This is a genomic window from Streptomyces sp. NPDC091287 (assembly GCF_044768525.1).
Classification (GTDB): domain Bacteria; phylum Actinomycetota; class Actinomycetes; order Streptomycetales; family Streptomycetaceae; genus Streptomyces.
The window spans coordinates 396,884-453,000 of sequence record NZ_JBIVUV010000006.1; the positions used below are offsets into that span (position 1 = coordinate 396,884).

The following is a 56,117-nucleotide window of genomic DNA, read 5'->3' on the forward strand; positions in this document are numbered from 1 at the left end:
AGGCCGCGCTCGTCGCCGGTGGCCGACATGGCGATGCGCCAGCCCTGCCCCGGCTCCCCGATGACCTCCGCGTCCGGTACGAAGACCTCGTCGAGGAAGATCTCGGCGAACGCGGGCTTCCCGTCCAGCCGCCCGATCGGGCGCACGGTGACCCCCGGCTCCGACAGCCCGAACATCAGATACGTGAGCCCGTGATGCGGCTTCGACGCCCCGGGGTCCGTACGGAAGATGCCGAAGGCCCGGTCCGCGAACGCAGCCCGCGAGGACCAGGTCTTCTGCCCCGACAACAGCCACCCGCCGTCCGTGCGCACCGCCCGCGACCGCAGCGCCGCCAGGTCCGACCCGGCCTCCGGCTCCGACCAGGCCTGCGCCCAGATGACCTCGCCGCTCGCCATCGGGGGCAGCACGCGGGCCCGCTGCTCGGCCGTGCCGTGGGCGAGGAGGGTCGGGGCGAGGAGGCTGATCCCGTTCTGCGAGACCCGGCCCGGTGCGCCCGCCGCCCAGTACTCCTCCTCGAACGCCAGCCAGCCGAAGAGATCCACGCCCCGGCCCCCGTACTCCTTCGGCCAGGAGACCGCCGACCACCGTCCGGTGCCCAGCAGCGCCTCCCACTCCCGGTGCGCGGCGAACCCCTCCTCGGTCTCCAGGGAGGGCAGCGGCCGGGCCGGTACGTGGTCCCGGAGCCAGGCCCGGGCCTCGGCCCGCAGGGCTGCTGTCCGTGCCGTCTGCGCCAGATCCATCAAGCGCCCGCCTTCCGTCCGGTCGGCCCGTCGCCGAGAGTGTTCCCTAACAAGTGTTTGGTAGGTTAACGTACGGCCCACAGACCGTCGAGAAGTCGGGGGACCGGGCCATGGACACACCGCCGTACCTGCCGGGACACGGACTGCTGGCCGGGCGCACCGCCGTCGTCACCGCCGCCGCCGGAGCCGGGATCGGCGGCGCGACCGCCCGCCGCTTCCTGGAGGAGGGCGCCCGCGTCGTGATCGGCGACGCCCACGCCCGTCGGCTGAAGGAGAGCGCGCACGCCCTCGCCGACGAGTTCGGACCCGACCGCGTCACCCACCTGACCTGCGACGTCACCGACGAGGATCAGGTCGAAGCCCTCTTCGCACACGCCGAACGCGCCCACGGCGGCCTCGACATCGTCGTCAACAACGCGGGCCTCGGCGGCACCGCCGAGCTCACCGAGATGACCGACGACCAGTGGACGCGGATCCTCGACGTCACCCTCAACGGCACCTTCCGCTGCACCCGCGCCGCTCTGCGCTCCCTCAAGGCCGCCGGCACCGGCGGAGTCCTCGTCAACAACGCCTCCGTCGTCGGCTGGCGCGCCCAGCGCGGCCAGGCCCACTACGCCGCCGCCAAGGCCGGCGTCATGGCCCTCACCCGCTGCGCCGCCGTCGAGGCCGCCGACTACGGCGTACGCGTCAACGCCGTCGCCCCCAGCCTCGCCATGCACCCCCACCTGGCCAAGGTCACCTCCACCGAACTGCTCGCCGAACTCACCGCGAAGGAGGCCTTCGGCCGGTACGCCGAACCCTGGGAGGTCGCCAACGTGATCGTCTTCCTCGCCAGCGGCTACTCCTCGTACATGACCGGCGAGGTCGTCCCCGTCAGCAGCCAGCATGCGTGAACACACAGGCCGCGGGCGGACAATGGCCGGGTGCCTACCAAGAAGAAGCCCCAGGTGACCCCCACGCCGGAGCGACGCCGTGAACTGCTCGCCACCGCCGCCGAGGTCTTCGCCGCCCAGGGATACAACGCCACCACCGTCCGCCGGATCGCGGACGAGGCCGGGATGCTCGCGGGCAGCCTCTACTACCACTTCGATTCCAAGGAATCGATGATCGACGAGATCCTCTCCACCTTCCTCGACGAGCTCTGGCAGGGCTACGACACGGTCCTGGAGGCCGGCCTCGGCCCCCGCGAGACCATCGAGGCCCTGGTCACCGAGTCCTTCCGGGAGATCGACCGGCACCGCCCCGCCGTCGCGATCTACCAGAAGGAGTCCAAGCACCTCGCCACCCAGCCGCGCTTCGCCTACCTCGTCGACTCGCAGACGAAGTTCGAGAAGGCCTGGCTCGGCACCCTGGAACGCGGCGTCGCCGAAGGCGCCTTCCGCGACGACCTCGACATCCGCCTCACCTACCGCTTCGTCCGCGACACCGTCTGGGTCGCGGCCTCCTGGTACCGGCCCGGCGGACACCACAGCCCCGAGGAGATCGCCCGTCAGTACCTGTCGATGGTGCTCGACGGAATCGCCCTGCGTACGTAACCGGAAACCGGTCCACCCCGAGCGCACCGAGGAGCAGCAGCCATGGCCGAGGCCTACATCGTCGAAGCGGTACGCACCCCCGTCGGGCGGCGCGGGGGCGGCCTCGGGGCCGTCCACCCCGCCGACCTCGGCGCGCATGTGCTGAAGGAGCTGATCGCCCGCTCCGGAGTCGACCCGGCGGCCGTCGAGGACGTCGTCTTCGGCTGCCTCGACACCGTCGGACCCCAGGCCGGTGACATCGCCCGTACGTCATGGCTGGCCGCCGGACTCCCCGAGGAGGTCCCCGGCGTCACCATCGACCGGCAGTGCGGCTCCTCCCAGCAGGCCCTCCACTTCGCGGCCCAGGGCGTCCTCTCCGGCACCCAGGACCTCGTCGTCGCCGGCGGCACCCAGAACATGACCCAGATCCCGATCGCCTTCGCCTCCCGGCAGGCCGCCGAACCCCTCGGCCTCACCCAGGGGCCGTACGCGGGCAGCGAGGGCTGGCGCGCCCGCTACGGCGACGCCCCCGTCAACCAGTTCCACGGCGCCCAGCTGATCGCCGAGAAGTGGGGGATCAGCCGCCGGGACATGGAGGAGTTCGCCCTCACCTCCCACCACCGGGCGCTCCGCGCCATCGACGAGGGCCGCTTCGCCCGCGAGACCGTCGCGTACGGGGACGTCACCACGGACGAAGGGCCGCGCCGCGACACCACCCTGGAGAAAATGGCCGGTCTGCGGCCTGTCGTGGAGGGCGGCACCATCACCGCGGCCTGCTCCTCCCAGGTCTCCGACGGGGCCGCCGCCCTGCTCATCGCCTCGGAGCGGGCCGTCGCCGAACACGGGCTCACCCCGCGGGCCCGGGTCCACCACCTGTCCGTACGGGGCGAGGACCCGATCCGGATGCTCTCGGCCCCGATCCCGGCCACCGCGTACGCCCTGAAGAAGGCCGGCCTCACCCTCGACGCCATCGACCTCGTCGAGATCAACGAGGCGTTCGCCCCGGTCGTCCTCGCCTGGCTGAAAGAGACCGGTGCCGACCCCGAGCGGGTCAACGTCAACGGCGGAGCCATCGCCCTGGGCCACCCGCTCGGCGCGACCGGCGCCCGGCTGATGACGACCCTGCTGCACGAACTGGAACGCACCGGCGGCCGCTACGGGCTCCAGACGATGTGCGAAGGCGGCGGACAGGCCAACGTCACCATCGTCGAGCGGCTCTGAGAACCGGCCCCGGGCCCGCCCGCGGACCCCGGTGGCCCCGCGCGTACACCCTCTGGTCAGCCAACTTTTTCCTCCGGCGGCGCGGCGCGCTCCGCCGCCGGAGGAGAGGACGTGCTAGGGTGTTTCCCGTTGCAGTTTTGGTACCCATGAACTTTATGTGCGCCTGACGGGAATGCTTCCTCAGGCGCTTTATTGTTTTCCGGCTTTCTCCGGGTGGGGCTCAATGCGGCGACTTGGAATCCGTAAAGTGCGGATTCTCGGCACTGCACCTCTTTTAGGAGAATGACATGGCTACTGGAACCGTGAAGTGGTTCAACTCGGAAAAGGGCTTCGGCTTCATCGAGCAGGACGGCGGCGGCGCCGACGTCTTCGCCCACTACTCCAACATCGCCACCTCGGGCTTCCGTGAGCTCCAGGAGGGCCAGAAGGTCTCCTTCGACGTCACGCAGGGCCAGAAGGGCCCGCAGGCGGAGAACATCGTCCCGGCCTAATTGCCGGACGCGTACCTCGCTGACCGGGGCCCGCACCGTGAAGGTGCGGGCCCCGGTTTGTGCTGTCCGAGCAAAAACCCGTTTCGTGCGCACATCCTGGGGGCGCATCACAGACGGTCGGGCCGGCACATCGCAGTAAACCCACTCGGCAGTTGCCCAGGAATCCCCCAGGAGGGCAATTCCGTATGACCAGCTCCGAACGCCAGGACCGCACCCCCCGCTCGCGACCGGCCCGTGGCCGAGGCCGCGGCCAGGGCGCCGGCACCCAGGCTCCCGCGAACGGCCGGGGCGGCGCACCCCGCTCCAAGGCCCAGGGCGGCTCCAAGCCCCCGGCCCGCCGCCGCGCCACCCCGCCGCAGGGCGAGTTCGCCCTGCCGGAGACCGTGACCCCCGCGCTGCCCGCCGTCGACGCCTTCGCCGACCTGGACATGCCCGCCGGGCTGCTGAAGACCCTCACCGCGCTGGGCGTCACCGAGCCGTTCCCGATCCAGGGCGCGACCCTGCCGAACTCGCTGGCCGGCCGCGACATCCTCGGCCGCGGGCGCACCGGCTCCGGCAAGACGCTCGCCTTCGGCCTGGCGCTGCTGGCCCGCACCGCCGGACGCCGCAGCGAGCCGCGCGCCCCGCTCGCCATGGTCCTCGTGCCGACGCGCGAGCTGGCCCAGCAGGTCACCGACGCGCTGACCCCGTACGCGACCGCCGTGAACCTGCGGATGGCCACCGTCGTCGGCGGCATGTCGATCACCAAGCAGTCCGCCACCCTGCGGCGCGGCGCCGAAGTGCTCGTCGCCACCCCGGGCCGGCTCAAGGACCTCATCGAGCGCGGCGACTGCCGCCTGGACGAGGTCTCCATCACCGTCCTCGACGAGGCCGACCAGATGGCCGACATGGGCTTCATGCCGCAGGTCGTCGCCCTGCTCAAGCAGGTCGAGGCGGACGGGCAGCGGATGCTGTTCTCCGCGACCCTCGACAAGAACATCGACCGGCTCGTGAAGATGTTCCTCACCGACCCGGTCGTGCACTCCGTCGACCCGTCCGCCGGTGCGGTCACCACGATGGAGCACCACGTGCTCCACGTCCTGGACGAGACCGACAAGAAGGCCGTCGCCACGAAGATCGCCGCCCGCGAGGGCCGGGTGATCATGTTCGTCGACACCAAGCGCGCCGCCGACCGCTTCGCGAAGCGGCTGCTCGCCAGCGGTGTACGGGCGGCCGCCCTGCACGGCGGGCGCTCGCAGCCGCAGCGCAACCGCACGCTCGACCAGTTCAAGAACGGGGAGGTCACCGCGCTCGTCGCGACGAACGTCGCGGCCCGCGGCATCCACGTCGACGACCTCGACCTGGTCGTCAACGTGGACCCGCCGACCGACCACAAGGACTACCTCCACCGCGGCGGGCGCACGGCGCGCGCCGGGGAGTCCGGCAGCGTCGTCACGCTGGTGCTGCCCGAGGAGAAGCGCGAGATGACCCGGCTGATGCAGGACGCGGGCATCGCGCCGCGCACCACGCGGGTCACCTCCAGCGACGCGGAACTGGGCCGGATCACGGGAGCCCGCGAGCCTTCGGGCGTCGCGATCGTGATCGAGGTGGCGCAGCCGACGCCGCCGAAGCAGCGGACCCGGTCGGGCGGTTCCGGTACCGGCTCCGGCGGGGGCACGGTGCGGTCCGGCAGCCGGGGACGTGGGCGGCGAGGGGCCGGTACGGGTGCCGGGGCCGGTGGCGGCGCGGCGCGCTCGGGCGGGGCGGCGCGCTCCGGTGGCGGGGCGCCGCGCTCCGGTGGCGCCGGCCGCTCCGGCGCGCCTGCGCGGGGACGTCGGGCCGCGTAGGGCCCACCACCGGGCCATCCCAAGCCGTCCGGCGCTTGAGGACCGGGGTCCGGGGCAGAGCCCCGAAAGCCCCGGACCGGGGCTTTGTCCTCAATCGCCGGACGGGCTGGGTGCGGCGGTCCGGTCGTCCGGTCTCGGGCCGACGTCGGCCGAGGGGCCAGTCTCGGGCCGATGTGGCCGGGGTCTTGTCCTCAATCGCCGGACGGGCTGGGTGCGGCGGTCCGGTCGTCCGGTCTCGGGCCGACGTCGGCCGAGGTCTTGTCCTCAAGCGCCGGACGGGCTGGATCAGGCCGCCCGGCTGTTGGTGTCAGCCGAGCCCACGCCCGGGCCGATGTGGGACCGGGCCGGAACTCACGCGTCGGCCGAGCCGGATTCGGCGGTCAGGGTCGCGAGCGTCGTCTCCGCCTCGGCCACGATCCGGTCCACCAGCTCCGCTACGCTCGGCAGGTCCTCGATCAGGGCCGCGACCTGGCCCGAGGCCATGATGCCGAGGTCCGTGCGGCCGTCGACCATCGACGCCCTCAGCAGCATCGGGGTGTTCGCCGCCAGCAGCACCTGGCTCCAGCTCAGCTCCTTGCCGTGCCGCATCGCCAGGCCGTCGCGGACCATGGCCGGCCAGCTCAGGCCGGAGATCCGGCGGAAGCCGTACGCCCGGCGCAGCGCCCGGTACAGGGAGCGCAGCCGGCCCGCACCCTCCAGTTCCGCCACCATCTCCGTACGGAGCATCCGGTGCGGGAGGCCGTCCACCGCCCTCGTCAGGGTGATGTCCTTGGCGGTCGCCCCCAGATAGCGGGCCTTCACCGCGTCCGGGACCGTCGAGTCCGACGTCAGCAGGAACCGGGTGCCCATCGCGACGCCCACCGCCCCGTACGCCAGCGCCGCCACCAGGCCCCGGCCGTCGTGGAAGCCGCCCGCCGCGACCACCGGGATGTCCACCGCGTCGACGACCTGCGGCAGCAGCACCGTGGTGGCGACCTCGCCGGTGTGGCCGCCGCCCTCGCCGCCCTGCACGATCACCGCGTCCGCGCCCCACGCCGCGACCTTCTCCGCGTGCCGCCGGGCCCCCACCGACGGGACGACGACCACGCCCGCGTCCTTCAGCTCCGCGATCAGCTCCCGCGACGGGGCGAGCGCGAACGACGCCACCCGCACGCCCTCCTCGACCATGATCCGGACCCGCTCCCGGGCGTCCCCCGCGTCCGCCCGCAGATTCACCCCGAACGGCGCGTCGGTCCGGGACTTCACCTCCCTTACGGCCGAACGCAGTTGGTCCGGTGACATGGTCGCCGACGCGAGGATGCCGAGCGCCCCGGCCCGCGCGGTCGCGGAGACCAGGCGGGGGCCCGCCACCCAGCCCATCCCGGTCTGCACGATCGGGTGCCGGACACCGACGAGGTCGGTCAGAGCGGTGCGCATCAGGACCGGACCTCCCGGTCCCGGGTGCGGGCCGGGTCGATAACCTCACGGATCAGGGCGAGCTCGGTGGGGGAGGGGGCGCGGGTGTACGGGACGTCGTCCGGGACCGTGAGCGCGAAACCCGTCGCTTCGCGGACCTGGTCCACCGTGACGCCGGGGTGGACCGAGGCGAGGCGCATCGAGCGGTCGGGCGTCGCGAAGTCGAAGACGCCGAGATCGCTGACGACCCGGGGGATGCGGTGGAAGCGGGTGGCCGACGGGCCCGCCGCCCTCGCGCTGTCGTGGCCGACCCCGCAGATCATGTCGACGCGTTCGACGAAGACCCGGGAGGAGTGCCGGGGGATCCAGTAACTCACCGGGTTGTTCAGGGTGTTGACGGGTGCGCCACGGACCCCGAGCAGCTGGCGGGAGGGCTGTTCCCAGTCGCCGATGCAGGAGATGTTCTGGTTGCCGAAGCGGTCGATCTGGCTCGCGCCCATCATCACGTGCCGCCGCCCGCCGGTCACCAGGGCCAGATGCCTGCGGTAGGGCAGCCAGCCCTCCGCCTCACCGTCCGGGCCGACGAGCGTCGCCTCGCCGTCCGTGAGCAGCAGGTCGGGGGAGAAGGTCAGCCGGGCCAGCCGCGCCCCGGCCGACGGCACGGCGCCCATCGGGCTGGCCAGGATCTCGCCGTCGCCCCGCCACGCCTCCGCGCACGCGATCACGCAGTACTCGGCACGGGTGATGCTTCCGGTCGTGGACGCGTTCACTTCTGCTCCTCGTGCCAGGTGCGGACCGCCTGCTGGTAGCCCTTCTCGTCGCCGTCCGGCGGCAGGAAGCGGGCCGCGAACTCCGCCCAGGCCGCCGGGTCCGCCGCAGCGGCCGCGTACGCCTTCTGGAACGGCTCGTCACGCGGGTGGTCGGGTACGCAGGACGTGAAGTGCGCCCCGCCCGGGGTCTCCACCACACCGGCGACCGAGTGCCGTTGGACGAGGAGGGTCTGCGGGGCGGTGGAGTTCTCGGTCAACTCCCTCGTACTCACGATGCGTTCGCAGGAGACGTACGCCGCGTCCGCCGCTTCGCAGAACAGGTCGTCGAAGTACGGGTCGGGGCCCAGGTACTGGCCGTTGCCGAGCCGGTCCGCCCGGTTGAGGTGGATCAGCGCCGCGTCCATCCGCAGGGCCGGCATCGCCACGAACTCCTCGCCGTCCTCGTACGGTGACGTCACCGTACGCAGCTCGGGGTTGACCCGCATCACATCCGATCCGATGCCCGCGCGAACCGGCAGGAACGGCAGCCGGTTCGCCGCCGCGTGCAGTCCCCACATGAACATCGCCTCGTCGATCTCCGTCAGCGCGAACGCCCCGCGCTGCCGGGCGGCCCGGTAGTGCGGCTCCAGCGGGATGGAGTCGAGCGTCACGAACGCCGTGACCAGACGGGCGATCCGGCCCGACGCGGCCAGCAGCCCCACGTCCGGGCCGCCGTAGGAGATCACCGTGAGATCCGTGACGGGCGACCGGAGCAGCGCCCTGACCAGGGCCATCGGCTTGCGGCGCGACCCCCAGCCACCGATCCCGATCGTCATGCCGCTGCTCAGCCGGTCGACGACCTCCTCGGGTGTCATCGTCTTGTCGCGCGGACGAGGGGGAGTGGTCACGGTTCAGGCCTCCTTGCCGAAGGTGTCGCGGACCCGGGCGGCGGTCCCGGCGAGGTTCGCCTCGAAGGTGAACCCCTGCTCGAAGCGGTAGCTGCGCTGTACGTCGACGGGGTCGATGCCGTTCAGTGCGGCTTTCGCGAGCCGCAGCAGATGGCCGTCCTTGGCGGCGATCTCGGCCGCCAACTCCATTGCGACGTTCGTCAGTTCGTGGGCCGGGACCACCCGCCAGACGGAACCGTGGGCGAGCAGCTCGGCTGCGGTGACGGTGCGGGAGGTGTAGTACAGCGTGCGCATCAGGTGCTGCGGGACCAGCCGGGCCAGGTGGGTCGCGGCGCCGAGCGCGCCCCGGTCCAGCTCCGGCAGACCGAAGACCGCGTCCTCGCTCGCGACGATCGCGTCGGCGTTCCCGACGAGTCCGACCCCGCCGCCCAGGCAGAACCCCTGCACCGCCGCGACGACCGGGACCTCGCACGTGTACACCGCCGCGAACGCCTCGGCGCAGCCCCGGTTGGCGCCGATCAGGGCCTCGTGCCCCGTATCGTGCTGCAACTCCTTGATGTCGACGCCCGCGTTGAAGCCGCGCCCGGCGGCCGCCAGGACGACGCAGCGGACCCCGGGATCGCGGCCCGCCGTACGGACGGCGTCCGCCAGGTCGTACCAGCCCTGTACGGGAAGCGCGTTGACGGGGGGACGGTCCACGGTGACGACGCGGACGCCGTCCGAGGGGCAGGCGGTGGAGACACTCATCGGAGGATCAGCTACCTTTCCACCAAACATTTGCTAGGTGGACGGTAGCAGTCCCGCCCCCGCGCGCCAACCGGCCGACTGCCGGTCGTCAACCGACCGTCAACCGACCGTCAACGGGCCGCCGACCGTCAACCAGCCGTCGATCATGGGGAGATGAGATGACCGCACCCATCGCACGCCGTGCCGGACTCTGCGCGGACCGGGTCGTCGCCGTCACGGGCGCCGGGCGGGGGCTCGGCCGGGCCCACGCCCTGGCCTTCGCCGCCGAAGGGGCGCGTGTCGTCGTCAACGACCTCGGCGTCGGACCCGACGGGGACGGCGGCTCCGCCGGCCCGGCCCGGGCGGTCGTCGACGAGATCGTGGCAGCGGGCGGCGAAGCCGTCGTCCACGGCGGAGACATCGCCACGGCCGAGGGTGCCGCCTCCCTGGTCACCACCGCCGTGGACGCCTTCGGCCGCCTCGACACCCTGGTCAACAACGCGGGCTTCCTGCGCGACCGGATGCTCGTCAACCTGGACGAGGACGACTGGGACGCGGTGATGCGGGTCCACCTCAGGGGCCACTTCCTGCCCCTCAAGCACGCCGCCGCCCACTGGCGGGCCGAGGCGAAGGCGGGCCGGGCGCCGGTCGCCCGGGTGATCAACACCAGCTCCGGCGCCGGACTCCTCGGCAGCGTCGGCCAGGGCAACTACGCGGCGGCCAAGGCCGGAATCGTCGCCCTGACCCTGGTCGCGGCGGCCGAGCTGGGCCGGTACGGGGTCCACGTCAACGCCCTCGCCCCGGCCGCCCGGACCCGGATGACCGAGCGGACCTTCGCCGAGACGATGGCGGCCCCGGGGGCGGGCGAGTTCGACGCCATGGCCCCCGCGAACGTCTCGCCCCTCGTCGTCTGGCTCGGCTCCGCCGCGAGCGAGGGGGTGACGGGCCGTGTCTTCGAGGCCGAGGCGGGCCGCATCACCGTCATGGAGGGCTGGCGCCCGGGCCCCACCGACGACCGGGGCGCGCGCAGATCCCCGGCCGAGGCGGGCGAAACGGCGCGCCGGCTGCTGGCGGACGCGGAGGAGCCGGGGCGGGTCTACGGGGCGTCCTAGGGCTTCTCGTTCGGATCATGCCGGGCTCCCGTGTCCCGTGCCCCGGCATCGCGCCCCGCCGATCGCGTACGGCGCGGGAATCCCGCTTGCGCACCCGTGCGGGCGCCCGGTATCCAGCAGGGGACACCTGAGGAGCACACGATGACGCGGCACGGCCCGATGAACGAGTTCTGCTGGATGGACCTCAAGACCCGCGACCCGTCCGGCACCGCCGCCTTCTTCTCCTCGGTGCTGGGCTGGGACTTCGCCGTGGACGAGGAGGACTGGCGGCGGGCCGTGAAGATCTCCGCCGGGGGTGACCGGATCGGCGGGGTGAGCGATCTCGCCCAGCCGGTCTACCCGCTCGGTACGCCGCCGCACATCGCCTACTACCTCGCGGTCGACGACGTGGACCACCGTACGGCTCTGGCGGTGGCGAACGGGGCGCAGGTCGTCGTCCCGCCGTTCGACGCGGGGGACCAGGGCCGGATCGCCACACTGATCGACCCGGCGGGCGCCGTCCTCTCCCTCTGGCGGCCGCGAGGGTTCGCCGGGTGGCCGGTGTCGGCCACGGCCGACGGCACGCCCCACCACGCGATCCTGGCGTGCGAAGACCCCGAGCGGGCCCGGGAGTTCTACGCCAGGACGACGGGCACGCCCCTCGGCCGCGCGGCCTTCCGGGAAGCCGGTTCCGGCGCGGACGGCACCGGTGCGGACACCACCGGCGGCGCCGCACCCCAGTGGGAGCTGGCCCTCGCCGTGGACGACCCGGACGCGGTGATCCGCCGGGCCCGCGCCCACGGGCCGGACCTCGTCACCCTCGCCGGAGAAGGCGCCCGCCGCGTCGTGCGGCTGCGCAGCCCGGAAGGGCTGACGTTCCTCATCCAGGGCCGGGACCTGATCCAGGGCCGGGACAGCGCTCAGGGCCCTGAGCCCGGGCCGGGACCAGATCCGGACCCGGGACAGCGCTCAGGGCCCTGACCCCGGGCCGGGCGCCAGGGCCCCCGGCCCGGACCGCCGACCCCCGCGCGGATATCGGGTGGCGCGGCCCGGCCGCCGGCGGTGAGGATCGCCGTATGCGCACCTTCCTGGAGACCGACCGGCTCGTCCTGCGCCCGGTCACGGACGCCGACGCCCCCGACCTGCTCGCCCTCGACAACGACCCCGCCGTCATGCGGTACATCAACGGCGGCCGGCCGACGAGCTCCGAGGACATCCGGGACCGGACGCTGCCGAGGCTCCTCCACGACCACCCGTGCACCGGAACCCGCGGCTTCTGGGCCGCGCGGGAGAAGGACACCGGAGCCTTTCTGGGCTGGTTCGAGCTCCGGCCGCTGGACGACCACGACCCCGCCGTCGCCGAACTCGGCTACCGGCTGAACCGGGTCGCCTGGGGCCGCGGTTACGCCACCGAGGGCGCGCGGGCCCTGGTCGACAAGGGGTTCACCGACCTGGGGGTCCAGCGGGTCACCGCCAACACCATGGCGGTCAACACGGGATCCCGGCGCGTGATGGAGAAGACGGGGCTGACCTTCCTGCGGGCGTACACCGAGGACTGGCCGGAGGCCATCGAGGGCTCCGAGCACGGCGAGGTCGAGTACGTGCTCACCCGTGAGGTCTGGGAGCGCGGCCGGCCGGGAGCCCGGTAGCGGCTACGACGGCCCACCCAGCAGGGCCGCGATCTCCCCGTGGCCCGTGTGCTGGTCCGTGCCCGCCGACGGCACCCCGTCCCTGAGCAGCTCCACCGCCATCGTCTCCTCGCCGTCCCTGCGGTCGTGGAGCGTCACCGTCTCGATGTCGGAGCCGTACGACTCCTCCAGCCGCCGCCGCAACTCCCGCTCCGGATCGAGGGCGGCGATGCGCCGCGCCTCGGCCAGCGCGAGCGCGACCACGGACTCCTGCCCCGCCGCCCCCGCACCGTGCGCGAGCAGCGCCCGTACCGTCCGCGGGGAGCCGCGCTGCGCCGCGAGCACCAGCATCGCCTCGCCCTGCGGGCCCGGCAGCAGCGGGTCCGCGCCTCGGGCCAGGAGCACTTCCACCGTCGGGGCGTGCCCCAGACCGACCGCCCACCGCAGCGCGGTGAAACCGAACTCCTCGCGCAGATCCGGCCGGGCCCCGGCGGACAGCAGCGCCTCCACCACCTCGGTGTGCCCGCCGCACGCCGCCCCGCACAGCGGCAGGTCGCTCGCCTCCGGGCCGCTCGCCCGGTTCGGGTCGGCCCCGGCGGCGAGCAGCAGGCGCACCGCCTCAAGCCGGTCCTGCACCGACGCCAGATAGAGCGCCGTCGTGCCCTCCTCGTCGCTCGACTCGGCCCGGGCGCCCGAGCGCAGCGCCCGTACGACCGCGTTCTCGTCCTCGTACAGCGCGTCGAACAGGCGTAGTTCGTCCCTGATCGGCTCGTTCGTCATGCTTCGATCCTACGGTGGCCGGAACGACGCTCAGGTGTCGCATTCCAGGGCGGTCCGGCACAGCCCGCAGCGCGCGGTGAACCGGCCCCGGACGGGGACCCGGATGCGCTGGTGGCAGGTGGGGCAGGGGAAGGAGACGCGCAGTCCCCGATCGCCGGTCTCGAAGGCGTACGGGACGTTCGGGTCCGGGCTCGTGCCGGGGTGGTCCTGGGCGTACCGCCGGTCCTTGGCGTAGCGGCGGCGGCCCGCCCAGCCCGCGGCGGTCAGCGGGGGCCTGCGCAGATCGTGCAGCGCCCGCTCCCGCCCCTTGGTGTACGCGGTGTACGCCTGGGGGCTGGTGAACCACGGGGAGGGGTCCTCGCCGAAGGCGAACGCCCGCTTGGCCAGGACGTATCCGAACTCCTCGGGGGTGAGATAGCCGAGCTTCTGGCGGGACGTGGCGTCCTCCCGGAACGCGTCCAGCAGCAGCCAGCCCGCGCCGAGGTAGGCCGTCGTCGTGTCGGTCAGGATCTCGTTGGCGCGGGTGCCGGGGAACTCCAGGCCGAGCCGGTGCAGCAGCACATGGGTGACCTCGTGCGCGAGCGCCGCCCCGATGTCCCTGCGATGGGTGCGGAAGCGGTCGTTGAGCTCGATGAAGTACTCGGGACCGGCGGTCAGTTCCACGCTCGCCGCGTGCTCCATCGCCCGGAAGCCGACGATCATGCGGGCCTCGGGCAGATGGAGGTGCTGGACCAGGGAGCGCGCCACCCGCTGGGCGCCGAGGTGGAGATCGTCCGCGTCGGAGAAGGCGGCGTCGGCGGGGACCAGGCTGGTGCCGTAGGTGTGGACGCCGTCCGGTGAGAGCCGCCGGTAGAGCGCGGTGATGGCGGAGCGGACCGTGTCCAGATGCGGAAAGCCGTGGACGACCGGTGCGCCCGGACTGCCGTTGCTCACGTCCGTACCCCCATCCGCTCCGGCCGAGGCCCCCGCCCACGGCCGGTCTCCACTGTAGGCCGGGCCGCCCGAGGGGTGCGCGATTCCGCCGCACCGGGCTTGGCCGAAAAGTGTGCCTTGTGGCAGCGGTGACCGCATCCCGATAATCGGATGGCCTTGACGGGTTCATGACCAAGTCATGGAGTCGTCCCGTCGTGGTTCCCACAGCAACCCCCCACGAAAGAAGGCTCTCCGTGAAGCAGCTCCTGCGTGCGCTGAAGAGATGTTCCGTCGTCGTCGCCACCGTCGCCATAGCCGTCGTCGGCCTCCAGCCCGTCACGGCTTCCGCCGCCCCCAACCCCATCGTCGGCGGAACCCGCGCCGCTCAGGGTGAGTTCCCCTTCATGGTCCGGCTCTCCATGGGCTGTGGCGGCGCCCTCTACGCCAAGGACATCGTCCTCACCGCCGCTCACTGCGTGAACGGATCGGGCAACAACACCTCGATCACCGCCACCGCCGGCGTCGTCGACCTCCAGTCGACGAGCGCCATCAAGGTCCGCTCCACCAAGGTCCTCCAGGCGCCCGGCTACAACGGCACCGGCAAGGACTGGGCGCTCATCAAGCTCGCCCAGCCCATCAACCTGCCCACGCTGAAAATCGCCACCACCACCGCCTACAACCAGGGCACCTTCACCGTCGCCGGCTGGGGAGCCAACCGCGAGGGCGGCAGCCAGCAGCGCTACCTGCTCAAGGCCGACGTCCCGTTCGTCTCCGACACCGCCTGCCGCTCCGCCTACGGCAGCTCATTCGTCGCCGGTGAGGAAATCTGCGCCGGCTACCTCAGCACCGGTGGCGTCGACACCTGCCAGGGCGACTCCGGCGGCCCGATGTTCCGCCGGGACAACGCCGGAGCCTGGGTCCAGGTCGGGATCACCAGCTACGGCCAGGGCTGTGCCCGACCCAACTACCCCGGCGTCTACACCGAGGTCTCGACCTTCGCCCCCGCCATCGCCTCCGCGGCCGCCGGTCTCTGACGCTCCCGACCGCCCGCGCCCCCGCGGGTGATCACGGCTGAACCACCCCGGGGGCGTCCGCATCGGCGGGCGCCCCCGGACCCAGCTCCACACGCGGCTCGCCCGCGTCCTCCAGCTCCAGGACCCACACCTCGTTGGCGCCGTCGCGGAGCACCGGGCCCGGCACGTACAGGGTCCGCTGCGGGCCCGCCGACCAGTACCGGCCCAGGCAGAACCCGTTCACCCAGACGAACCCGCGCGTCCAGCCCGGCAGTTCGAGCCCCGCGTGATCGACGCCGGAAGCGCCGGACCCACCGGTAGCGGCTGAAGCGCCGGAAGCGCCCGTGGTGCCGTTGATGGTGAACGTCCCCCGGAACAGGCCCGTCCGCCCCGCGTCACCCGCCCCGGCGGCGGCCTCCACCGGCCCGAACGGGACCGCGGCCACCGCGTCCGCGGCCTCGAACGCGTCGAGCCGCAGCCCCCGGGCCCGTACCCCGTGCAGATACTGCCGCTCGTGCAGCACCCCGCCCGTGACGCCCTTCGGCTCGCCGAGGCGCGGCCCGTAGTTGACCCGGCCCAGCGACTCCACCCACAGCTCGATCTCCGCCGGGCCCGCCACCGGCTCCGGCAGCGTGCCGGACTCCTCGGTCAGCACCCCGGCCCGGACCCCGTCCACGTACACCACCGCCCGGTCCCGCAGCCCCGAGGCCCCCAGCGGATACGCCTGGCGCGGCCCCGGCACCGCCACCCGGTAGCGGACAAGCCCCCGGTCCACGCCCAGCTCCTCGAACGTCGGCGGCACCCCCGACTCCGTCTCCGGATCGCCCAGCGCCTCCAGGACGTCCCCGAGCCCGGCCCACTCCGCCAGCTCCACCCGCACGGGCCCCGCGAGCCCGACCGGCTCCGGCGGCAGCGCGGGCAACGGCCCCTCGGCGTAAGCCTCCAGGACCTCCCGGAACAGCCGGAACTTCTCCGTGGCCCGCCCGTACTCGTCGACCGGCGCGTCGTAGTCGTACGACGTCACCGTCGGCTGGAACGACTCGTCCTGATGCGGGCCGGACCGGTTCGCCCCCGCCCAGCCCCCGAAGTTCGTCCCCCCGTGCGCCATGTAGATGTTCACCGACGCCCCGCACTCCAGGATCTCCCGCAGCGCCCCGGCCGCCTGCCCCGGCTCCCGGCGCACCGGCTCGGCCCCCCAGTGGTCGAACCAGCCGCACCAGAACTCCATGCACATCAGCGGGCCCCTCGGCTGATGCCGACGCAGCACCTCGAAACCCTCCCGCGCCCCCGAACCGAAGTTCGCCGTCGCGAGAAGCCCCGGCACCGAACCACCGGTCAGCATGTGGTCCTCCGGGCCGTCCGACGTGAACAGGGGGACCGTCACCCCGCACTGCCGCAACAACCCCGCCAGCCACTCCAGATACACCGCGTCGCTGCCGTAACTCCCGTACTCGTTCTCCGCCTGTACGAGGATCACCGGACCGCCCCGGGACACCTGCCGCTGCACCACCTGCGGCAGCAGCTCCCGGAACCACCGCTCCACCACCGCCCGGTACGCCGCGTCCCGGGTGCGCACCCGACGCCCGAACCGGCCCGTCACCCACACCGGAAGGCCGCCGTTCTCCCACTCGGCGCAGATGTACGGACCCGGCCGCACGATCGCCCACAGCCCCGCCCGCCCCGCCGCGTCCAGGAACCGGCCGAGGGCCCCCACATCCCGGACCTCGCCCTCCCGGGGCTCGTGCAGATTCCACGGCACGTACGTCTCTACGCAGTTCAGCCCCATCGCGGCGAGCATCGCGAGCCGGTGCTCCCACTGCGCCTCGTGCACCCGGAAGTAGTGCAGGGCGCCCGACAGCAGCCGCACGGGCTTCCCGTCGAGCCGGAAGCAGTCGTCCCCCACGGTGAAGTCGGTCATGGTGCTCGTACGCTCCTGTGCTCGGCCGCACCCGGCGGCCCTCGGGTCGATTGGTCCGACCACCTTCACCTCTGGCGCCGCACCCGGTCCATGGACAAAGATCGCTGTTGATTGGACACAACGGACCAGCAGGGATCGGACACCACGGGCCGGCCGGGGCGGCACCCGGACCGGCCGGATCGGCACCCGGACCAGCAGGGAGAGGAAGGAGCGCGATGTACCACACCTGGATGCGCTTCTTCACCCCGAGCCCGCTCCACCACCGCCTGGGCCTCGTCTGCCTCGGCGTCGGCCTCCAGCACGGGGCGCTGCCCACCGTCGGACCCCGCACCCTCGACCACCACGTCGCCGTGATCGTCAACTCCGGCACCGGCTGGTTCAAGGGCCCCGACGGCCGCCGCACCCCCGTCACCGGCCCCAGCCTCATCTGGCTGACCCCCGGCACCCCCCACCACTACGGCGCCGACCCCGGCACCGGCTGGGACGAGAGCTTCGTCGACTTCACCGGCCCCGCCACCACCACGTACACCGAACTCGGCTACATCGAGCCCGAGCGCCCCCTCGTCCCCCTCTCCGACACCGCCGCCCCCCGCGCGGCCGTCGGACGCATCGTGCGCGCCGCCCGGCGCGGCAACCCCCTCCTGGAGGTGGAGACCGGGGCCGCCGTCCACGAACTCCTCGTCACCCTGCGCCGCGCCCGCGCCGACATCGGCCCCGACGGCGACCCGGTGCTCCAGGCGCTGGCCCGTGACGCGTACCAGCCGCTCACCGTCGCCGAGCACGCCGCCCGGCACGGCATGACCCCCGCCGAACTGCGCACCGCCGTACGGCGCGGCGCCGGCTGCAGTCCCAAGGACTACCTGCTGGGCATCCGCCTGGGCCGGGCCAAGGAACTCCTCGCCGCCACCGACCTTCCGGTCGCCGCCGTGGCCCGCCGCGTCGGGTACGACGACCCCGCCTACTTCTCCCGGCTCTTCGCCCGCCGGGTCGGCACCGCCCCCGTCCGCTTCCGCGAACAGCAGGGCCGCAGCGTGCCCGGCGGCTGGAGCGACCGGGTGCCCGACCCCGACGACCCACCGACGATCATCACGTGAGCGCGGCGGCCCAAGGCCCACCGGCGATGGGGGCCTCCATCGCCGGTGGGTCTAAGCTCGCTGACCATGAGTACGAGCGAAATCGACGCGTCCGTCCGGGCCGAGCTGAACCGGCTGCGCGAGAGCATCGACAACATCGACGCCGCCGTCGTCCACATGCTGGCCGAGCGCTTCAAGGCCACCCAGCAGGTCGGCCGCCTCAAGGCGGACCACAGGCTGCCGCCCGCCGACCCCGCCCGCGAGACCCGCCAGATCGCCCGGCTCCGACAGCTCGCGCAGAGCGCCAACCTGGACCCGGCGTTCGCCGAGAAGCTGCTGAACTTCATCATCGCCGAGGTGATCCGCCACCACGAGCGCATCGCCGACGAAGCGGGGAACGGCGACGCCGGCCGGACCGGAGACACGACGGCCGCCGCCACCGGAGCCTGACCGGCCGGATCGAGGGACGCGCCCCGTGAGGCCCGACCTGCCGGATCGAGGGACGCGCCCCGTGAGGCCCGCCCCGTGAAGCCCGCCCGGTGAGATCCGCCAGGCGAGGCCCGCCCGCCACGGGGGACGCGCCCCGCGAGACCCGCCCCGCGCGCGCCCTCCCGGACCGCCCCGTCCGCCCAGGGAGAACCCCGCTGCGCCCGCCGTCCCCCGTACGGCAGCATGGGGCCATGTCCGTACTGACGCGCGACGAAGCGCAGACCCGAGCCCAGATCCTCGACGTGGAGCGGTACACGATCGCCCTCGACCTCACCACCGGCGAGGAGACCTTCGACTCCGCCACCGCCATCCGGTTCACCGCCCGCGCGGCCGGAGACACCTTCGTCGAGGTCAAGCCCGCCACCCTGCGCTCGATCAGTCTCGACGGACAACCCCTGGACCCCGCCCTCCTCGACGGCGACCGCTACCCCCTCACCGGAATCACCGCCGGCCCCCACGAACTGCGCGTCGACGCCGCGATGCACTACTCCCGCACCGGCGAGGGCATGCACCGCTTCACCGACCCCACCGACGGCGAGACCTACGTCTACACCCAGCTGTTCATGAAGGACGTCCAGCGCGTCTTCGCCGCCTTCGACCAGCCCGACCTCAAGTCCGTCTTCGCCATCGACGTCACCGCCCCCGAAGGCTGGACCGTCCTCGGCAACGGCGTCGCCGAACACACGGGGGAGGGGCGCTGGACCATCGCCGCCACACCCCTCGTCTCCACCTACCTCGTCGCGGTCGCCGCAGGACCCTGGCACTCGGTCACCACCGAGCACGCCGGGCTGCCCTTCGGCATCCACTGCCGCCGCTCCCTCGCGCCGTACCTGGACGCCGACGCCGACGAGATCCTCGACATCACCCGCGCCCTGTACGACCGCTACCACGAGAAGTTCGACGAGCCCTACCCGTTCGACTCCTACGACCAGGCCTTCGTCCCCGAGTTCAACGCGGGCGCCATGGAGAACCCCGGACTCGTCACCTTCCGCGACGAGTTCGTCTACCGCTCCGCCGTCACCGACACCGAGCGCCAGACCCGCGCCATGGTCATCGCCCACGAGATGGCCCACATGTGGTTCGGCGACCTCGTCACGCTGTCCTGGTGGGACGACATCTGGCTCAACGAGTCCTTCGCCGAGTACATGGGCTACCAGACCCTCACCGAGGCCACCCTTCCCCGAGCTCGCAACTCCGTCTCCGCAGGGGAGACCCCGTTCCCCGACACCTGGGTCGACTTCGGCGTCGCCCGCAAGGGCTGGGGCTACGACGCCGACCAGCGCCCCTCCACCCACCCCGTCGCCCCGGACCCCGACGCCGTCCCCGACACCGCGTCCGCCCTCCTCAACTTCGACGGCATCAGCTACGCCAAGGGCGCCTCCGCACTGCGCCAACTCGTCGCCTGGCTCGGCGAAAAGGACTTCCTGGCCGGCATCAACACCCACTTCGCCCGCCACAAGTTCGCCAACGCCACCCTCGCCGACTTCATCGACAACCTGGCCTCCGCCACCGACCGCGACGTCCACGCCTGGGCCGAACAGTGGCTGCGCACCACCGGCATCGACACCCTCACCGCCGGGATCAGCGCCCCCGAGCCCACCGGCGGCCCCGCCGAGCCGAACGGCAACGCCCAGTCCTGGGCCCTCACCGTCACCCGCGACGGCTCCCGCCCCCACCGCGTCACCGTCGGCGCCTACGACCACGCCCTGGGCACCCAGCCCGGCCTCGGCCACCTCGCCCTGCGCGACCGCTTCGACCTCGACGTACCCGGCGACGGGACGCCCACGATCCGCCCCGGCCGCCGCCCCGCCCTCGTCGTCCTCAACGACGGCGACCTCACCTACGCCAAGGTCCGCCTGGACACCGCCTCCTGGGACACCGTCCTGACCAGCCTCTCCGGCATCCCCGACGCCCTCACCCGGGCCGTCGTCTGGAACACCGCCCGCGACATGGTCCGCGACGCGCAGCTCCCTCCCGCCACCTACCTCGCGACCGCCCGCACGCACCTCCCGCACGAGACCGACCTCGCGCTCGTCCAGGGCGTCCTGTCCTTCGCCGCCGGCCAGGTCGTCGACCGCTACACCATCCCCGAGGACCTGCCCGCCGCGCGAGCCACCCTCACCGACCTCTGCCGCGACCTCATCCGCCGCACCGAGGACGGCTCACAGCCGGGCCTCCGCCTCATCGCCGTACGCCACTTCATCGACGCCGCCACCCAGCCCGACACGCTCCGGAGCTGGCTCGACGAAGACACCGTCCACGGCGGACCCGAGCTCGACCCCGAGCTGCGCTGGCGCATCCTCACCCGGCTCGCCGTCCTCGGCGCCACCGACGAGACCACCATCGCGGCCGCGCTCGAAGCCGACCCCAGCGCCACCGGCCGCGAGGGCGCGGCCCGCTGCCGTGCCGCGCTGCCCACCGCCGAGGCCAAGGCCGCCGCCTGGGACGCCCTGTTCACCGACGACACCCTGTCCAACTACCTCTTCACCGCCACCGCCCAGGGCTTCTGGCAGCCCGGACAGGAAGAGCTGACCGACGACTACGTGGCCCGCTTCTACCAGGACGCCGTCGCCCTCGCCGCTCGCCGGGGCCCCGCCATCGCCGAGGCCGCCGGACGCTACGCCTTCCCCGCGTACGCCGTCGACCCCACGAGCCTCGGCACCGGCATCCGCGCCCTGGAGGACCCGGCCCTCATCCCCGCCCTGCGCCGTAAGCTCGTCGACCAGCTCGACGATCTGCGCCGCGCCCTCGCCGTACGGTCGGCCGTCGCCCTCGCCGACTGACCGACGCGCACGGCCGCGGGAGCGGGAACCGCTTCCCGCCCCGCGGCCGGGCGGTACGGAGGATCAGCCGGGGCCGCCGCCGCTCTCGTCAGCGACATCGTCCGGAGCCCCGACCGGGGCGCCGTCCCCCAAGGCGCCCGTCGCCCGCAGATCGGCCGGCAGCTCCGCCTGGCCCGCCGGCACCCCGGTCAGGATCGTCCGCGCCACCCGCAGCAGCTCAGCCACCCCCGGGTCGGCCGGCGTGTAATGGACGGCCGAGCCCTCCAGCCGGGCCGTCACGAGACCGGCACGGCGCAACACGGCCAGCTGCTGCGAGAGATGGGCGGCCTCGACCCCCATCTCGTTCAGCATCCCCGCGCTGCCGCCCAGACCGTGGGGCAGCTCCATCACGGCCCTGCTCGGCGGTCTCCCGGGCGATGCGCACGGCCGACCCCATCGCGGGCAGCGTCAGCACATGCCGGGACGGCAACGTGTCGGGCGGCGTCCCCGCCCCTCCCAACCGGGCCACACCAACCGGCAGTACCCCTTTCGAGTTCAGATCGTTGGGCTCTTCGGCCGCGCCACCCGAAACCCGGGACAAGCCGGCGCGCCCACCCCCGCGCACCGAAGGACCACCTCACCCATGCCCACCCCGCCCCTCGCCGGAGGCATCGCAGGCCCCGCCGCCCTCCGCCCCCTCATCGACACCGTCCTCACCGCACTCCACGACGGCGCGACCCTCCGCGGCGGCCCCCTCCCCGCCGGCGGACCCGACACCGTCACCCCCCGCACCCGCACCGCCACCCACCCCCTCATCCCCGACCACGGCACCGGCCCCCACCACGCCCTCCGGGCCCTCGTCACCGCCCTCGCCGCAGGCGCCGCGGACCCCGCCCACCCCCACTGCGCCGCCCACCTCCACACCCCGCCCCTCGCCCTGGCCGCCGCCGCCGACCTCGCCGCCAGCGCCCTCAACCCCTCGATGGACTCCTGGGACCAGGCCCCCGCCGCCTCCGCCCTCGAAGCCGACCTCACCACCGCACTCGCCGCCGAGATCTACCCCCACACCCGCTCACCCGACGCCGTCATCACCACCGGCGGCACCGAGGCCAACCAACTCGCCCTGCTCCTCGCCCGCGAACGCCACGGCCCCGTACAGACCATCTGCGGCGCCAACGCCCACCACAGCATCGCCCGCGCCGCCTGGCTCCTCGGCCTCCCCCGACCCGTGGTCGTCCCCGCCCCCACCGGCACCCTCGACCTCGCCGCCCTCGACGAAGCCCTCACCGAACTCCACCGCCCCCTCCTCGTCGTCGCCACCGCCGGCACCACCGACACCGGCGACATCGACCCCCTCGACGCCGTCGCCGACCTCTGCGCCACCCACGGCGCCGAACTCCACATCGACGCCGCCTACGGCGGACCCCTCCTCTTCAGCCCCACCCACCGCACCCTCCTCCACGGCCTCGACCGCGCCCACAGCGTCACCCTCGACCTGCACAAACTCGGCTGGCAACCCGCCTCCGCCGGCCTCCTCGCCGTACCCGAACACCACCACCTCACCCCCCTCCACCACCACGCCCCCTACCTCAACGCCGACGACGACACCGAAGCCGGCCTCCCCGACCTCCTCGGCCGCTCCCTGCGCACCACCCGCCGCCCCGACGCCCTCAAGATCGCCGTCACCCTCCAGGCCCTCGGCCGCACCGGACTCGCCGACCTCATCGACCGCACCCTCGCCACCGCCCACCACCTCGCCGACCTCGTCACCAAAAGCCCCACCCTCGACCTCTACGCCCGCCCCACCATCAGCACCGTCCTCCTCCGCCCCACCGACGCCGACGACCACACCGTCGCCACCATCCGCCGCACCCTCCTCCAACGCGGCCACGCCGTCCTCGGCCGCGCCCACGCCGAAGGCCGCCTCTGGCTCAAAGCAACCCTCCTCAACCCCCACACCACCCCCCAGGACCTCCAAGCACTCCTCGACCTCATCACCGACACCACCGCCGACCACCTCACCCACCCACCCACCACCCCCGCCGCGACCCACCCCACCCCTCACCCCACAGAAGGCGACACCCCGCGATGACCGCCCGGCCCGCCCCCGCACCCGACCAGCCACACGACCTCGTCGGCATCGGCATCGGCCCCTTCAACCTCTCCCTCGCCGCACTCGCCCACAACATCCCCGCGAGCACCGACGACCCCCGCCCCCTCGCCGCGACCTTCTACGAACAACGCCCCGCCTTCCACTGGCACCCCGGCCTCCTCCTCGACGGCGCCAGCCTCCAGGTCCCCTTCCTCGCCGACCTCGTCACCCTCGCCGACCCCGCCAGCCCCTGGAGCTTCCTCAACTACCTCCGCACCCGCGACCGGCTCTTCCCCTTCTACTTCGCCGAGCGCTTCCACATCCAACGAGCCGAATACGACGCCTACTGCCGCTGGGTCAGCGAACAACTCCCCGGACTCCACTTCGGCCACCAGGTCGACGCCGTCCGCTGGAACACCGACCGCGCCCTCTTCGAAGTCGACTTCACCCAAATCGACCGCGACGGCGAAGCCGAAGCCCTCGGCCGCGCCTACGCCCGCCACATCGCCCTCGGCATCGGCACCGAACCCTTCGTCCCCGAACCCCTCAAACCCCTCGCCGAAGCCGAAACCGTCCCCGTACTCCACTCCGCCGACTACCTCCGCCACCGCGAACGGCTCCTCGCCGCCGAACACATCACCGTCATCGGATCAGGACAGTCCGGCGCCGAGATCTTCCTCGACCTCCTGCGCGCCCGCCCCGAAGGCGCCGAGAAGATCCACTGGCTCGCCCGCACCCAGGCCTTCGCCCCCATGGAGTACTCCAAGCTCGGCCTCGAACACTTCACCCCCGACTACAGCCGCTACTTCCACGCGCTGCCCGAATCCGCCCGCGACGAACTCGTCCCCCGCCAATGGCAGCTCCACAAAGGCATCGACGCCGACACCATCGCCGCCATCCACGACGAGCTCTACCGCCGCACCCTCCACGGCGGCTGGCCCGACGCCACCCTCACCCCCGGAGTCCACGTCCGCACCGCCGGACGCGTCGCCAACACCCGCGTCGAACTCCACCTCGAACACACCCAGCAGGGCACCCGCTCCCGCCTCACCACCGACGCCGTCATCCTCGCCACCGGCTACCGAGAACGCCCCCTCGACGCCGTCCTCGGCAGCCTCGGCCCCTACCTCAGCCGCGACGCCTCCCACCGCCCCCGCATCGACGACCAGTACCGCCTGGTCCTCGACCCCGCCGTCACCGGACACGTCTACGTACAGAACGCCGAACGCCACACCCACGGAGTCGGCGCCCCCGACCTCGGACTCGCCGCCTGGCGCAGCGCCACCATCCTCAACAACCTCACCGACGCCAACCCCTACCCCCTCCCCGACCGCACGGCCTTCACCACCTTCGGCCTCGCCCCCCAGCCCCCGAGAATCCCCGCCCAGGCCCCCGCCCTCGTCCCCCTGAGCCAATCCGTCTAGCCCCCGCACAACGAACGGCCCGGGCCCCCGAAGGAGACCCGGGCCGAACGAACAACCCGCCGCACACAGCGATACGGGCACACCGGCGCCACGGGCACACCGGCATCACAGGAACACAGGCGTCACAGGAACACAGGCGTCACAGGAACACAGGCGTTACGGGAACACCGGCGCCCCATCACGCGTCAGCCGCCACCCCACCGAAGCGAACGCGGCCGGATCCACCGACCCCTTCTCCCGCACCCACCCGATGATCGTGTTCCGGATCTCGTCCGAATCCGCCCACACCTGCCGCGCACCCGGCACATGCGGGAAGTTCCCCCCACCACTCGCCCGATAGTTGTTCACCGCGAACAAGAACCGCGCAGCCGGATCGATCGCCTTCCCCTCGAAGGACAGCCCGACGATCCGCGAACCCACCGGCTGAGCGATGTCGATGTCGTACGTCACCCCCGACACCGCGTCGTAGTTGTAGTCCGGAATCCCGTCCGCGTTCGTCAGCCTCGCCGTGTCCACCGGACCACCCGCGGGCGTCCGCACGAAATACCGCGCCGAATACTCCAGGTACTCCTTCAACTGCGCACCCGTGAGCAGCCGCGCCTCCAGCGTGTTCTCGAACGGATACAGCCCCGCCGCGTCCTTGATCGTCACCTCACCGGCCGGAATCCCCGCCGTACGCGAGAAGCACGAAGCCTGCGACAGCACCGGCAACGCCGCGTACTCCCCACCCGCCAGCGCCGCCTTCACCGTCTCCGCCTGCACCTGGTTGATCAGATCGATGATCGGCTCGTCCTTCCACGGCGCGTCCGCCGTCGACATCGCCACCACCGACGTACCGATCACCTGATTGACGTACTCCACCACCTTGCGGTGCTCCGACCGCAGCAGCGACGTCACCTTCCGGTCCTCCGGCACCGTGTTGGAGTTCAACACCCGCGAACCGGCCTTCTCCACCGCCCAGCGGCCCTTCTCCCACACCAGATCGAAATCGAACAGCGTCAGCCGCTGACCCCACTTCGCAGGCTCCGAGAGCACGACCCGCCTCCCGGTCTCCTTGTTCGTCACGAAGTGCTCGGCGATCTCCACATGCGCGTGCCCCACCAGAATCGCGTCGATCCCCGGCACCTGCTCCGCCACCAGAGCCGCCGCGTTCTCCACGTACGGCAACTGATCCCCCCACGACGACGTCCCCGAAGAACCCGAATGCGCCGAGACCAGCACCACGTCCGCACCCATCGACCGCAGCTTCGGCACCCACTTCGCCGCCTGCTCCTCCAGACCCGGGAACACCATCTTCCCGCCCACATTCGCCTTGTCCCAGATCGCGATACCAGGATTCGTCAGCCCCAGCACCGCCACCCGCACATCACGCCCGTACGGCGTCCGCAACCGCTTGATGACATACGGGGCGAACGCCGGCCGCAACGTCTTCGCATCCAGCGCATTCGCCCCCAGCAACGGAAATTCGCACTGCTCCTCGAATTTCCGCAGCACCGGAATGCCGTAATTGAACTCGTGATTCCCGAGCGCCGCCGCGTCATAACCGATCGCGTTCATCGCCTGCGCCATCGGATGAACCGGACCACGCCGCGCCGTGATCGGATCGACCTTCGCGTAGTAGTACGACAACTGCGTGCCCTGGATCGTGTCGCCCGCGTCGATCAGCAGCGTGTTCCGACGGCCCTTCTCCCGGCGCACCTGCTCCACCAACGTCGATATCTTCGCCAGACCGACATCGTTGTGCGCGGAGTCGTCGTACTCCTTGTCCGTGAAGTAGTCCCAGTTGAAGACGTTCCCGTGCAGATCGGTCGTGCCCATCACCGTGAACGAATACCGCTTCGCCGGACGCCCATGACCGTGACCGTGCCCCTCCGCCTCCGCCGCACCGGCCGAGCCCCCGACCGCACCGCCCGCCATCGCCACACCCGCACCGGCGGCAGCCGAACGGCCCAGAAACGTCCTACGGTTCAACGGCATCTCTTCACTCCTCGTTCAGTAGGGCAACGCGCGTAGATTCTGGCCCAGCCGCCACCACGCACAACACCCCACGCAGATTTCGATCTGATGACCACGCGACACACACCACGACACACCACCCCCCGTGCCACAGTGAACACATGACCGAAACCCCCACACCCGCCGCCACTCCCGCCCCCGCACCCCACCACCCCTACGGCACCCCCACCACCCCCCACGTCACCGTCCGCGGCGAAGCCCACCTCGAAGTCGACCCCGAGATCGCCCACATCACCATCACCCTCACCGCCCGCGGCACCGACCGCCGCACCACCCTCGACGACCTCACCCGCCGCAACACCACCACCCTCGACCTCATCAGGACCTACGGCGACGCCATCGAGAAACTGGAGACCGGCACCCTCGCCATCCGTCCCGAACTCACCCGCCACGGCCGCGCCGAACGCATCCGCGCCTACCACGGCAGCATCCAACTCACCGCCACCCTCAGCGACTTCACCACCCTCGGCGAACTCATCGCCCGCCTCGCCGACCAGGACCTCACCCGCATCGACGGCCCCTGGTGGGCGCTGCGCCCCACATCCCCCCACCACGCCGCCGCCCGCCGCCAAGCCGTCCAAGGAGCCCTCCAGCGCGCCCGCGAGTACGCCGAAGCCCTCGACACCCGACTCGGCGCCCTCCTCGAACTCAGCGACACCGGCACCCACGGCAGCCCCCGCATGGCCCGCGCCGCCTTCTCCACCCAAGCCATGCCGTTCGCCGGCGCCGCCCCGGAAGCCGCCACCGACGCCGCACCCGTCGACCTCGAACCCGTACGCCAGACCGTCGACGCCCAAGTCGAGGCATCCTTCACACTCATCCCGCCGAACCTCGGATAAACGCTCATCAGAGCGACCCGCTGCACAATTCAACAGTTGTCAACAACCCTTCATGAGAAGGTTGTTGAGGTGTCATGCAGAGCCAAATACCTACCCGTAGGTAAGGTTTAGTCTCGAACCATGCGCCGAGCGAAAATCGTTTGTACCCTGGGACCCGCAACCGACACATACGACCAGATCAAAGCCCTGGTCGAAGCGGGAATGGACATCGCCCGCTTCAACCTCAGCCACGGCAGCTACGCCGAACACGAAGCCCGCTACCACCACGTCCGCAAAGCGTCCGAGGAAACCGGCCGCAACGTCGGCATCCTCGCCGACCTTCAAGGCCCGAAGATCCGCCTCGGACGCTTCCGCGAAGGCCCCGTACTCCTTGAACGCGGCGACACCTTCACCATCACCGTCGAACCCCTCGAAGGACAGGGCACCGGCGACATCTGCGGCACCACCTACGACGGACTCGCCGCCGACGTCACCGCCGGCGAACGCATCCTCGTCGACGACGGCCGCGTCACCCTCGAAGTCACCGGCGTCGAAGGCCCCCGCGTCCACACCACCGTCATCGAAGGCGGCATGGTCTCCGACAACAAGGGACTCAACCTCCCCGGCGTCGCCGTCTCCGTCCCCGCCCTCTCCGAAAAGGACATCGACGACCTCCGCTGGGCCCTGCGCACCGGCGCCGACATCATCGCCCTGTCCTTCGTCCGCACCGGACGCGACATCGACGACGTCCACCGCATCATGGACGAGGAGAACCGCCGCCTCCCCGTCATCGCCAAGGTCGAAAAACCCCAGGCCGTCGACAACATCGACGACATCGTCGCCGCCTTCGACGGCATCATGGTCGCCCGCGGCGACCTCGGCGTCGAAATGCCCCTGGAACAAGTCCCCATCGTCCAGAAACGCGCCATCAAGCTCGCCCGGCGCAACGCCAAACCGGTCATCGTCGCCACCCAGATGCTCGACTCGATGATCGACAACTCCCGCCCCACCCGCGCCGAGGCCTCCGACGTCGCCAACGCCATCATCGACGGCACCGACGCGGTCATGCTCTCCGGCGAGACCAGCGTCGGCAAATACGCCATCGAGACCGTCCGCACCATGTCCCGCATCGTCGAGGCCGCCGAGGAAGACCTCCTCGCCAAGGGCCTCCCACCCCTCACCGAGCGCAACAAGCCCCGCACCCAGGGCGGCGCCGTCGCGAGGGCCGCCGCCGAGATGGGCGACTTCCTCGGTGCGAAGTTCCTCGTAGCCTTCACCCAGAGCGGCGACACGGTAAAGCGCCTCTCCCGCTACCGCTCACCCATCCCGCTCCTCGCCTTCACCCCCGACGAGGCCACCCGCGCCCAGCTCAACCTCACCTGGGGCGTCGAGACCTTCCTCGGCCCGCACGTCGACTCCACGGACGCGATGGTCGCCCAGGTCGACGAGGAGCTCCTGCGCATCGGCCGCTGCAAGAAGGGCGACGTCGTGGTCATCACCGCCGGCTCCCCTCCCGGCGTCGCCGGCTCCACGAACCTGGTCCGCGTCCACCACATCGGCGAGGACGACAGCCCGAAGTAGGGCGGCTCAGTATTTCGGCCCGACGTGCGCATCCATGAGGGCTACGGATGCCCGTCGGGCTACGGAGATGTTGTAGGGCTTGCCCGCGCGGGTGCAGTGCGTCCAGGTGATGCCGAGCGCGTCGAGGGTGTCGGTGTAGAGGCGGCGGATGTCGTCGGAGACGTTGGTGAACCAGTAGCGGGGGTACTCGTAGCGCTTTCGCTCGCCGCTGACGATGCGCGTGGTCCAGTTGGTGAGGCGGCAGCCGTCGGAATGGACAAGGCCACGGACGAACTGCCAGGGGTGCGCGTCGACGATCTTCTGCTGCCAGGACTCCAGGGCTATGTCACGTTCGTGCTTCCGGCCGGGGCCGTGTTGCGGGAAGTAGCAGACGAGGTGCTTCGAGTAGAGCTTGATGTTGTGGCAGCCGGTCCTGCGGACTCGGCACGTTGCGTTGTCCGGGAAGACCTTACGCAATGCAGCCTCTGCCTCGTCCTGGATACCGGGCCACGCATCGTCCAGCGTGATCATGAGACTCGGTGCCCGGTGGGCGGAGTACTGGCTGATGTGGCCGTCTCCCAGGTAGAGACCGAGCAGGTACGCATAGGCGGGCTCGGCGAGTGCTGTGCCGTCGCATCGATGACACGACGGGTTGTGCGCTCCAGGGCACTCTCCGCGCTTGGCGCGGTCCACGTGCAGCCAGTACGAGATGGTGCCGCGAGGGACGTTCAGCTGACGGGCCACCTCGGCGTTCTTGGTGCCGCTCCGGAGGAGGGTGAGCGCATGCCGACGCATTTCCAGGCTGTGGAATTCCATTCCATCACCTTCTGCAACGCGGGGTCGCCGCGTGTAGCAGAACGCGGATGTTCACTCGCTCGTGAACATCCGCTCCGCCTTATCTGTGCCGAGTGCGGGACTCGAACCCGCAAGCCCTTTCGGGCAGATGTGTTTGAGACATCCGTGTATGCCATTCCACCAACCCGGCAAGGTTGCTCGGCAGCAGTGTACCGGGTGACCCAGTGGGCGCGCCGCTAGGTAGGCTGCTTAGCAGCAGCGCCTGGCCTGAATCAAGGAGCCCCGTGACCACCCCCGAGTCGCCCCAGCCCGTAGACGCCGTCGACGACGACAAGTCGCACGTCCCGCCGCTGACGACCCGCGTCGTCATCGCCGAGGACGAGGCCCTCATCCGCCTCGACCTCAAGGAGATGCTGGAGGAGGAGGGTTACTCCGTCGTCGGTGAGGCGGGCGACGGGCAGCAGGCCGTCGAGCTGGCCCGGGAGCACCGGCCGGACCTGGTCATCCTGGACGTGAAGATGCCGGTCCTCGACGGGATCTCCGCCGCCGAGAAGATCGCCGAGGAGTCCATCGCCCCGGTCCTGATGCTCACCGCCTTCTCGCAGCGCGACCTCGTCGAGCGGGCCCGCGACGCCGGGGCCATGGCGTATCTGGTGAAGCCGTTCAGCAAGAGCGACGTGGTGCCGGCCATCGAGATGGCCGTCTCGCGGTTCGCGGAGCTGAAGGCGCTGGAGAGCGAGATCGCGGACCTGTCCCAGCGGCTGGAGACCCGGAAGCTGGTGGACCGGGCCAAGAGCATCCTGCAGACGGATTACGGGCTCTCCGAGCCGGCCGCGTTCCGGTGGATCCAGAAGACGTCGATGGACCGCCGGATGTCGATGCAGCAGCTGGCGGAGGCGTTGATCGAGGACGCCGAGGAGAAGAAGAAGGCGGCCGAGTAGCCGCGTAGGCGTACGCAAAGCGAGAGGCCCGCACCCGGGGCGAACCGGGTGCGGGCCTCTCGCGTACGGCAGACGCGTCAGTCCTCGCCGAGGTAGGCCTTGCGGACCGACTCGTCGTGGAGCAGGTCCGAGCCCGCGCCGGAGAGGACGATCTTGCCGACCTCCATGACGTGACCCTGGTCCGCGAGGGACAGGGCGGCCTGGGCGTTCTGCTCGACGAGCAGGATCGTGGTGCCCGCCGCCTTGAGCTCGACGATGGTCTCCATGATCTTCTGCATCATGATCGGGGAGAGTCCCATGGAGGGCTCGTCGAGCATGAGCAGCTTGGGCTGGGACATCAGGGCGCGTCCCATGGCGAGCATCTGCTGCTCGCCGCCCGAGAGGGTGCCGGCGGCCTGCTTCCGGCGTTCCCCGAGGATGGGGAAGAGGTCGTAGGCGCGCTGGACGTCCTTCTCGATGCCTGCCTTGTCGGTCCGGAGGAACGCTCCGAGCTGGAGGTTCTCCGTGATGGTGAGGCGGGGGAAGATGTGGCGGCCCTCGGGGGAGTGGGCGAGTCCGAGCGCGACGATCTTGTGCGCGGGGACGCTGCCGAGGGGTTTTCCGTCGAAGGTGATGCGGCCGCCGGAGGGCTTGAGGAGCCCGGAGAGGGTGCGCAGTGTGGTGGTCTTGCCCGCGCCGTTGGTGCCGATGAGGGTGACGACCTGGCCGGCTTCGACGCTGAAGGAGATGCCCTTGACGGCTTCGATCTTGCCGTAGGCGACGCGGAGGTCTTCGACCTCTAGCAGGGCGGTCACGGGGTTTCCCCTTCCTTGCGGGTGGTGCTCTGCGCCTCGGCTGCTTCGACCTCGGCGGCCTCCTCGTCCCCGGGGGCGCCTTCGAAGGGCGTACCGAGATAGGCGGCGACGACGCGTTCGTCGGCCTGGACGACGCTCGGGGTGCCCTCGACGAGCTTTTCGCCCTGGACGAGGCAGGCGACGCGGTCGCAGAGGTTGAAGATGAAGCGCATGTCGTGCTCGATGACGAGTACGGCGATGCCCATGTCGCGGATGGCGAAGATGAGCTCTTCGGTGACGCGGGTTTCCTGGGGGTTCATGCCGGCGGTGGGCTCGTCCAGGAGGAGGAGGCCTGGGTCGCTGGCGAGGGCGCGGGCGATTTCCAGCTTGCGCTGGTCTCCGTAGGGGAGGTTGCGCGCGAGGTGGTCGGCCTTGTCCTGGAGGCCGATGAATTCCAGGAGTTCCATGGCGCGTGCGTGGGACGCGGCTTCGGCTTTCTTGAAGCCGGGGCCGCGGAGGAGGGCCGACCAGAGGCCTTCCTTGGTGCGGGTGTGGCGTCCGACGAGGACGTTCTCCAGGACGGTCATGTTGGCGAAGAGCCGGATGTTCTGGAAGGTGCGGGCGATGCCTGCCTGGGTGACGAGGTGGGGCTTGGGCGGCAGGACGGTGCCCTTGTACCTGACCTTGCCCTCGGTGGGGACGTAGAGGCCGGTGAGGCAGTTGAAGAAGGTGGTCTTGCCGGCGCCGTTGGGGCCGATGAGGCCGACGATCTCGCCTGCTGTGACGGTGAGGTCGACGTTGCGGACGGCGGTGAGTCCGCCGAAGCGCATGGTGACGCCGCTGGCGTCGAGCACCGTGGTGGCGGTCTCGGGTGTGGTGGTGGTCATGGTGTTCACGCCCCCGCCTTCTTGGTGCCGGAGGTGGTGTCGGCCAGGGTTTCTTCGGGTACGTCGAGCTGGTTGGTCTCGTGGTACTCCAGCTTGGCCCGCCGGTTGGCGATGAGGCCTTCCGGGCGGAAGCGCATGAGGAGGATGAGCGCGAGGCCGAAGCCGAGGAGCTGGTAGTCCGAGAGGAACTGGAGCTTCGCCGGGATCATGTAGAGGAGTGCTGCGCCGATGAGGGGTCCGCTGATGGTTCCCATGCCGCCGAGGATGACGGCGGCGAGGAGGAAGGCGGAGTTGGGCGGTACGGGTCCGGCGAAGACGTACATCTCGGGGACGACGGTGCTCTGGACGTGGGCCTGTACGGTGCCGGCGATGCCGGCGAGGGTGGCGCCGAGGGCGAAGGCGATGAGCTTGACGCGGAAGCCGTTGATGCCCATGGCGGTGGCGGCGGTCTCGTCCTCGCGGATGGCGACCCAGGCGCGGCCGATGCGGGAGCTGCCGGCTCGGCTGAAGACGAGGACCACGAGGATCATCGCGAGCAGCATGAGCAGGTAGTAGTTGGCGTAGGCGCCGAGTTCGAAGCCGAGGATGGTGTGGGATTCGCCGAAGTCGTACCCGAAGAAGTTGAGGTCGGGGATGTTCGGTACGCCGTTGGGGCCGTTGGTGACGCGTGGTCCGGAGACGCCGTCGAGGTTGCCGACGGCGATGCGGAAGATCTCGCCGAAGCCGAGGGTGACGATGGCGAGGTAGTCGCCGCGGAGGCGGAGGGTGGGTGCTCCGATGACGACGCCGAAGATGAGGGAGACGGCGGCGCCGGTGAGGACGGAGGCCCAGAAGGGGAACTGGACGCCGAACGCGGATGCGGTGGTGCCGGAGACGAGGGCGGCGGTGTAGGCGCCGACGCCGAGGAAGGCGACGTATCCGAGGTCGAGGAGTCCGGCGAGGCCGACGACGATGTTCAGGCCCAGTGCCACGGTTGCGAAGATGAGGATGTTGACCGCGATGAGGGTGTACTGGTCGGTGTTCTGGGTGAAGGGGAAGACGGCTGCGGCGACGAAGGCGGCGGCGACGGCGATGGAGCGGTACTTCGTGGTGAGCGCGGAGAGGCGGGCCATGAGGCCGGCCTTGAAGAGTGCGGCGACCGCGAAGGCGCTGATGATCAGGTAGCCGATGAAGAGTTCGGGGTATGCGGTGTCGATGCCGTAGGTGACGACGAAGAGACCGATGCCGAAGGCGGCGACGATGATCAGGATTTCGGCCCAGGAGGGGAGTTCCTTGGGGCGTCCGGGTGCTGGGGCGCGGAGGCTGTTGAGGAACCGTTCCAGGGGCGAGGGGGTGGTGGTGTCGGTGATGTCCTGGTCGTGGGGGAGGCCGAGGGAGGCGACGACGGTGATGATGGCGCCGACGAGGCCGATCCAGGCTCCGGGTTCCAGGTTGACGACGCCGCCGAGTGTGACGGAGATGGCGCCGACGGTGAAGCCCATGGTTCCGAGGACGCCCAATGCGGCGAGTCGGACGGGGCTGTTGGAGCCGCCGGGGGTGAGCCAGCCGAGGCCCTTGATGCCGTACCCGGAGAGGGCGAAGAGCAGGGTGAGTGCTGCGCCGACGAGGGTGAGGACCTGGAGGCCGCCGGGGTAGCCGGTGACGGTGAGGTCGCCGGGGAATTCGGAGGTCCAGGTCCAGGCGAGGAAGGTGGAGGCGAGGGTGAGTGCGGCTCCGGCCGTGGTGGCCGCGCGGGCTGCGGGGATGGCGAGGACGGGCGTCGTCTCGTGGGTGTTGGTGGTCATCGGTATCACGCCCGATCCGTGACGCGCTCGCCGAGCAGGCCTTGTGGCCTGACGAGGAGGACGACGATGAGAAGGACGAAGGCCCAGACGTTGGCCCAGGCGCCGCCGCCGAGCTGCTGCATGCCGGGGATCTCTTCGATGTAGGCGATCGAGAGGGCTTCGGCGAGGCCGAGGACGACGCCGCCGACCATGGCTCCGTAGATGTTGCCGATGCCGCCGAGGACGGCGGCGGTGAAGGCCTTGAGTCCGAGGATGAAGCCCATCTCGAAGTTGATCTGGCCCTTGTCGAGGCCGTAGGCGACCGAGGCGATGGCGGCGAAGGCGGCGCCGATGGCGAAGGCCATCACGATGATGCGGTCGGTGTTGATGCCCATGAGCTTGGCCGTGTCGGGGTCCTGGGCGGTGGCCTGCATGGCGCGGCCGCTGCGGCTCTTGGCGACGAAGAGGCCGAGGGCGAGCATGCAGAGCGGGGCGAGGACGAGGACGAAGGCGTCGGCGCGCTGGAGGTAGAGGTTGTCGAGCAGCTTGAACGATTCGCCTTGGAATTCGGGGAAGCTGCGGGGCTTCTTCGCGTCGGGGTAGAAGCCCCAGACGAGCTGCTGGAGCACGATCGAGAGGCCGATCGCGGTGATGAGCGGGGCGAGGCGGGGTGCGCCGCGCAGGGGCCGGTAGGCGAACCGTTCCGCGGCGGTGGCCACGGCGACGGAGGCGATGGCACCACCGATGATCATGAGCGGGATGGCGACCAGGAGGGTGGTCCCGCTGGGGAGCATGATGTAGGTGGTGAGGGCGCCGAAGCCCCCGATCATGAAGATCTCGCCGTGGGCGAAGTTGATGAGCTGGACGATGCCGTACACCATGGTGTACCCGATGGCTATGAGGCCATAGAGGGCGCCGAGGGCAAGGCCGTTGGCCAGCTGTTGCGGCAGTTCGTGCACCGCAGGGCCTCCGATGAGCTTGTCGGATATGACTCCGCGCGAGGGCGCTGTTTGCGCCCTCGCGCGGCTTGGGTCAGGTGGGGCGGGGCTGTGCCGGTGGGATCAGTCTTCGAACGTGGCGCTCTTGACGTCCTTCCAAGCGCCCTTCTGGACCTCGTAGACGGTGAGCTGCTTGTTGGTGGTGTCGCCGTTCTCGTCGAAGGAGACCTTGCCGGTCACACCGTCGAAGGAGACCTTGGACATGGCCTCGGTGACCTTGGCGCGGGCGTCCTCGGGGAGCTTGCCGTCGTTGTCGGCGACGACGGCCTTGACGGCCTGGACGATGGCCCATCCGGCGTCGTAGGAGTAGCCGCCGTAGGCCGCGTAGGGGTCCTTGTAGCCTTCGGCCTTGTAGTCCGCGATGAACTTCTTGGCGGTCGGGAGGGCCTCGACGGGGTAGCCGATGGAGGTGGCGTAGTCGCCGTCGTTGGCCTCACCGGAGGCGCTGATGAAGGCGGGGTCGTAGATGCCGTCGCCGCCCATGGTGGGGATCTTGGCGCCGGTCTTCTTGATCTGGTCGGAGAGCAGGCCGCCCTCGGGGTACTGACCGCCGTAGTAGACGGAGTCGGCGCCGGAGCTCTTGACCTTGTCGGCGGTGCTGGAGAAGTCGGTCTCCTTGACCGTGACGTGGTCGGTGCCGACGACCTTGCCGCCGAGGCGCTCGAATTCTTCGGAGAAGATCGCGGCGAGGCCGGCGCCGTAGGTCTGCTTGTCGTCGACGACGTAGACCTTCTTCTTCTTGGCGTCGTTGAAGAGGTACTGGGCGGCGAACTTGCCCTGGACGACGTCGGTGGCGCAGGTGCGGAAGTAGGTCTTGAAGGGGCGCTTGACGTCGCCCTTCGCCCAGTTGTCACCCTGGCTGAGGGCCGGGTTGGTGTTGGCGGGCGAGACCTGCGTGAGGTCGGCCTTGTCGAAGACGCCCTGCATGGACTGGGCGACGCCGGAGTTCAGCGGGCCGACGGCGCCGAGGACGTCGGTGTTGCCGACGAGCTTGGTGGCGTTGGCCTGTCCGGAGGCGGGGACGGCCTGGTCGTCGAGGGCTTCGATCTTGAACTCGATGCCGGGGACTTCGTTGTTCTTGTTCGCGGTTTTGGCCGCGAGGTCCACGGAGTTCTTGATGCCCTGGCCGAGCGCGGAGAGGGAGCCGGTCAGGGGCGCGTCCACGCCGATGACGACGGTGGTCTTGCCACCGCTGTCTCCACTGTCCTTGCTGCCTTCGTCGCGCGACCCGCAGGCGGTGAGGGTGAGTGCTCCGGTGGTGAGCACTGCGGTGAGTATGAGCAAAGAACGGTGTCGCACGAGAGGGTCCTTTCCCTGGCGCGGCGCTCCTCTGGCATGAGGTGCCGTGATGTTCGCCGGGCCGTACTGGGTTGGTACAGGGCCGTGCAGCAGACGCGCCCGGCGGCGCGGTGACTGGCGGTGACTCTAAGCGCAGCCGGGGGCCACCGGGACTGGTCGGCGGCGGATGTGACTCTCTTGTTATGCCCTTGAGCAAGGCTTGAGGTTCCTGTGAGGACATGTGACGGTTTCGCCTGGAGTGCGGAACGACCACATGCTGAGAACGCGCAGCTCTGCTAAGGGGCTTGGGGTGATCTTGGTGCTGACGCGGTTCGATGATCGCGGTGGGCGCGGCGAAGTTCCCCGGGTGTCCGTGGCCGGGGTGCGCGGCTGGATTCCGCATTGCCTGCACGTTACGCAGTGTTACATCGGTGCTTGGGTCGGCGGGGCCGCGGGGCTGATGTGGCTGCTGAGTGGCTCATGGAACGCGCTGTGACGTCAAGGAAGTTGACCGAGTGTGTCGGACAACTGTCGTTCTTTGGTGGGGATATGGCACTGCCCGGCCGGAATGCACAGGGTGCGGTTCTGGCCGGGCAGGGGGTTCGCGCCGTGTGGGGCGAGGGGGTTGGCGGGTGGCGGGGGTCAGCCCGCTTCGGGGCGGGGGGCGTCGCGGAGGAGGCAGGTGAGGCGTGCGGTGCAGACCCGCTTGTCCTGTTCGTCGGTGATGACGATCTCGTACGTGGCGGTGGAGCGGCCCTGGTGTACGGGGGTGGCGACGCCGGTCACGAGGCCGTTGCGGACGCCCCGGTGGTGGGTGCAGTTGAGGTCGACGCCGACGGCGAGCTTGGAGACTCCGCCGTGGAGCATGGAGCCGATGGACCCGAGGGTTTCGGCGAGGACGGCGGAGGCGCCGCCGTGCAGGAGTCCGTAGGGCTGGGTGTTTCCCTCGACGGGCATGGTGCCGACGACGCGGTCGGCGGAGGCCTCGACGATGGTCACGCCCATGCGTTCGCCGAGGTGGCCGGCGGAGAAGAGGGCGGGCAGGTCGACGCCGAGTGCCGCGTACTCGTCGATGACTTTCTGCGGGAAGAGGGGTGCGGTGTGCTCGCCCATGGATCCGGCTCCGTTTCGGTGCGCTCGTTGGTTGCTGTCTGCACTGTTCTTATCAGACGGCTGAGCGGACGCTTAGGGGTCAGACGGCTGAGCGGACGCTTAGGGGGTGGCGGTCTTCAGGCGCTCCGGGTGTTCTCGAAGCGGACGACGACCGATTTGCTGGCCGGGGTGTTGCTGGTGTCCGCCGTGGAGCCGAGGGGGACCAGGACGTTGGTCTCCGGGTAGTAGGCGGCGGCGCAGCCCCGGGCGGTGGGGTAGTGGACGACGCGGAAACCGTCCGCGCGGCGCTCGACGCCGTCCTTCCACTCGCTGACGAGGTCGGTGTACGCGCCGTCGGCGAGGCCGAGGGCGGCGGCGTCCTCGGGGTTGACCATGACGATGCGGCGGCCGCCCTTGATGCCCCGGTAGCGGTCGTCGAGGCCGTAGATGGTGGTGTTGTACTGGTCGTGGGAGCGCAGTGTCTGCAACAGCAGCCTGCCGTCGGGGAGTTCGGGGTACTCGACGGGGGCGGCGGTGAAGTTGGCGCGGCCGGTGGCGGTGGGGAAGCGGCGCTCGTCGCGGGGGGCGTGGGGGAGGGTGAAGCCGCCGGGGCGGGCGACGCGGGTGTTGAAGTCCTCGAAGCCGGGGACGACGCGGGAGATGCGGTCGCGGATGGTGGCGTAGTCCTGCTCGAAGGCCTCCCAGTCCGTACGGGAGCCGGCGCCGAGGACGGCGCGGGCGAGGCGGGCGACGATGGCCGGCTCGGAGAGCAGGTGGGGGCCGGCGGGGGTGAGGTTGCCGCGTGAGGCGTGGACCATGCCCATGGAGTCCTCGACGGTGACGAACTGCTTGCCGCTCGCCTGGACGTCCTTGTCGGTCCGGCCGAGCGTGGGCAGGATCAGGGCGCGGGTCCCGGTCACGGCGTGGGAGCGGTTGAGCTTGGTCGAGACGTGGACGGTGAGGCGGGCGCGGCGCATCGCGGCCTCGGTGACGGCGGTGTCGGGCGTGGCCGCGACGAAGTTGCCGCCCATCGCGAAGAAGACCTTCGCCTCGCCGTCGCGCAGGGCCTGGATGGAGCGCACCACGTCCAGGCCGTGGTGGCGCGGCGAGGTGATGCCGAACTCCTTGTCGAGGGCGTCGAGGAAGGCCGGTGCGGGCCGTTCGAAGATGCCCATGGTGCGGTCGCCCTGGACGTTGGAGTGGCCGCGTACCGGGCAGACTCCGGCGCCGGGGCGACCGATGTTTCCGCGCAGGAGGAGGAAGTTGACGACTTCTCGGATGGTGGGCACGGAGTGTTTGTGCTGGGTGAGGCCCATCGCCCAGCAGACGATGGTGCGCTTGGAGGCGAGAACGAGGGCGAGGGCCTGCTCGATCTCGGCGCGGGTGAGGCCGGTCGCGGTGAGGGTCTCGTCCCAGTCCGCCGCTTCGGCGGCTTTGGTGAACTCCTCGTAGCCGTGGGTGTGTTCGGCGACGAACGCGGTGTCTACGGCGCCTTCGGCGGCGAGGATCAGCTTGTTGAGGAGGCGGAAGAGGGCCTGGTCGCCGCCGATGCGGATCTGGAGGAAGAGGTCGTTGAGGGCGGTGCCCCGGATCATGCCCCGCGGGGTCTGGGGGTTCTTGAACCGTTCCATGCCGGCTTCGGGCAGCGGGTTCACCGAGATGATCTTCGCGCCGGAGGTCTTGGCCTTCTCCAGGGCGGAGAGCATCCGGGGGTGGTTCGTGCCGGGGTTCTGTCCGGCGACGATGATCAGGTCGGCCTGGTGGAGGTCCTCCAGGGAGACGCTGCCCTTGCCGATGCCGATGGTCTCGGTGAGCGCCGAGCCGGACGACTCGTGGCACATGTTGGAACAGTCCGGCAGGTTGTTGGTGCCGAACTCGCGGGCGAAGAGCTGGAGCAGGAACGCGGCCTCGTTGCTCGTGCGTCCTGAGGTGTAGAAGAGGGCCTCGTCGGGGGAGTCGAGGGCGGTCAGCTCCTCGGCGATGATCGCGAAGGCCCGCTCCCAGGTGACCGCTTCGTACCGGTCGGCGCCCTCGGGGAGGTACACCGGCTGGGTGATCCTGCCCTGCTGGCCGAGCCAGTAGCCGCTGCGTTCGGCGAGGTCGGCCAGTGAGTGGGCGGCGAAGAAGGCGGGGGTGACGCGGCGCAGGGTCGCTTCCTCGGCGACGGCCTTGGCGCCGTTCTCGCAGAATTCGGCGGTGTGCCGTTTGTCGCCCTCGGGCCAGGCGCAGCCGGGGCAGTCGAAGCCGTTCTTCTGGTTGACCTTGAGGAGGGTCTGCGCGGTGCGGCGCACGCCCATCTGCTGGTGGGCGATGCGCAGGGAGTGGGCGACGGCGGGCAGGCCTGCGGCGGCGTGCGGGGCCGGCTCGACCTGCGGGGCGTCCTGGACCGGGTCACCGGTCGGCGGCTTGGTGGCCATGATGCTGCTCCCCTTCGAGCGCTTCTTCCACGTGAACGGCGTGTTGATGTCCTCACCGTCGATCCTGTCACGGCCCTGTGGATGTCGTGCCGGTCCGGATTGTCAGTGGGCCGTGGCAGGATCGGGGGCGTGGCTGAGACGGCATCGAAGAAGACGGCAGACAACCGACCGCGCCTGCTCCTCATGGACGGGCACTCCCTGGCGTACCGGGCGTTCTTCGCCCTGCCCGCGGAGAATTTCACGACGGCGGTGGGGCAGCCGACGAATGCCGTGTACGGCTTCATGTCGATGCTGGCGAACACCCTGCGTGATGAGGCGCCCACGCATTTCGCGGTGGCGTTCGACGTGTCCCGCAAGACCTGGCGTGCGCAGGAGTTCCCGGAGTACAAGGCGAACCGCTCCAAGACCCCCGATGAGTTCAAGGGGCAGGTCGAGCTGATCGGCGAGTTGCTGGACGCGATGCACGCGGACCGTTTCGCGGTGGACGGTTTCGAGGCGGACGACGTCATCGCGACGCTGGCGACCCAGGCCGAGGCGGCCGGGTTCGAGGTGCTGATCGTCACCGGCGACCGGGACTCCTTCCAGCTGATCACGGAGAACGTGACCGTGCTGTACCCCACCAAGGGGGTCTCCGAGCTGACCCGGTTCACGCCGGAGAAGGTCGTCGAGAAGTACGGGCTCACCCCGCAGCAGTATCCGGACTTCGCCGCGCTGCGCGGCGACCCGTCGGACAACCTTCCCGGCATTCCCGGGGTGGGGGAGAAGACGGCCGCGAAGTGGATCAACCAGTTCGGTTCCTTCGTCGAGCTGGTCGAGCGGGCCGATGAGGTCAAGGGCAAGGCCGGGCAGAATTTCCGCGACCACCTGGACGCGGTGAAGATGAACCGGGTGCTGACCGAGATGGTCCGGGACGTGGAGCTGCCGAAGACCCCGGCCGAGCTGGAGCGCGCCCCGTACGACCGCACGGCGGTCACCGGTGTCCTGGACATACTGGAGATCCGCAACCCGAGCCTGCGCGAGCGCCTCCTCGCCGTCGACCCGGGGGCGGCGGAGGCCGAGCCGCCCGCGCCCGCCGCCGGTATCGAGCTGGACGGGGTCGTGCTCGGCTCCGGCGAGGTCGCCCCCTGGCTGGAGGAGCACGGCGCGCAGCCGCTCGGCGTCATGACGGTGGACACCTGGTCGCTGGGCGCCGGCACGGTCACGGAGATCGCGCTCGCCGCCGCGGACGGGGCCGCCGCCTGGCTGGACCCCACCCAGCTGGAGGAGGCCGACGAGCAGGCGTTCGCCGCCTGGGTGTCGGACCCGGCCCGGCCGAAGGTCCTGCACAACGCGAAGAACGTGATGCGGGTCCTGCCCGAGCACGGCTGGCGGCTCGAAGGCGTCGCGATGGACACCGCGCTCGCCGCGTATCTGGTGAAGCCGGGCCGTCGCTCCTTCGCCCTGGACACGCTGGCCGTGGAGTATCTGGGCCGGGAGCTGGCCCCGGCCGCCGCCTCCGACGGGCAGCTGGCCTTCGGCGCGGACGACCGGGCCGAGGCGGACGCCCTGATGGCGCAGGCCCGCGCCGTGCTCGACCTGGGCGACGCGTTCACCACTCGCCTCAAGGAGGTGGGCGCGGCGGAGCTGCTGCACGACATGGAGCTGCCGACGTCGATCCTCCTGGCCCGTCTGGAGCGGCACGGGATCGCCGCGGACCGGGCCCACCTGGAGGGGATGGAGCAGCAGTTCGCCGGGACCGTGCAGCAGGCGATCAAGGAGGCGCACGCGGCGGTGGGCCGTGAGTTCAACCTCGGATCGCCCAAGCAGCTCCAGGAGATCCTCTTCGGCGAGCTGGGCCTGCCGAAGACGAAGAAGACCAAGACGGGATACACCACGGACGCGGACGCGCTGGCCTGGCTGGCCGCGCAGACCGAGCACGAGCTGCCGGTCCTGATGCTGCGCCACCGCGATCAGGCCAGGCTGCGGGTCACCGTCGAGGGCCTGATCAAGACGATCGCCGCCGACGGACGCATCCACACCACGTTCAACCAGACGGTGGCGGCGACCGGCCGGCTCTCCTCCACCGAGCCCAACCTGCAGAACATCCCCGTCCGCACGGACGAGGGCCGGGCGATCCGCCGGGGCTTCGTCGTCGGCGAGGGCTTCGAGACGCTGATGACGGCGGACTACAGCCAGATCGAGCTGCGGGTCATGGCACACCTCTCCGAGGACGCCGGCCTGATCGAGGCGTTCGCCTCCGGCGAGGACCTCCACACCACGGTCGCCTCGCAGGTCTTCGGCGTCGAGAAGGACGCGGTCGACGCGGAGATGCGCCGCAAGATCAAGGCCATGTCCTACGGCCTGGCGTACGGTCTCTCCGCGTTCGGGCTCTCCCAGCAGCTGAACATCGACCCCGCCGAGGCCCGGGTGCTGATGGACACCTACTTCGAGCGGTTCGGCGGGGTACGGGACTATCTCCACCGGGTCGTCGAGGAGGCCAGGGCCACCGGGTACACGGAGACGATCCTCGGTCGGCGCCGCTATCTCCCCGACCTGAACAGCGACAACCGCCAGCGCCGCGAGGCCGCCGAGCGGATGGCGCTCAACGCCCCGATCCAGGGCACCGCCGCGGACATCGTGAAGGTCGCGATGCTCCGGGTGGACAAGGCGCTCACCGAGGCCGGGCTGACCTCGCGGATGCTGCTCCAGGTCCACGACGAAATCGTCCTGGAGATCGCGAAGGGCGAGCGGAAGCGGGTGGAGGAGATCCTCCGCCACGAGATGGCCCACGCGGTCGAGCTGCGCGCCCCGCTCGACGTGTCGGTCGGCGTCGGCAAGGACTGGGAGTCGGCCGCGCACTGAGCCACCGATGAAGGCCGGGCCCGGACCGCGTCACGGTTCCGGGCCCGGCCCTTCTGCTCGCCGCTACCTCCGGCCGGCCGGCGCTCCCGTACGGGTCCCCTCCGGTACCGGCGTCCGCTCCGGGCCCTTCGTCCCCCGCCGCCTGCCCGGCAGCCGCATCCACACCCCGTACAGCAGCAGCCCGGCCGCCAGCCCGGCGCCCGCGCCGAAGCAGGCCGTGGGGATGATGTCGAGCGGGCTCTCCACCCGGCCGAAGCGGTCGTACCAGCGGACGCACCGGTGGACGACGCCGAGCAGCACGCACAGGCCCAGCAGGCCGAGAGCGCCCCACCTCTCCCGGCGGCCGAGCACCGGCACCTCCTCGGGCGCGGGGGCCTTCGGGGTCAGTCGGAGCCCGGTGACGGCGAACCAGCCGATGACCACGAGGGCCAGGGCCGAACTGCCGTACTGGACGAACTGGTACACCGGGAAGCCGCCGACACTGCGGCTGAGCAACGGCACCAGCTCCGTCCCCCACCGGCTGTGGTGGGTGAACGCGTCCCACACCACATGCGTGGCCGCGCCCAGCGCACCGGAGACGGCGAACCACAGCCAGGCGGAAGGCCCGAAGGAGGCCCGCGTCCACCGCTGCCCCCGGACGAAGGTGTGGACGCGGCCCCGTACCCGTACCGGCAACAGCGCCGCCAACGGCTCCCGCAGCAGGACCCACACCACCACCAGCGCCGCCGCGATGATCACGTTCACCGTGACGACCCCGAGGAAGGTGTGCGTGAACGACCCGAACTCCATCGCCCCGGGGATCACCGTGTCCGCGAAGTAGGTGATGTCGGGCGCGAACGAACCGGCGACGAGAGCGGACGGGAACAGCGGCCACCGGGCCGTCCCGTTCCGGCGGATCGCCGGGAGCACGGCGGCGGCATGACTGAGCGTGAACGGCATGGCGGCAAGTATGCGGGACCGTTCGGGCACCCTTCCGTGGCCGGCAGGACAACATGCGCCCGCGAACGTGAAAAAACAGTAAGAAGCGGTCAGGGCTCGGTGCTCGGCCGACACAAGTTGCCGTAGGGTCGCTGGAGTCCTTGCGCTGGGGAGCGCGAGCAGCCTTCGAGGGGGAGGGACCGGAACGTATGGCAGCGCACATTCGCCGACGTCTGCGCAAGGGGGCCACGACCACCGCGCTGGCGGCGGCCGCCGTGGCGGCACTCGCGGCCTCGCAGGCGCCCGCAGCGACCCTGGCCGACGGACCCGCCGGCGGCGGTGACCCGAAGGCGGCGGGTGAGGACACCGCGAGCACCGACGGAGACGGCGCCGCGACCGGCAACTCGCCCTACTACACGGACCTCCCGCCCCTGGTCACGCCCAACAAGCCCGGAGCCTCCAGCAACCTGCCGGTGACCGGGAGCGCGGAAGCCGGCATTCCGGCCTCGATCCTGGCCGCGTACAAGCAGGCCGAGCAGACCGTCAGGACGACCGACCCCGCCTGCCGGCTGCCCTGGCAACTCCTCGCGGCGATCGGCAAGGTCGAGTCCGGCCAGGCCCGCGGCGGACGCGTCGACGCCAACGGCACCGCCAGCCCCCCGATCCTCGGCCCGGCCCTCAACGGCCAGGGCTTCGCCCTGATCAAGGACACCGACGGCGGCGCGTACGACAGCGACGCGGTCCACGACCGCGCGGTCGGCCCGATGCAGTTCATCCCGTCGACCTGGGCCTCCTGGGGCCAGGACGCCAACGGCGACGGCCGCAAGGACCCCAACAACATCTACGACGCGGCGCTCGCCGCCGGCCGCTACCTCTGCGCCAACGACCGGGATCTGGCCATCGCCGCCGACCTCGACCGGGCCGTGCTGAGCTACAACCGGTCGAACGAGTACCTGCGTACGGTCCGCTCCTGGTTCTCGTACTACCAGCGCGGTACGCACGAGATCCCCGACGGCACCGGAACGCTGCCCACCTATCCGAGCGCCCCCTCCGGCTCCACCCCGAACCCGGGAACCCCGAGCCCGGGCGTCACCCCGAGCCCGAAGCCCTCCCCGGACAAGCCGGGCGGGAAGCCGAGCCCGGGCCCCTCGAAGCCCGGCGACGGCTCCACCAGCCCGACGCCGAAGCCGCCGAAGCCGCCCACCTCCAAGCCGACGCCGGCCGAGACCTTCGGCTCCCTGGAGAACGCCGGCACCGGCCCGCTGCGCGCCACCGCGGGCCAGGCGTTCGACGAGCGGGTCACCGTCCTCGCCCGCAACGCGCTCGGCGCTCCGCTCGGCAAGGTGCCTGTCACGTTCACCGTCACCGGGAACACCGGCACGCTGTTCGCCGGCGGCAAGAAGACCGTCACGGTGCGGACCGGTGCCGACGGCACCGCCGCCGCGCCGGAGCTCAAGGCCGGTGAGAAGGCCGGGGAGTTCACGGTGACCGCCGTCGCGGGCACCGGCAGGCCGCGCACCCTGACCTACGCGGCGACCGTCACCGCCCGCCAGGCCGACACGATCGCCCGGACCGACGAGAAGGCGCTCGTCGCCGCACCCGGCGAGAAGTTCGCGGACGCCGTCACCGTCAAGGCCACGTACAAGGACGCCGCGGCGGCCGGAGTGGCCGTCACCGCCACCATGGTCAAGGACCCCCTGGGGCTCCTCGACAACGACAAGGGCCCGTACTTCAAGGACGCGGCCGGCAAGCCGGTGCGCACCCTGACCACCCTGACGACGGACGCCGAGGGCGTGCTCCGGCTCCCGGAGATCTTCGCGGACGACACCGAGGGCACCTTCAAACTGCGCCTCACCACCGAGGGCGGCGCCTCGGTCGTCATCGAACTCACCATCCAGGCCCCGGAGGAGACCGCACCCGAGGAGACCGCACCCGAGGAGACCGCCCCGGAGGGGACGGCCCCCGAGGAGGCGGCTCCGAAGGAGACGGAAACCCCCGAAGCCTGACCCCGCCACACCCGCCGCGCCGCACAGCCATCGCACAGCCCCTCGGTCATCCGGCCGAGGGGCTGTCCGCTGTGTTCTCATCTCGCGCCCCGGTTGCTACGGTGCCTCAGCCCTGACGACCCATCAGGTCGCCGTCATCGGATCACCGCCCCGGGAGGCCGAGCATGCGTGCCCTCGTCGCCGCCGCCATCGGACTGGCCGCCGCCCTCGTGCTCGTGTTCACCATCTCCGCCGTCGGCTCCCCGGCCGGGGAGACCTCGCCGAAACCCCTGCTGACCACCGTCCCGGGACCGAAGAGATAGCCGCCGCAGAGGGAGAGGTCACCACCATGCGCCGCCGAGCCGGTCTCGTACTCCTGGCCTTCGCCGTGTTCTTCGCCGCCCTGTCGCCACTGCTGCGCTGGTACGCGTTCCCGCGCCTGGCCAAGGTCCCGCCGAACCAGTACCAGGAAGTCGTCCTGGAGGCGTCCCCCGCGACCCTCCTCGACTACACCACCCTCAAGGCCGAGAAGGTCGAGAAGGTCACCATCGTCCAGACGCTCAAGGGCAACGTGGAGGAGTCCGAGAAGATCGAACGCAGCGCCGGACGCGACGTCGTCGTCTGGGACGCGCTCTCCTATATCCAGGGCCCCGACGGCAAGATGGTCTCCGAGATCCCCGAGCGCTACATCTTCGACGCCCACAGCCAGGCCCCCGTCAACGCCACCGGCGAGATGGTCGACGGCGACCCGGTCCGGCGCGAGGGCATCGAGTACAAGTGGCCCTTCCTCACCGAGAAGCGGGACTACGAGTACTTCGACGCCCAGAGCCGCACCACCGCCCCCATCCACTACAAGGGCACCCGGACCTTCCGCGGACTGGAGGTCTACTACTTCGAGCAGACCATCCCGTGGACCAAGGTCCCGATGCCCAAGAAGATGCCCATCGAGGGCATCACCGCCGAACAGATCGCGCAGACCGGCATGACCCGCTGGTACACCACGAAGCGCATGTTCTGGGTCGACCCCGTCACCGGAGCCCCCGTCAACGGCGAGGAGATCCACACGGAAGAGCTGCGCGACGCCAAGAAGATGGGCATGTCCGAGGACACCGTCACCGCGTTCTCCGGCCATGTGAAGATGCGCGAGGACTACATCGCGGACACCGTCGACCTGGTGAAGTCCCAGCGCGTCCTGGTCCTCCTCCTCACCTCGTACCTGCCCTGGGGCTTCCTCGGCCTCGGCATCGGACTGCTCGCGCTCGCCCTCTGGCTGGAGGCGCGGTCCCGGCAGTCGCGGAGTCCTACGACCGCTTGAGCCGCGCCGAGGTGAACCGCGTCGCCGGTACGGTCGCGGGGTCCTCCGGCCACGGATGCTTCGGGTAGCGGCCGCGCAGCTCCGCCCGCACCGCCTTGTAACCCTCCTGCCAGAACGACGCCAGGTCCGCCGTGACGGCCGCGGGCCGCCCGGCGGGGGAGAGCAGGTGCACCAGGACCGGCACCCCGGCCACCCGGGGCGTCTCGCCCATCCCGAACAACTCCTGGAGCTTCACCGCCAGGACGGGCTGCTCGCCGCCGTACTCGACCCTGATACGGGAACCGCTCGGCACCTCGATCCGCTCCGGCGCCAGCTCGTCCAGCCGGGCGGCCTCCCCGGTCGCCCAGGGCAGCAGCCGCCGCAACGCCTGGCCCGCGTCGATCCGGCCCAGATCGGAACGCCGCCGCGCCCGCGACAGCTCCGGCTCCAGCCACGCCCCGGTCTCCGCGAGCAGCGCCCCGTCCGACACATCCGGCCACGGCGCGCCCAGCACCCGGTGCAGGAACGCCAGGCGCAGCCGGAACTGCTCACTGTCCCGGGTCCACCGCAGCAGCCCCAGCCCCTCCCGCCGCAGCCCCTCCACCAGGGCCCCGCGCACCAGCTCCGGATCGGGCTGCCTCAGCGGCCGTACCGCCAGCTCCACCGCCCCCAGCCGGTCCACCGACCGGGCCACCACCTCGCCGTCCACCCACCGGACCTCCTCGCCCCGCACCCGCAGATGCCCGGCGGCCAGCAGCGCGGTGGGCTCGTCGACCACCGCCGCCAGCCGCACCCGCGCCGACGCCGTGTGGGAGGGCCGGTCCGCGACCGCCACGGCGAGCCAGGGCGCGCTGCGCAGCCGTGAGGCGTCCCGCAGCTCCGCGCCTGTGCCCGACGCCATCAAAAAGGCCCCGTCGCCCCGGGCCCGCGCCACCCGCTCCGGGAACGCCAGCGCGGCGACGAGGCCGACGACGGCGTCGTCCGAGCCGCCCTTCCCGGTGCCGGGGGAGTCGCTGCCCAGCGACGACGACAGCCGGCGCACCTCCTGCTTCCAGCGCGCCGCGTATCCGTCCTGGCCCCGGCGGGCGGTCCGCAGCGCCGCCGCGAGATCGTCCCCGTACTCCCTCGGCGGCTCCTCGCTCAGCAGCGCCACCACCTCCGCGGCCCGCCGCGCCCCGGCCTCACGCGCGCCGTCCAGCAGGGCCCGCGCCAGCCGGGGATGCAGCCCGAGCCGGGACATCCGGGCGCCGCGCTCGGTGACCCGGCCCCCGCCGTCCACCGCGCCGATCGCCTCCAGCACCTCCCGGGCGGCGCCCATCGCCCCGGCGGGCGGCGGGTCCAGCAGCGCGAGCGAGGAGGCGTCCGGATCGCCCCAGCACGCCGCCTGGAGCGCGAAGGCGGCCAGGTCGGCGACCTTGATCTCCGGCGAGGGGAAGCGCGTGAGCCGCCCGTCCTCGGCCTGGTCCCAGCACCTGTACACCGCCCCCGGAGCCTCCCGCCCCGCCCGCCCCGCGCGCTGCCGCCCGGCCGCCTGGGAGGCCCGTACGGTCGTCAGGGCGCTCAGCCCCCGGGCATGGTCGGTACGGGGTTCCCGGGCGAGACCCGAGTCGACGACGACCCGCACGCCCGGCACTGTCAGCGACGACTCCGCCACCGAGGTCGCCAGGACCACCCGCCGACCCTCGGAGGACCCGGCGAGCACCGCGTCCTGCACGGCGGCCGGAGCCCGCCCGTGCACCTGGAGCACCTCCGCGTCCACGCCCGCGAGCTGCCCGGCCACCCGCCCGATCTCCCCGACGCCGGGCAGGAAGCAGAGCACGTCCCCCTCCCGCTCACCGAGCGCCCGCCGCACGGTCGCCGCCACATGCGTCAGCAGGGCGGGGTCCACCCTCATCCCGTGCGGCGGCTTCACCGGACGGGCGGGCGGCGCCCAGAGGACCTCCACCGGATACGAGACCCCCTGCGCCTCGATCACCGGGGCGTCGCCGAGCAGCCGCGCCCAGCCCTCCGCGTCCGTCGTCGCGGACGCCGCCACCAGCCGCAGATCGGGCCGGATCGCCTCCCGTACGTCCAGGAGGAACGCGGCGACCGTGTCGGCGTCCAGGTGCCGCTCGTGGCACTCGTCGATGATCACCACGTCCACCCCGGCCAGCTCCTGGTCCCGCTGGAGCCGCTGGAGCAGCACCCCGGTGGTCACGACCTCCACCATCGTGTCCCGCCCCACCACGCGCTCGCCGCGCACCGTGAAGCCGACCCGCTCGCCCGGCCGCTCGCCCAGCAGCCAGGCCATCCGCCGCGCCGCGGCCCGCGCGGCGATCCGGCGCGGCTCGGCGACCACGACCCGGCGCACCGGGCCCTCGCCGGTCAGCCCGGCCAGCACCAGCGGGACGAGCGTCGTCTTTCCGGTGCCGGGCGGGGCGCACAGGACGGCGACGCCCCGGTCGTCGAGCGCGCGCCGCAGGGCGGGCACGGCGGTGCGGACGGGCAGTCGGTCCAGGGCTTCGGTGCGGATCACGCCCCCAGTGTCGTACGGGAGGGTCCTCAAGGGTTCCGCGCACCCCGGCCGGTCAGCGGCTCAGCCCCGCTCGCAGACGAAGACCGCCGTGCCCGGGATCAGGTTGCCGCGCAGCGGGGACCAGCCGCCCCACTCCTGGTTGTTCCAGGCGGGCCATTCCGGTTCGACCAGGTCGACCAGCCGGAAGCCGCCCGCCACCACGTCCCGGACCCGGTCGCCCAGCGTGCGGTGGTGTTCCACATAGACGGCGTCGCCGTCCTCGTCCTGCTCCACGTAGGGGACGCGGTCGAAGTAGGAGGCGGCGACGGACAGCCCCTCGGGCCCGGGCTCGTCCGGGAAGGCCCAGCGGATCGGGTGCGTCACGGAGAACACCCAGCGCCCGCCGGGCCGCAGCACCCGGTGGACCTCGCGGAAGACGCGCACGGGGTCGGCGACGAACGGCACCGCCCCGTACGCGGAGCAGGCCAGGTCGAAGGAACCGTCCCGGAACGGCAGCCGGCCCGCGTCGGCCTCGACCAGGGGTACGTCCCCGCCGATCCGCAGGGCGTGCTGGAGCTGGCGGTGGGAGAGGTCGAGCGCGACCGGGCGGGCGCCCTGCCCGGCCAGCCAGCGCGAGCACTGGGCGGCCCCGGCGCCGATCTCCAGGACGTCGCGGCCCTTGAGGGAGGCGGCGGGGCCCAGCAGGGCGGCGTCCGCCTCGTCCAGCCCTTCCGGACCCCAGACGAAACGGTCGTCCCCCAGGAAGCCGCCGTGGTCGCTCTGGTACTCGTCGGCGTTCCGGTCCCACCAGCCGCGGCTGGCCCGGCTGCTCTCCGTCTCGTCCGCCGCACGGCGTGTGGCTTCCGGCTCTGCGGACTCTGCGGGTTCTGCGGCTTCTGCGGAGTAGGTCCCGTGGATCTCTTGGCTCATCGTGCCCGTCGTTGTAGTTTGCCTTCACCCGCCGCGCGCGGTACGTACCAGGGGGCGTACCCCAGGGGTACGGACGCGCGTCCGCGGCGCCGTGCCGTAGTGCTCTCGGGCCGATGTGGCCTCGGGGAACGCGAGTTGTGCCGGAATCGGGGCGATGCGTCCCGGGTGTGCGCCTTCGCGCATTGACCCTGTCCGGCTGCCCCCGTATGCTACAAGTTGCGCTGCGAGCCTGCGCGCCTCAGACCTAGCAGGCCGCGCTCGCGTCTGTTGCATGTCCCCTCGGTTGTCGAGGCGCCTCTCCGGAAACGGATTGCGCGCTTTCCAGGCTGTCCGGCTTCTGCAGAGGCGATACGGGCTTTCGGCGTAGCAGTACCTACGACTCTCTGTCCGTACCGGAGCCCTTTCCCACATGACGAGCAGCACCGAGACCACCACCACGCCGCAGGTTGCGGTCAACGACATCGGCGACGCGGACGCGTTCCTCGCGGCGATCGACGAGACGATCAAGTACTTCAACGACGGCGACATCGTTGATGGCGTCATCGTCAAGGTTGACCGGGACGAGGTTCTCCTCGACATCGGTTACAAGACCGAAGGTGTCATCCCGAGCCGCGAGCTCTCGATCAAGCACGACGTCGACCCGAACGAGGTCGTCAAGGTCGGCGACGAGATCGAGGCCCTGGTTCTCCAGAAGGAGGACAAGGAAGGCCGCCTGATTCTCTCGAAGAAGCGCGCTCAGTACGAGCGTGCTTGGGGCACCATCGAGAAGATCAAGGAAGAGGACGGCATCGTCACCGGTACCGTCATCGAGGTGGTCAAGGGTGGTCTCATCCTCGACATCGGCCTCCGTGGCTTCCTGCCGGCGTCGCTCGTCGAGATGCGTCGCGTCCGCGACCTCCAGCCCTACGTGGGCAAGGAGCTCGAGGCCAAGATCATCGAGCTGGACAAGAACCGCAACAACGTGGTCCTGTCCCGCCGTGCCTGGCTCGAGCAGACCCAGTCCGAGGTCCGCCAGACGTTCCTCACGACCCTGCAGAAGGGTCAGGTCCGCTCCGGCGTCGTCTCCTCGATCGTCAACTTCGGTGCCTTCGTGGACCTGGGTGGCGTCGACGGTCTCGTGCACGTCTCCGAGCTGTCCTGGAAGCACATCGACCACCCCTCCGAGGTTGTCGAGGTCGGCCAGGAAGTCACCGTCGAGGTTCTCGACGTCGACATGGACCGCGAGCGCGTCTCCCTGTCGCTCAAGGCGACGCAGGAAGACCCGTGGCAGCAGTTCGCCCGGACGCACCAGATCGGTCAGGTCGTCCCGGGTAAGGTCACCAAGCTCGTTCCCTTCGGTGCGTTCGTCCGCGTCGACGAGGGCATCGAGGGCCTGGTCCACATCTCCGAGCTGGCCGAGCGCCACGTGGAGATCCCGGAGCAGGTCGTCCAGGTCAACGACGAGATCTTCGTCAAGGTCATCGACATCGACCTCGAGCGTCGTCGCATCAGCCTCTCGCTGAAGCAGGCGAACGAGTCCTTCGGTGGCGACCCGGCCTCGGTCGAGTTCGACCCGACGCTGTACGGCATGGCCGCGTCGTACGACGACCAGGGCAACTACATCTACCCCGAGGGCTTCGACCCCGAGACCAACGACTGGCTCGAGGGCTTCGAGGCGCAGCGCGAGGTCTGGGAGACCCAGTACGCCGAGGCGCAGACGCGCTTCGAGCAGCACCAGGCCCAGGTCATCAAGTCCCGCGAGGCCGACGAGGCTGCTGCGGCCGAGGGCGCTGCTGCCCCGGCCGGCGCTGCTCCGGCCGCCTCCGGTGGCAGCGGTGGCGGTGGCGGCGGCGGCTCCTACTCCTCGGAGTCGGCGGACAACTCCGGCGCCCTGGCGTCGGACGAGGCCCTTGCCGCGCTGCGCGAGAAGCTCGCGGGCGGCCAGAGCTGACGCTCTGACCCCGGCGGCTCATCGGCTGCGGTAGCTGAGAAGCGGTAAGTGAGGCCCGTCCCCTTCGGGGGGCGGGCCTCACTCGCGTTCACGGGGCGGGGCGGTTACGGGGTGACGGTGATGTTGGTCAGCCCCTTGCCGCCGGTGACGGTGTTGCTCGCGTACACCGTGGTGCGGCAACCGGAGCCGTTGTTGGTGACGTTGATGGCGAGCTGCTTGTCGCCGGTGGCCCCGGAGAGGTTCGAGGCGTTGCCGCGGAAGACGGTGCCGCAGCCCCAGCCGCTCTGCTGGGTGTGGGTCTCGTAGCCGTTGTTGGTGGTGCGCGAGCCCTTGTTGCCCTCGACCAGGACGTTGTTGCCCTTCACGTCGACCCAGGAGTCGTCGTAGTTGGCGCCGGTCAGCCCGTCGCCGTCGAAGGTGTTGCCGATGATCCTCGCGCCGGTCGTGCCCTCCTTGATGTCGATGCTCTCGCCGCCGACACCGGGGCCGATGGTGTTGTTCAGGATCTGCGCGTTGTCGCTGCGGTCGGAGAGATCGCCGGCCGAACCGACGTACACGCCCTCGCCCATGCCGCGTCCGTTCTGCCCGGTGTCGTAGATCCGGGAGTTCTTCAGAACGCCGTCCCTGCTGGACTTGCGGAAGTGGACGCCTTCCATGTCGAGGTCGTGCACGGTCACCGAGTCGATGACGACGCCGTTCGCCGCGTCGGTCATGATGCCCTTCTGGCCGCCCTTGAGCGTGACGCCCTGGACGGTCCAGTACGAGGCGCCGTTCAGATGCAGCCCGTAGCCGCCGCCCGCGGTCAGGACCGCCCTGCTGGAGCCGGTGAGGGTGATCCGTGCCCCGGAGGTGCCGGGCCGGGTGGCCTTGAAGTTCCCGGTGTACGTGCCGTCGGCGAGCCGGATCGTGTCACCGGGGGAGACGGTGGTGAGTGCCGACTTGAGCTGGGCCGCGGTGCTGACGTCGATGACCGCGGCGTTCGCGGGCCCGGCGCCGGCCAGGGTGAGACCGCCGGCGGCCAGGGCGGCGGCGAGCAGAGCGGTGAGGGGGGAGCGGGTGCGCATGGGGGGTGCCTTCCCGTCGGAGGAGTCCAGGTGTTCCCGTGCGGTCATGTCCATGTGCGGCTCTTGCGCAGGGGCGGTTCTCGTAGAGATGCGGTTCTCGTACATGAACATGGGGCGAGTCTCTGAACGTGTTGCCCAGTGACGGTAGGGACGGCGGCGGGGCGCGTCAAGGTCTGGACCAGGATCGGCGGGTGATGCCGGAGAGGTCGAACCGCTCCTGAGGGACGGGCGACTGACGCGCCGTGAACCGCCCTCACCGGGGAAAGGTCCGGGCGCGGGGAATGCGTGTGCCGCCCTTCGTGTTCTTCTCTAGGAACACGAGGAGGAGCGGTAACCGTGCCTGATCCGCAGAGTTTGTACGAATGGGAGCCGAAGGGCCTGGCCGTCGTCGACATGGCGTTGGCGCAGGAGTCGGCCGGCCTGGTCATGCTCTACCACTTCGACGGCTACATCGACGCGGGCGAGACCGGCGAGCAGATCGTCGACGGCCTGCTCGAAACGCTGCCGCACCAGGTCGTCGCGCGCTTCGACCACGACCGGCTCGTCGACTACCGCGCACGGCGCCCCCTGCTCACCTTCCGGCGCGACCGCTGGACGTCCTTCGAGGCCCCGACCCTGGAGGTACGGGTGGTCCAGGACGCCACCGGAGCGCCCTTCCTGCTGCTGTCGGGCCCGGAGCCGGACGTGGAGTGGGAGCGGTTCGCCGCCGCCGTCGAGCAGATCGTCGAGCGGCTCGGCGTCCGGCTCGCGGTGAACTTCCACGGCATCCCGATGGGCGTCCCGCACACCCGTCCCGTCGGTATCACCCCGCACGGCAACCGCACCGACCTGATGCCGGGCCACCGCAGCCCCTTCGACGAGGCCCAGGTGCCCGGTTCGGCCGAAGCGCTCGTCGAGTACCGGCTGATGGAGTCCGGCCACGACGTCCTCGGGGTCGCCACCCACGTCCCGCACTACGTCGCCAGGTCCTCCTACCCGGACGCGGCGCTGACCGCGCTGGAGGCGATCACCGCGGCGACGGGTCTCGTGCTGCCCGCGCTCGCGCACACCCTGCGCACCGAGGCGCACCGCACCCAGACCGAGATCGACCGGCAGATCGGCCAGGGCGACGAGGAACTGGTCTCGCTCGTCGAGGGCCTGGAGCACCAGTACGACGCCGTCGCCGGCTCCGAGACGCGCGGCAACCTCGTCGCCGAGCCGGTCGACCTGCCGTCCGCCGACGAGATCGGCCGCGAGTTCGAGCGCTTCCTCGCCGAGCGGGAGGGCGAGGGCTGAGCGCCCCCGCCCGGCCCGTAGGCTGCGGCCCATGCTGAAAGTGGGCCTGACCGGCGGCATCGGAGCCGGCAAGAGCGAAGTGTCGCGGCTGCTCGTGAAGTACGGCGCCGTCCTGATCGACTCCGACCGGATCGCCCGTGAGGTCGTCGAGCCCGGCACCCCCGGACTCGCGGCCGTCGTCGAGGAGTTCGGGCCGGACGTGCTGACCGCCGAAGGCGCTCTGGACCGCCCGGCGCTCGGTGCACTCGTCTTCGCCGACGCCGGGCGGCTGGCCGCGCTCAACGCGATCGTCCATCCCCTGGTCGGCGCCCGCGCGGCCGAACGGGAACGGGCGGCCCCCGAGGACGCCGTCGTCGTCCACGACGTCCCCCTCCTCACGGAGAACGGGCTCGCCCCCCTCTACGACCTGGTCGTGGTCGTCGACGCCTCCGCCGAGACCCAGCTCGAACGGCTCGTCACGCTGCGCGGAATGACGGAGTCCGACGCCCGTGCCAGGATGGCCGCACAGGCCACCCGCGACCAGCGCCGGGCCGTCGCCGACCTGATCGTGGACAACGACGGGCCGTTGGAGGCGCTGGAACCGCAGGTGCGCACAGTCTGGGACGAGTTGGTCCGCAGGGCCGCCGACGCCCGCTGAGTCCGCCCGCTGAGTCCGCGTGCTGAGTCCGCGTGCGGGGACGCGTGCGGGGACGCCCCGGCCGGACGGACCGGAATACCGGCTCCGGGGCGGACGTTGAAAACCCGCGAGGGAAGGGAAGGATGCGACCGTGCCCCAGAGGAATCCGGAGACCCACGTCATCGACTTCCGTGCGGCCGAGCAACTGCTCGACGCCCGGGACCCCAGGGGTGCCGTCAAGCTGCTCGACTCGGTGATCGCCGCGCATCCGGAGAACACCGCCGCCCGGCTGCTCCGGGCCCGCGCCTTCTTCGCCGCCGCCCAACTGCGCCCCGCCGAGCTGGAATTCGAGCTGGTGCTGGAGCGCGAGCCGGACAACGCGTTCGCCCACTTCGCCCTGGCCCGCACCTTCGAGCGGGCCGGCCGCCCCGAGCAGGCGACCCGGCACTTCCGCTTGGCGGCGGCGCTCGACCCGAAGCCGGAGTACCTCCGGGCGGCGAAGTTCGACGAGCGGGCCTGACGGACCGGACCGGCGACGCCCGGACACGACCTAGGTGTATTGACCCGCAGGGTTGTTGACGCGGTTGATCGGGGGCTGGCCTCCGAGTGCGGTGTGGCAGCGGTGGTGGTTGTAGGTGTGGAGGAAGTCTGCCAGGGCCTGGGTCCGCTCCTCGTTCGAG

Annotated in this window: 47 protein-coding genes, 1 tRNA gene and 1 pseudogene (1 of these 49 cut by a window edge); 25 read left to right on the plus strand and 24 right to left on the minus strand. The window is 71.2% G+C overall.

Features of this window, described 5'->3' with window-relative positions; genetic code table 11:
- A protein-coding gene (locus ACIQRW_RS12915; protein ID WP_403758287.1) for an acyl-CoA dehydrogenase family protein crosses the window boundary here: on the minus strand, window positions 1–740 show its 5' portion. Its footprint begins 406 nt before the window's first position; 740 of the gene's 1,146 nt are visible here — the first part of the coding sequence; the start codon lies at window positions 738–740; its stop codon lies beyond the left edge, outside the window.
- Window positions 741–850: 110 nt separating this feature from the next.
- On the opposite strand from ACIQRW_RS12915, the gene ACIQRW_RS12920 reads away from it, so the two are divergent.
- The 5 genes from ACIQRW_RS12920 to ACIQRW_RS12940 all read left to right on the plus strand — a co-directional run bounded on the left by ACIQRW_RS12920 (window position 851) and on the right by ACIQRW_RS12940 (window position 5,792).
- Window positions 851–1,633 (plus strand): SDR family oxidoreductase, encoded by a 783-nt coding sequence (locus ACIQRW_RS12920; protein ID WP_403758290.1) that lies wholly within the window; start codon window positions 851–853, stop codon window positions 1,631–1,633.
- A gap of 30 nt (window positions 1,634–1,663) precedes the next feature.
- Window positions 1,664–2,275: a TetR family transcriptional regulator gene (locus tag ACIQRW_RS12925; protein WP_026290454.1), complete on the plus strand. Its 612-nt coding sequence runs from the start codon at window positions 1,664–1,666 to the stop codon at window positions 2,273–2,275.
- Between the two features lie 42 nt (window positions 2,276–2,317).
- Complete coding sequence (locus ACIQRW_RS12930; protein WP_403758293.1) at window positions 2,318–3,475, plus strand: acetyl-CoA C-acetyltransferase; 1,158 nt, start codon at window positions 2,318–2,320, stop codon at window positions 3,473–3,475.
- Between the two features lie 287 nt (window positions 3,476–3,762).
- A complete protein-coding gene (locus tag ACIQRW_RS12935) occupies window positions 3,763–3,966 on the plus strand; it encodes a cold-shock protein (protein WP_003969786.1) in 204 nt (67 codons plus the stop codon).
- A gap of 185 nt (window positions 3,967–4,151) precedes the next feature.
- Window positions 4,152–5,792 (plus strand): DEAD/DEAH box helicase, encoded by a 1,641-nt coding sequence (locus tag ACIQRW_RS12940; protein WP_403758296.1) that lies wholly within the window; start codon window positions 4,152–4,154, stop codon window positions 5,790–5,792.
- A gap of 351 nt (window positions 5,793–6,143) precedes the next feature.
- Here ACIQRW_RS12940 and ACIQRW_RS12945 read toward each other — a convergent pair whose 3' ends face one another.
- The 4 genes from ACIQRW_RS12945 to ACIQRW_RS12960 are packed head-to-tail and all read right to left on the minus strand — an operon-like array spanning window position 6,144 to window position 9,591.
- Entirely contained in the window at window positions 6,144–7,208 is a 1,065-nt protein-coding gene (locus tag ACIQRW_RS12945) for an NAD(P)H-dependent flavin oxidoreductase (protein ID WP_403758298.1), read from the minus strand.
- Window positions 7,208–7,957: a CoA-transferase subunit beta gene (locus tag ACIQRW_RS12950; protein ID WP_403758300.1), complete on the minus strand. Its 750-nt coding sequence runs from the start codon at window positions 7,955–7,957 to the stop codon at window positions 7,208–7,210. The genes ACIQRW_RS12945 and ACIQRW_RS12950 overlap by 1 nt, the downstream gene beginning before the upstream one ends.
- On the minus strand, window positions 7,954–8,844 hold the full coding sequence (locus ACIQRW_RS12955; protein ID WP_403758303.1) for a CoA transferase subunit A: 891 nt from the start codon (window positions 8,842–8,844) through the stop codon (window positions 7,954–7,956). Before ACIQRW_RS12955 ends, ACIQRW_RS12950 begins: the two co-directional genes overlap by 4 nt.
- 3 nt (window positions 8,845–8,847) lie before the next feature.
- Window positions 8,848–9,591 carry an enoyl-CoA hydratase family protein gene (locus ACIQRW_RS12960; RefSeq protein ID WP_403758306.1) on the minus strand — a complete coding sequence of 248 codons (744 nt, stop codon included), beginning with the start codon at window positions 9,589–9,591 and terminating at the stop codon, window positions 8,848–8,850.
- Between the two features lie 158 nt (window positions 9,592–9,749).
- Here ACIQRW_RS12960 and ACIQRW_RS12965 point away from each other — a divergent pair, with 158 nt between their 5' ends.
- The 3 genes from ACIQRW_RS12965 (at window position 9,750) to ACIQRW_RS12975 (ending at window position 12,310) form a co-directional block, all read left to right on the plus strand.
- On the plus strand, window positions 9,750–10,682 hold the full coding sequence (locus tag ACIQRW_RS12965) for an SDR family oxidoreductase (RefSeq protein ID WP_403758309.1): 933 nt from the start codon (window positions 9,750–9,752) through the stop codon (window positions 10,680–10,682).
- A 141-nt stretch (window positions 10,683–10,823) separates the two neighbouring features.
- Complete coding sequence (locus ACIQRW_RS12970) at window positions 10,824–11,642, plus strand: VOC family protein (protein ID WP_403758312.1); 819 nt, start codon at window positions 10,824–10,826, stop codon at window positions 11,640–11,642.
- Window positions 11,643–11,737: 95 nt separating this feature from the next.
- Window positions 11,738–12,310, plus strand: a complete 573-nt coding sequence (locus ACIQRW_RS12975) for a GNAT family N-acetyltransferase (RefSeq protein WP_403758315.1) — start codon at window positions 11,738–11,740, stop codon at window positions 12,308–12,310.
- A 3-nt stretch (window positions 12,311–12,313) separates the two neighbouring features.
- Here ACIQRW_RS12975 and ACIQRW_RS12980 read toward each other — a convergent pair whose 3' ends face one another.
- Window positions 12,314–13,069, minus strand: a complete 756-nt coding sequence (locus tag ACIQRW_RS12980; protein WP_403758318.1) for an ankyrin repeat domain-containing protein — start codon at window positions 13,067–13,069, stop codon at window positions 12,314–12,316.
- 30 nt (window positions 13,070–13,099) lie between these two features.
- Window positions 13,100–14,002, minus strand: a complete 903-nt coding sequence (locus ACIQRW_RS12985; RefSeq protein ID WP_403758321.1) for a hypothetical protein — start codon at window positions 14,000–14,002, stop codon at window positions 13,100–13,102.
- Window positions 14,003–14,235: 233 nt separating this feature from the next.
- On the opposite strand from ACIQRW_RS12985, the gene ACIQRW_RS12990 reads away from it, so the two are divergent.
- Window positions 14,236–15,015, plus strand: coding sequence for a S1 family peptidase (locus tag ACIQRW_RS12990; RefSeq protein ID WP_403758323.1), 780 nt, complete (start codon window positions 14,236–14,238; stop codon window positions 15,013–15,015).
- A 31-nt stretch (window positions 15,016–15,046) separates the two neighbouring features.
- On the opposite strand, the gene ACIQRW_RS12995 is transcribed toward ACIQRW_RS12990, so the two are convergent.
- A complete protein-coding gene (locus ACIQRW_RS12995) occupies window positions 15,047–16,912 on the minus strand; it encodes a beta-galactosidase (RefSeq protein ID WP_403758326.1) in 1,866 nt (621 codons plus the stop codon).
- 215 nt (window positions 16,913–17,127) lie between these two features.
- Here ACIQRW_RS12995 and ACIQRW_RS13000 point away from each other — a divergent pair, with 215 nt between their 5' ends.
- The 3 genes from ACIQRW_RS13000 to pepN all read left to right on the plus strand — a co-directional run bounded on the left by ACIQRW_RS13000 (window position 17,128) and on the right by pepN (window position 21,257).
- The gene (locus ACIQRW_RS13000) at window positions 17,128–18,006 is read left to right on the plus strand and encodes an AraC family transcriptional regulator (RefSeq protein WP_403758329.1); all 879 of its coding nucleotides are present in this window, start codon (window positions 17,128–17,130) and stop codon (window positions 18,004–18,006) included.
- Between the two features lie 66 nt (window positions 18,007–18,072).
- On the plus strand, window positions 18,073–18,435 hold the full coding sequence (locus ACIQRW_RS13005; RefSeq protein WP_403758332.1) for a chorismate mutase: 363 nt from the start codon (window positions 18,073–18,075) through the stop codon (window positions 18,433–18,435).
- Between the two features lie 230 nt (window positions 18,436–18,665).
- Window positions 18,666–21,257 (plus strand): aminopeptidase N, encoded by a 2,592-nt coding sequence (gene pepN, locus ACIQRW_RS13010; protein ID WP_403758335.1) that lies wholly within the window; start codon window positions 18,666–18,668, stop codon window positions 21,255–21,257.
- 63 nt (window positions 21,258–21,320) lie between these two features.
- Here the strand turns inward: pepN and ACIQRW_RS13015 are convergent, their stop codons facing one another.
- Window positions 21,321–21,644 carry an ArsR/SmtB family transcription factor gene (locus tag ACIQRW_RS13015; RefSeq protein WP_403758338.1) on the minus strand — a complete coding sequence of 108 codons (324 nt, stop codon included), beginning with the start codon at window positions 21,642–21,644 and terminating at the stop codon, window positions 21,321–21,323.
- A 235-nt stretch (window positions 21,645–21,879) separates the two neighbouring features.
- Between ACIQRW_RS13015 and ACIQRW_RS13020 the strand changes: the two genes are divergently transcribed.
- Both ACIQRW_RS13020 and ACIQRW_RS13025 read left to right on the plus strand, forming a co-directional pair.
- Entirely contained in the window at window positions 21,880–23,328 is a 1,449-nt protein-coding gene (locus ACIQRW_RS13020) for a pyridoxal phosphate-dependent decarboxylase family protein (protein ID WP_403758341.1), read from the plus strand.
- A complete protein-coding gene (locus ACIQRW_RS13025) occupies window positions 23,325–24,752 on the plus strand; it encodes a lysine N(6)-hydroxylase/L-ornithine N(5)-oxygenase family protein (RefSeq protein WP_403758344.1) in 1,428 nt (475 codons plus the stop codon). The genes ACIQRW_RS13020 and ACIQRW_RS13025 overlap by 4 nt, the downstream gene beginning before the upstream one ends.
- A gap of 156 nt (window positions 24,753–24,908) precedes the next feature.
- Here ACIQRW_RS13025 and ACIQRW_RS13030 read toward each other — a convergent pair whose 3' ends face one another.
- Window positions 24,909–26,729: a bifunctional metallophosphatase/5'-nucleotidase gene (locus tag ACIQRW_RS13030; RefSeq protein WP_403758347.1), complete on the minus strand. Its 1,821-nt coding sequence runs from the start codon at window positions 26,727–26,729 to the stop codon at window positions 24,909–24,911.
- 140 nt (window positions 26,730–26,869) lie between these two features.
- Here ACIQRW_RS13030 and ACIQRW_RS13035 point away from each other — a divergent pair, with 140 nt between their 5' ends.
- A complete protein-coding gene (locus tag ACIQRW_RS13035; RefSeq protein WP_403758350.1) occupies window positions 26,870–27,607 on the plus strand; it encodes an SIMPL domain-containing protein in 738 nt (245 codons plus the stop codon).
- Window positions 27,608–27,727: 120 nt separating this feature from the next.
- On the plus strand, window positions 27,728–29,167 hold the full coding sequence (gene pyk / locus ACIQRW_RS13040) for a pyruvate kinase (RefSeq protein WP_403758353.1): 1,440 nt from the start codon (window positions 27,728–27,730) through the stop codon (window positions 29,165–29,167).
- Window positions 29,168–29,173: 6 nt separating this feature from the next.
- Here pyk and ACIQRW_RS13045 read toward each other — a convergent pair whose 3' ends face one another.
- Together ACIQRW_RS13045 and ACIQRW_RS13050 are read right to left on the minus strand one after the other, a co-directional pair.
- Complete coding sequence (locus tag ACIQRW_RS13045; protein ID WP_403758356.1) at window positions 29,174–29,962, minus strand: helix-turn-helix domain-containing protein; 789 nt, start codon at window positions 29,960–29,962, stop codon at window positions 29,174–29,176.
- An 86-nt stretch (window positions 29,963–30,048) separates the two neighbouring features.
- Window positions 30,049–30,131 (minus strand) — tRNA-Leu (locus ACIQRW_RS13050).
- Between the two features lie 94 nt (window positions 30,132–30,225).
- On the opposite strand from ACIQRW_RS13050, the gene ACIQRW_RS13055 reads away from it, so the two are divergent.
- Window positions 30,226–30,882: an ANTAR domain-containing response regulator gene (locus tag ACIQRW_RS13055; RefSeq protein ID WP_073747771.1), complete on the plus strand. Its 657-nt coding sequence runs from the start codon at window positions 30,226–30,228 to the stop codon at window positions 30,880–30,882.
- 77 nt (window positions 30,883–30,959) lie between these two features.
- Here ACIQRW_RS13055 and ACIQRW_RS13060 read toward each other — a convergent pair whose 3' ends face one another.
- The 7 genes from ACIQRW_RS13060 to ACIQRW_RS13090 all read right to left on the minus strand — a co-directional run bounded on the left by ACIQRW_RS13060 (window position 30,960) and on the right by ACIQRW_RS13090 (window position 40,090).
- Complete coding sequence (locus ACIQRW_RS13060; protein WP_403758359.1) at window positions 30,960–31,676, minus strand: ABC transporter ATP-binding protein; 717 nt, start codon at window positions 31,674–31,676, stop codon at window positions 30,960–30,962.
- Window positions 31,673–32,542 carry an ABC transporter ATP-binding protein gene (locus ACIQRW_RS13065; protein WP_403758456.1) on the minus strand — a complete coding sequence of 290 codons (870 nt, stop codon included), beginning with the start codon at window positions 32,540–32,542 and terminating at the stop codon, window positions 31,673–31,675. Before ACIQRW_RS13065 ends, ACIQRW_RS13060 begins: the two co-directional genes overlap by 4 nt.
- Window positions 32,543–32,547: 5 nt before the next feature.
- Window positions 32,548–34,326: a branched-chain amino acid ABC transporter permease gene (locus ACIQRW_RS13070; RefSeq protein ID WP_403758362.1), complete on the minus strand. Its 1,779-nt coding sequence runs from the start codon at window positions 34,324–34,326 to the stop codon at window positions 32,548–32,550.
- A 5-nt stretch (window positions 34,327–34,331) separates the two neighbouring features.
- The gene (locus ACIQRW_RS13075; RefSeq protein ID WP_403758365.1) at window positions 34,332–35,264 is read right to left on the minus strand and encodes a branched-chain amino acid ABC transporter permease; all 933 of its coding nucleotides are present in this window, start codon (window positions 35,262–35,264) and stop codon (window positions 34,332–34,334) included.
- Window positions 35,265–35,366: 102 nt separating this feature from the next.
- On the minus strand, window positions 35,367–36,602 hold the full coding sequence (locus tag ACIQRW_RS13080; RefSeq protein WP_403758369.1) for a branched-chain amino acid ABC transporter substrate-binding protein: 1,236 nt from the start codon (window positions 36,600–36,602) through the stop codon (window positions 35,367–35,369).
- A 621-nt stretch (window positions 36,603–37,223) separates the two neighbouring features.
- Window positions 37,224–37,694, minus strand: a complete 471-nt coding sequence (locus ACIQRW_RS13085) for a PaaI family thioesterase (protein ID WP_403758372.1) — start codon at window positions 37,692–37,694, stop codon at window positions 37,224–37,226.
- Window positions 37,695–37,810: 116 nt separating this feature from the next.
- A complete protein-coding gene (locus ACIQRW_RS13090) occupies window positions 37,811–40,090 on the minus strand; it encodes an FdhF/YdeP family oxidoreductase (RefSeq protein ID WP_403758375.1) in 2,280 nt (759 codons plus the stop codon).
- Window positions 40,091–40,219: 129 nt separating this feature from the next.
- On the opposite strand from ACIQRW_RS13090, the gene polA reads away from it, so the two are divergent.
- Window positions 40,220–42,931 (plus strand): DNA polymerase I, encoded by a 2,712-nt coding sequence (polA, locus tag ACIQRW_RS13095; protein WP_403758378.1) that lies wholly within the window; start codon window positions 40,220–40,222, stop codon window positions 42,929–42,931.
- Window positions 42,932–42,994: 63 nt separating this feature from the next.
- Here polA and ACIQRW_RS13100 read toward each other — a convergent pair whose 3' ends face one another.
- On the minus strand, window positions 42,995–43,870 hold the full coding sequence (locus ACIQRW_RS13100; protein WP_403758381.1) for a DUF4184 family protein: 876 nt from the start codon (window positions 43,868–43,870) through the stop codon (window positions 42,995–42,997).
- 188 nt (window positions 43,871–44,058) lie between these two features.
- Here ACIQRW_RS13100 and ACIQRW_RS13105 point away from each other — a divergent pair, with 188 nt between their 5' ends.
- The 3 genes from ACIQRW_RS13105 (at window position 44,059) to ACIQRW_RS13115 (ending at window position 47,149) form a co-directional block, all read left to right on the plus strand.
- Window positions 44,059–45,855 carry a lytic murein transglycosylase gene (locus ACIQRW_RS13105; protein ID WP_403758384.1) on the plus strand — a complete coding sequence of 599 codons (1,797 nt, stop codon included), beginning with the start codon at window positions 44,059–44,061 and terminating at the stop codon, window positions 45,853–45,855.
- Between the two features lie 164 nt (window positions 45,856–46,019).
- Window positions 46,020–46,157, plus strand: a complete 138-nt coding sequence (locus tag ACIQRW_RS13110; protein ID WP_107085744.1) for an SPW_0924 family protein — start codon at window positions 46,020–46,022, stop codon at window positions 46,155–46,157.
- A gap of 26 nt (window positions 46,158–46,183) precedes the next feature.
- Window positions 46,184–47,149, plus strand: a complete 966-nt coding sequence (locus ACIQRW_RS13115) for a DUF3068 domain-containing protein (RefSeq protein WP_403758387.1) — start codon at window positions 46,184–46,186, stop codon at window positions 47,147–47,149.
- On the opposite strand, the gene hrpB is transcribed toward ACIQRW_RS13115, so the two are convergent.
- Together hrpB and ACIQRW_RS13125 are read right to left on the minus strand one after the other, a co-directional pair.
- Entirely contained in the window at window positions 47,136–49,643 is a 2,508-nt protein-coding gene (gene hrpB / locus ACIQRW_RS13120) for an ATP-dependent helicase HrpB (RefSeq protein ID WP_403758390.1), read from the minus strand. The genes ACIQRW_RS13115 and hrpB overlap by 14 nt on opposite strands.
- A gap of 60 nt (window positions 49,644–49,703) precedes the next feature.
- The gene (locus tag ACIQRW_RS13125; protein ID WP_403758393.1) at window positions 49,704–50,552 is read right to left on the minus strand and encodes a class I SAM-dependent methyltransferase; all 849 of its coding nucleotides are present in this window, start codon (window positions 50,550–50,552) and stop codon (window positions 49,704–49,706) included.
- A 409-nt stretch (window positions 50,553–50,961) separates the two neighbouring features.
- Here ACIQRW_RS13125 and rpsA point away from each other — a divergent pair, with 409 nt between their 5' ends.
- Window positions 50,962–52,482: a 30S ribosomal protein S1 gene (gene rpsA, locus ACIQRW_RS13130; RefSeq protein WP_018957589.1), complete on the plus strand. Its 1,521-nt coding sequence runs from the start codon at window positions 50,962–50,964 to the stop codon at window positions 52,480–52,482.
- A gap of 104 nt (window positions 52,483–52,586) precedes the next feature.
- Here rpsA and ACIQRW_RS13135 read toward each other — a convergent pair whose 3' ends face one another.
- Window positions 52,587–53,546 (minus strand): right-handed parallel beta-helix repeat-containing protein, encoded by a 960-nt coding sequence (locus ACIQRW_RS13135; RefSeq protein ID WP_403758459.1) that lies wholly within the window; start codon window positions 53,544–53,546, stop codon window positions 52,587–52,589.
- Between the two features lie 336 nt (window positions 53,547–53,882).
- Here ACIQRW_RS13135 and ACIQRW_RS13140 point away from each other — a divergent pair, with 336 nt between their 5' ends.
- The 3 genes from ACIQRW_RS13140 (at window position 53,883) to ACIQRW_RS13150 (ending at window position 55,957) form a co-directional block, all read left to right on the plus strand.
- A complete protein-coding gene (locus ACIQRW_RS13140) occupies window positions 53,883–54,821 on the plus strand; it encodes a PAC2 family protein (RefSeq protein ID WP_403758396.1) in 939 nt (312 codons plus the stop codon).
- A gap of 31 nt (window positions 54,822–54,852) precedes the next feature.
- Window positions 54,853–55,458 carry a dephospho-CoA kinase gene (gene coaE, locus ACIQRW_RS13145; RefSeq protein ID WP_403758399.1) on the plus strand — a complete coding sequence of 202 codons (606 nt, stop codon included), beginning with the start codon at window positions 54,853–54,855 and terminating at the stop codon, window positions 55,456–55,458.
- Between the two features lie 130 nt (window positions 55,459–55,588).
- Window positions 55,589–55,957, plus strand: coding sequence for a tetratricopeptide repeat protein (locus ACIQRW_RS13150; protein ID WP_403758402.1), 369 nt, complete (start codon window positions 55,589–55,591; stop codon window positions 55,955–55,957).
- A 30-nt stretch (window positions 55,958–55,987) separates the two neighbouring features.
- Here ACIQRW_RS13150 and ACIQRW_RS13155 read toward each other — a convergent pair.
- Window positions 55,988–56,117: pseudogene (locus ACIQRW_RS13155) on the minus strand (IS481 family transposase); the annotation flags it as partial.

Excerpts from the sequence above, each read along its gene's own strand:
- ACIQRW_RS12920 (WP_403758290.1), top strand. The coding sequence starts at position 851 with ATGGACACACCGCCGTACCTGCCGGGACACGGACTGCTGGCCGGGCGC.
- ACIQRW_RS12930 (WP_403758293.1), top strand. The coding sequence starts at position 2,318 with ATGGCCGAGGCCTACATCGTCGAAGCGGTACGCACCCCCGTCGGGCGG.
- ACIQRW_RS12935 (WP_003969786.1), top strand. The coding sequence starts at position 3,763 with ATGGCTACTGGAACCGTGAAGTGGTTCAACTCGGAAAAGGGCTTCGGC.
- ACIQRW_RS12940 (WP_403758296.1), top strand. The coding sequence starts at position 4,152 with ATGACCAGCTCCGAACGCCAGGACCGCACCCCCCGCTCGCGACCGGCC.
- ACIQRW_RS12945 (WP_403758298.1), bottom strand. The coding sequence starts at position 7,208 with ATGCGCACCGCTCTGACCGACCTCGTCGGTGTCCGGCACCCGATCGTG.
- ACIQRW_RS12960 (WP_403758306.1), bottom strand. The coding sequence starts at position 9,591 with ATGAGTGTCTCCACCGCCTGCCCCTCGGACGGCGTCCGCGTCGTCACC.
- ACIQRW_RS12965 (WP_403758309.1), top strand. The coding sequence starts at position 9,750 with ATGACCGCACCCATCGCACGCCGTGCCGGACTCTGCGCGGACCGGGTC.
- ACIQRW_RS12970 (WP_403758312.1), top strand. The coding sequence starts at position 10,824 with ATGACGCGGCACGGCCCGATGAACGAGTTCTGCTGGATGGACCTCAAG.
- ACIQRW_RS12975 (WP_403758315.1), top strand. The coding sequence starts at position 11,738 with ATGCGCACCTTCCTGGAGACCGACCGGCTCGTCCTGCGCCCGGTCACG.
- ACIQRW_RS12980 (WP_403758318.1), bottom strand. The coding sequence starts at position 13,069 with ATGACGAACGAGCCGATCAGGGACGAACTACGCCTGTTCGACGCGCTG.
- ACIQRW_RS12995 (WP_403758326.1), bottom strand. The coding sequence starts at position 16,912 with ATGACCGACTTCACCGTGGGGGACGACTGCTTCCGGCTCGACGGGAAG.
- ACIQRW_RS13000 (WP_403758329.1), top strand. The coding sequence starts at position 17,128 with ATGTACCACACCTGGATGCGCTTCTTCACCCCGAGCCCGCTCCACCAC.
- ACIQRW_RS13005 (WP_403758332.1), top strand. The coding sequence starts at position 18,073 with ATGAGTACGAGCGAAATCGACGCGTCCGTCCGGGCCGAGCTGAACCGG.
- pepN (WP_403758335.1), top strand. The coding sequence starts at position 18,666 with ATGTCCGTACTGACGCGCGACGAAGCGCAGACCCGAGCCCAGATCCTC.
- ACIQRW_RS13015 (WP_403758338.1), bottom strand. The coding sequence starts at position 21,644 with ATGGAGCTGCCCCACGGTCTGGGCGGCAGCGCGGGGATGCTGAACGAG.
- ACIQRW_RS13020 (WP_403758341.1), top strand. The coding sequence starts at position 21,880 with ATGCCCACCCCGCCCCTCGCCGGAGGCATCGCAGGCCCCGCCGCCCTC.
- ACIQRW_RS13025 (WP_403758344.1), top strand. The coding sequence starts at position 23,325 with ATGACCGCCCGGCCCGCCCCCGCACCCGACCAGCCACACGACCTCGTC.
- ACIQRW_RS13030 (WP_403758347.1), bottom strand. The coding sequence starts at position 26,729 with ATGCCGTTGAACCGTAGGACGTTTCTGGGCCGTTCGGCTGCCGCCGGT.
- ACIQRW_RS13035 (WP_403758350.1), top strand. The coding sequence starts at position 26,870 with ATGACCGAAACCCCCACACCCGCCGCCACTCCCGCCCCCGCACCCCAC.
- pyk (WP_403758353.1), top strand. The coding sequence starts at position 27,728 with ATGCGCCGAGCGAAAATCGTTTGTACCCTGGGACCCGCAACCGACACA.
- ACIQRW_RS13045 (WP_403758356.1), bottom strand. The coding sequence starts at position 29,962 with ATGGAATTCCACAGCCTGGAAATGCGTCGGCATGCGCTCACCCTCCTC.
- ACIQRW_RS13065 (WP_403758456.1), bottom strand. The coding sequence starts at position 32,542 with ATGACCACCACCACACCCGAGACCGCCACCACGGTGCTCGACGCCAGC.
- ACIQRW_RS13070 (WP_403758362.1), bottom strand. The coding sequence starts at position 34,326 with ATGACCACCAACACCCACGAGACGACGCCCGTCCTCGCCATCCCCGCA.
- ACIQRW_RS13085 (WP_403758372.1), bottom strand. The coding sequence starts at position 37,694 with ATGGGCGAGCACACCGCACCCCTCTTCCCGCAGAAAGTCATCGACGAG.
- ACIQRW_RS13090 (WP_403758375.1), bottom strand. The coding sequence starts at position 40,090 with ATGGCCACCAAGCCGCCGACCGGTGACCCGGTCCAGGACGCCCCGCAG.
- ACIQRW_RS13100 (WP_403758381.1), bottom strand. The coding sequence starts at position 43,870 with ATGCCGTTCACGCTCAGTCATGCCGCCGCCGTGCTCCCGGCGATCCGC.
- ACIQRW_RS13105 (WP_403758384.1), top strand. The coding sequence starts at position 44,059 with ATGGCAGCGCACATTCGCCGACGTCTGCGCAAGGGGGCCACGACCACC.
- ACIQRW_RS13110 (WP_107085744.1), top strand. The coding sequence starts at position 46,020 with ATGCGTGCCCTCGTCGCCGCCGCCATCGGACTGGCCGCCGCCCTCGTG.
- ACIQRW_RS13115 (WP_403758387.1), top strand. The coding sequence starts at position 46,184 with ATGCGCCGCCGAGCCGGTCTCGTACTCCTGGCCTTCGCCGTGTTCTTC.
- ACIQRW_RS13125 (WP_403758393.1), bottom strand. The coding sequence starts at position 50,552 with ATGAGCCAAGAGATCCACGGGACCTACTCCGCAGAAGCCGCAGAACCC.
- rpsA (WP_018957589.1), top strand. The coding sequence starts at position 50,962 with ATGACGAGCAGCACCGAGACCACCACCACGCCGCAGGTTGCGGTCAAC.
- ACIQRW_RS13135 (WP_403758459.1), bottom strand. The coding sequence starts at position 53,546 with ATGCGCACCCGCTCCCCCCTCACCGCTCTGCTCGCCGCCGCCCTGGCC.
- coaE (WP_403758399.1), top strand. The coding sequence starts at position 54,853 with ATGCTGAAAGTGGGCCTGACCGGCGGCATCGGAGCCGGCAAGAGCGAA.